At 58.0% G+C, this 57,671-nt stretch carries 50 protein-coding genes (2 of these 50 only partly in view); 20 read left to right on the top strand and 30 right to left on the bottom strand.

Annotation, left to right across the window (positions count from 1 at the left end; translation table 11 throughout):
- The 3 genes in view from WFM49_RS07595 to WFM49_RS07585 are tightly spaced (at most 8 nt apart) and all read right to left on the bottom strand, a layout consistent with a single transcriptional unit that may run on beyond the window.
- Nucleotides 1–1,535 carry the 5' portion of a ClcB-like voltage-gated chloride channel protein gene (locus WFM49_RS07595; RefSeq protein WP_022983447.1) on the bottom strand. Its footprint begins 238 nt before the window's first position, so 1,535 of the gene's 1,773 nt are visible here — the first part of the coding sequence; the start codon lies at nt 1,533–1,535; its stop codon lies off the left edge, out of view.
- An 8-nt stretch (nt 1,536–1,543) separates the two neighbouring features.
- Nucleotides 1,544–2,593 carry a cytochrome d ubiquinol oxidase subunit II gene (locus WFM49_RS07590; RefSeq protein WP_009455069.1) on the bottom strand — a complete coding sequence of 350 codons (1,050 nt, stop codon included), beginning with the start codon at nt 2,591–2,593 and terminating at the stop codon, nt 1,544–1,546.
- Nucleotides 2,590–3,930, bottom strand: a complete 1,341-nt coding sequence (locus WFM49_RS07585) for a cytochrome ubiquinol oxidase subunit I (protein ID WP_009455071.1) — start codon at nt 3,928–3,930, stop codon at nt 2,590–2,592. The genes WFM49_RS07590 and WFM49_RS07585 overlap by 4 nt, the downstream gene beginning before the upstream one ends.
- A 161-nt stretch (nt 3,931–4,091) precedes the next feature.
- Between WFM49_RS07585 and WFM49_RS07580 the strand changes: the two genes are divergently transcribed.
- From WFM49_RS07580 to WFM49_RS07560, 5 genes are all read left to right on the top strand, one after another.
- On the top strand, nt 4,092–5,849 hold the full coding sequence (locus WFM49_RS07580; RefSeq protein ID WP_035271102.1) for a glutamine--tRNA ligase/YqeY domain fusion protein: 1,758 nt from the start codon (nt 4,092–4,094) through the stop codon (nt 5,847–5,849).
- Nucleotides 5,850–5,859: 10 nt separating this feature from the next.
- The gene (gene minC, locus WFM49_RS07575) at nt 5,860–6,630 is read left to right on the top strand and encodes a septum site-determining protein MinC (RefSeq protein WP_336972647.1); all 771 of its coding nucleotides are present in this window, start codon (nt 5,860–5,862) and stop codon (nt 6,628–6,630) included.
- Between the two features lie 223 nt (nt 6,631–6,853).
- Nucleotides 6,854–7,669 carry a septum site-determining protein MinD gene (gene minD, locus WFM49_RS07570; protein ID WP_009455077.1) on the top strand — a complete coding sequence of 272 codons (816 nt, stop codon included), beginning with the start codon at nt 6,854–6,856 and terminating at the stop codon, nt 7,667–7,669.
- 1 nt (nt 7,670) lies between these two features.
- Nucleotides 7,671–7,949 carry a cell division topological specificity factor MinE gene (gene minE / locus WFM49_RS07565; protein ID WP_009455079.1) on the top strand — a complete coding sequence of 93 codons (279 nt, stop codon included), beginning with the start codon at nt 7,671–7,673 and terminating at the stop codon, nt 7,947–7,949.
- A gap of 257 nt (nt 7,950–8,206) precedes the next feature.
- A complete protein-coding gene (locus tag WFM49_RS07560; RefSeq protein WP_336972643.1) occupies nt 8,207–9,355 on the top strand; it encodes an aromatic ring-hydroxylating oxygenase subunit alpha in 1,149 nt (382 codons plus the stop codon).
- A 122-nt stretch (nt 9,356–9,477) separates the two neighbouring features.
- On the opposite strand, the gene WFM49_RS07555 is transcribed toward WFM49_RS07560, so the two are convergent.
- The 3 genes from WFM49_RS07555 to ettA all read right to left on the bottom strand — a co-directional run bounded on the left by WFM49_RS07555 (nt 9,478) and on the right by ettA (nt 12,051).
- Nucleotides 9,478–9,705, bottom strand: coding sequence for a glycine zipper 2TM domain-containing protein (locus WFM49_RS07555; RefSeq protein ID WP_009455083.1), 228 nt, complete (start codon nt 9,703–9,705; stop codon nt 9,478–9,480).
- Nucleotides 9,706–9,830: 125 nt separating this feature from the next.
- Nucleotides 9,831–10,367: an isochorismatase family protein gene (locus WFM49_RS07550; RefSeq protein ID WP_009455085.1), complete on the bottom strand. Its 537-nt coding sequence runs from the start codon at nt 10,365–10,367 to the stop codon at nt 9,831–9,833.
- A 10-nt stretch (nt 10,368–10,377) separates the two neighbouring features.
- On the bottom strand, nt 10,378–12,051 hold the full coding sequence (gene ettA, locus WFM49_RS07545; protein WP_009455087.1) for an energy-dependent translational throttle protein EttA: 1,674 nt from the start codon (nt 12,049–12,051) through the stop codon (nt 10,378–10,380).
- Nucleotides 12,052–12,213: 162 nt separating this feature from the next.
- On the opposite strand from ettA, the gene WFM49_RS07540 reads away from it, so the two are divergent.
- Nucleotides 12,214–12,714 (top strand): hypothetical protein, encoded by a 501-nt coding sequence (locus WFM49_RS07540; protein ID WP_083054116.1) that lies wholly within the window; start codon nt 12,214–12,216, stop codon nt 12,712–12,714.
- Nucleotides 12,715–12,720: 6 nt separating this feature from the next.
- Here WFM49_RS07540 and WFM49_RS07535 read toward each other — a convergent pair whose 3' ends face one another.
- On the bottom strand, nt 12,721–13,644 hold the full coding sequence (locus WFM49_RS07535; protein ID WP_009455091.1) for a glycosyltransferase family 2 protein: 924 nt from the start codon (nt 13,642–13,644) through the stop codon (nt 12,721–12,723).
- Nucleotides 13,645–13,895: 251 nt separating this feature from the next.
- Entirely contained in the window at nt 13,896–14,024 is a 129-nt protein-coding gene (locus tag WFM49_RS07530; RefSeq protein ID WP_003803595.1) for a hypothetical protein, read from the bottom strand.
- A gap of 225 nt (nt 14,025–14,249) precedes the next feature.
- Here WFM49_RS07530 and uvrA point away from each other — a divergent pair, with 225 nt between their 5' ends.
- Genes uvrA through WFM49_RS07515 form a run of 3 tightly spaced genes read left to right on the top strand, consistent with a single transcriptional unit; the run spans nt 14,250 to nt 21,698 of the window.
- On the top strand, nt 14,250–19,952 hold the full coding sequence (gene uvrA, locus WFM49_RS07525; RefSeq protein ID WP_336972634.1) for an excinuclease ABC subunit UvrA: 5,703 nt from the start codon (nt 14,250–14,252) through the stop codon (nt 19,950–19,952).
- Complete coding sequence (gene pabB / locus WFM49_RS07520) at nt 19,925–21,037, top strand: aminodeoxychorismate synthase component I (protein ID WP_336972631.1); 1,113 nt, start codon at nt 19,925–19,927, stop codon at nt 21,035–21,037. Before uvrA ends, pabB begins: the two co-directional genes overlap by 28 nt.
- A 10-nt stretch (nt 21,038–21,047) precedes the next feature.
- Entirely contained in the window at nt 21,048–21,698 is a 651-nt protein-coding gene (locus WFM49_RS07515; RefSeq protein WP_266108121.1) for an aminotransferase class IV, read from the top strand.
- On the opposite strand, the gene WFM49_RS07510 is transcribed toward WFM49_RS07515, so the two are convergent.
- The gene (locus WFM49_RS07510) at nt 21,675–22,475 is read right to left on the bottom strand and encodes a tRNA threonylcarbamoyladenosine dehydratase (RefSeq protein WP_009455101.1); all 801 of its coding nucleotides are present in this window, start codon (nt 22,473–22,475) and stop codon (nt 21,675–21,677) included. The genes WFM49_RS07515 and WFM49_RS07510 overlap by 24 nt on opposite strands.
- A 252-nt stretch (nt 22,476–22,727) precedes the next feature.
- On the opposite strand from WFM49_RS07510, the gene WFM49_RS07505 reads away from it, so the two are divergent.
- The 5 genes from WFM49_RS07505 to purU all read left to right on the top strand — a co-directional run bounded on the left by WFM49_RS07505 (nt 22,728) and on the right by purU (nt 26,677).
- Entirely contained in the window at nt 22,728–23,399 is a 672-nt protein-coding gene (locus tag WFM49_RS07505) for a gamma-glutamylcyclotransferase (protein ID WP_009455103.1), read from the top strand.
- A 9-nt stretch (nt 23,400–23,408) separates the two neighbouring features.
- Complete coding sequence (pdxH, locus tag WFM49_RS07500) at nt 23,409–24,041, top strand: pyridoxamine 5'-phosphate oxidase (RefSeq protein ID WP_009455105.1); 633 nt, start codon at nt 23,409–23,411, stop codon at nt 24,039–24,041.
- 39 nt (nt 24,042–24,080) lie between these two features.
- Entirely contained in the window at nt 24,081–24,593 is a 513-nt protein-coding gene (locus WFM49_RS07495) for a flavin reductase family protein (protein WP_009455106.1), read from the top strand.
- Between the two features lie 88 nt (nt 24,594–24,681).
- Nucleotides 24,682–25,797 (top strand): NAD(P)/FAD-dependent oxidoreductase, encoded by a 1,116-nt coding sequence (locus WFM49_RS07490; protein WP_336972624.1) that lies wholly within the window; start codon nt 24,682–24,684, stop codon nt 25,795–25,797.
- Between the two features lie 25 nt (nt 25,798–25,822).
- On the top strand, nt 25,823–26,677 hold the full coding sequence (gene purU / locus WFM49_RS07485) for a formyltetrahydrofolate deformylase (RefSeq protein WP_164837966.1): 855 nt from the start codon (nt 25,823–25,825) through the stop codon (nt 26,675–26,677).
- Between the two features lie 307 nt (nt 26,678–26,984).
- Here the strand turns inward: purU and ggt are convergent, their stop codons facing one another.
- Both ggt and WFM49_RS07475 read right to left on the bottom strand, forming a co-directional pair.
- Complete coding sequence (ggt, locus tag WFM49_RS07480; RefSeq protein WP_336972622.1) at nt 26,985–28,730, bottom strand: gamma-glutamyltransferase; 1,746 nt, start codon at nt 28,728–28,730, stop codon at nt 26,985–26,987.
- Nucleotides 28,727–29,608, bottom strand: coding sequence for a LysR substrate-binding domain-containing protein (locus WFM49_RS07475; RefSeq protein WP_239055160.1), 882 nt, complete (start codon nt 29,606–29,608; stop codon nt 28,727–28,729). The genes ggt and WFM49_RS07475 overlap by 4 nt, the downstream gene beginning before the upstream one ends.
- Nucleotides 29,609–29,898: 290 nt before the next feature.
- On the opposite strand from WFM49_RS07475, the gene WFM49_RS07470 reads away from it, so the two are divergent.
- Nucleotides 29,899–31,092 carry an acyl-CoA dehydrogenase gene (locus WFM49_RS07470; RefSeq protein ID WP_022983442.1) on the top strand — a complete coding sequence of 398 codons (1,194 nt, stop codon included), beginning with the start codon at nt 29,899–29,901 and terminating at the stop codon, nt 31,090–31,092.
- 263 nt (nt 31,093–31,355) lie between these two features.
- On the opposite strand, the gene WFM49_RS07465 is transcribed toward WFM49_RS07470, so the two are convergent.
- Nucleotides 31,356–31,802: a MaoC/PaaZ C-terminal domain-containing protein gene (locus WFM49_RS07465; protein WP_022983440.1), complete on the bottom strand. Its 447-nt coding sequence runs from the start codon at nt 31,800–31,802 to the stop codon at nt 31,356–31,358.
- 372 nt (nt 31,803–32,174) lie between these two features.
- On the opposite strand from WFM49_RS07465, the gene WFM49_RS07460 reads away from it, so the two are divergent.
- On the top strand, nt 32,175–32,990 hold the full coding sequence (locus tag WFM49_RS07460) for an alpha/beta fold hydrolase (RefSeq protein ID WP_336972616.1): 816 nt from the start codon (nt 32,175–32,177) through the stop codon (nt 32,988–32,990).
- Between the two features lie 64 nt (nt 32,991–33,054).
- On the opposite strand, the gene WFM49_RS07455 is transcribed toward WFM49_RS07460, so the two are convergent.
- The 8 genes from WFM49_RS07455 to WFM49_RS07420 all read right to left on the bottom strand — a co-directional run bounded on the left by WFM49_RS07455 (nt 33,055) and on the right by WFM49_RS07420 (nt 41,239).
- Nucleotides 33,055–34,080, bottom strand: a complete 1,026-nt coding sequence (locus WFM49_RS07455; protein ID WP_336972614.1) for an L-threonylcarbamoyladenylate synthase — start codon at nt 34,078–34,080, stop codon at nt 33,055–33,057.
- A complete protein-coding gene (locus WFM49_RS07450) occupies nt 34,073–35,254 on the bottom strand; it encodes a 5-(carboxyamino)imidazole ribonucleotide synthase (RefSeq protein WP_031232980.1) in 1,182 nt (393 codons plus the stop codon). The genes WFM49_RS07455 and WFM49_RS07450 overlap by 8 nt, the downstream gene beginning before the upstream one ends.
- Nucleotides 35,255–35,269: 15 nt before the next feature.
- Entirely contained in the window at nt 35,270–35,782 is a 513-nt protein-coding gene (purE, locus tag WFM49_RS07445) for a 5-(carboxyamino)imidazole ribonucleotide mutase (RefSeq protein ID WP_009455126.1), read from the bottom strand.
- A gap of 242 nt (nt 35,783–36,024) precedes the next feature.
- Nucleotides 36,025–36,906, bottom strand: coding sequence for a phosphoribosylaminoimidazolesuccinocarboxamide synthase (locus WFM49_RS07440; protein WP_009455127.1), 882 nt, complete (start codon nt 36,904–36,906; stop codon nt 36,025–36,027).
- A gap of 139 nt (nt 36,907–37,045) precedes the next feature.
- On the bottom strand, nt 37,046–38,110 hold the full coding sequence (fba, locus tag WFM49_RS07435) for a class II fructose-bisphosphate aldolase (protein WP_009455128.1): 1,065 nt from the start codon (nt 38,108–38,110) through the stop codon (nt 37,046–37,048).
- An 81-nt stretch (nt 38,111–38,191) separates the two neighbouring features.
- Complete coding sequence (mog, locus tag WFM49_RS07430; RefSeq protein WP_250756747.1) at nt 38,192–38,821, bottom strand: molybdopterin adenylyltransferase; 630 nt, start codon at nt 38,819–38,821, stop codon at nt 38,192–38,194.
- A gap of 80 nt (nt 38,822–38,901) precedes the next feature.
- Nucleotides 38,902–39,660, bottom strand: a complete 759-nt coding sequence (locus tag WFM49_RS07425) for an SDR family oxidoreductase (RefSeq protein WP_009455130.1) — start codon at nt 39,658–39,660, stop codon at nt 38,902–38,904.
- Between the two features lie 136 nt (nt 39,661–39,796).
- A complete protein-coding gene (locus WFM49_RS07420) occupies nt 39,797–41,239 on the bottom strand; it encodes an aldehyde dehydrogenase family protein (RefSeq protein WP_083054125.1) in 1,443 nt (480 codons plus the stop codon).
- 75 nt (nt 41,240–41,314) lie between these two features.
- On the opposite strand from WFM49_RS07420, the gene WFM49_RS07415 reads away from it, so the two are divergent.
- Complete coding sequence (locus WFM49_RS07415; RefSeq protein ID WP_336972603.1) at nt 41,315–42,157, top strand: NAD-dependent epimerase/dehydratase family protein; 843 nt, start codon at nt 41,315–41,317, stop codon at nt 42,155–42,157.
- A gap of 70 nt (nt 42,158–42,227) precedes the next feature.
- Here WFM49_RS07415 and WFM49_RS07410 read toward each other — a convergent pair whose 3' ends face one another.
- From WFM49_RS07410 to tkt, 3 genes are all read right to left on the bottom strand, one after another.
- Nucleotides 42,228–43,418, bottom strand: a complete 1,191-nt coding sequence (locus WFM49_RS07410) for a phosphoglycerate kinase (protein ID WP_336972601.1) — start codon at nt 43,416–43,418, stop codon at nt 42,228–42,230.
- A gap of 62 nt (nt 43,419–43,480) precedes the next feature.
- A complete protein-coding gene (gene gap, locus WFM49_RS07405; RefSeq protein WP_336972599.1) occupies nt 43,481–44,494 on the bottom strand; it encodes a type I glyceraldehyde-3-phosphate dehydrogenase in 1,014 nt (337 codons plus the stop codon).
- 12 nt (nt 44,495–44,506) lie between these two features.
- Nucleotides 44,507–46,552: a transketolase gene (gene tkt / locus WFM49_RS07400; RefSeq protein WP_035271142.1), complete on the bottom strand. Its 2,046-nt coding sequence runs from the start codon at nt 46,550–46,552 to the stop codon at nt 44,507–44,509.
- 194 nt (nt 46,553–46,746) lie between these two features.
- Between tkt and WFM49_RS07395 the strand changes: the two genes are divergently transcribed.
- Nucleotides 46,747–47,475, top strand: coding sequence for a 16S rRNA (uracil(1498)-N(3))-methyltransferase (locus WFM49_RS07395; protein WP_251197166.1), 729 nt, complete (start codon nt 46,747–46,749; stop codon nt 47,473–47,475).
- A 3-nt stretch (nt 47,476–47,478) separates the two neighbouring features.
- Here WFM49_RS07395 and WFM49_RS07390 read toward each other — a convergent pair whose 3' ends face one another.
- The 4 genes from WFM49_RS07390 to WFM49_RS07375 form a co-directional block, all read right to left on the bottom strand.
- Nucleotides 47,479–47,946 carry a barstar family protein gene (locus tag WFM49_RS07390; RefSeq protein ID WP_009455142.1) on the bottom strand — a complete coding sequence of 156 codons (468 nt, stop codon included), beginning with the start codon at nt 47,944–47,946 and terminating at the stop codon, nt 47,479–47,481.
- Nucleotides 47,946–49,142, bottom strand: coding sequence for a patatin-like phospholipase family protein (locus WFM49_RS07385; RefSeq protein ID WP_009455143.1), 1,197 nt, complete (start codon nt 49,140–49,142; stop codon nt 47,946–47,948). Before WFM49_RS07385 ends, WFM49_RS07390 begins: the two co-directional genes overlap by 1 nt.
- An 8-nt stretch (nt 49,143–49,150) precedes the next feature.
- Entirely contained in the window at nt 49,151–51,445 is a 2,295-nt protein-coding gene (locus WFM49_RS07380) for an NADP-dependent malic enzyme (RefSeq protein ID WP_336972592.1), read from the bottom strand.
- A gap of 216 nt (nt 51,446–51,661) precedes the next feature.
- A complete protein-coding gene (locus WFM49_RS07375) occupies nt 51,662–52,561 on the bottom strand; it encodes a hypothetical protein (RefSeq protein WP_336972590.1) in 900 nt (299 codons plus the stop codon).
- A 142-nt stretch (nt 52,562–52,703) separates the two neighbouring features.
- On the opposite strand from WFM49_RS07375, the gene WFM49_RS07370 reads away from it, so the two are divergent.
- Nucleotides 52,704–53,864, top strand: coding sequence for a pyridoxal phosphate-dependent aminotransferase (locus tag WFM49_RS07370; protein ID WP_022983433.1), 1,161 nt, complete (start codon nt 52,704–52,706; stop codon nt 53,862–53,864).
- Between the two features lie 94 nt (nt 53,865–53,958).
- On the opposite strand, the gene WFM49_RS07365 is transcribed toward WFM49_RS07370, so the two are convergent.
- On the bottom strand, nt 53,959–54,798 hold the full coding sequence (locus WFM49_RS07365; protein WP_336972588.1) for a lytic transglycosylase domain-containing protein: 840 nt from the start codon (nt 54,796–54,798) through the stop codon (nt 53,959–53,961).
- Nucleotides 54,799–54,894: 96 nt separating this feature from the next.
- On the opposite strand from WFM49_RS07365, the gene WFM49_RS07360 reads away from it, so the two are divergent.
- Nucleotides 54,895–56,439, top strand: a complete 1,545-nt coding sequence (locus WFM49_RS07360; RefSeq protein WP_336972586.1) for a UbiD family decarboxylase — start codon at nt 54,895–54,897, stop codon at nt 56,437–56,439.
- 125 nt (nt 56,440–56,564) lie between these two features.
- On the opposite strand, the gene gloA is transcribed toward WFM49_RS07360, so the two are convergent.
- Both gloA and WFM49_RS07350 read right to left on the bottom strand, forming a co-directional pair.
- On the bottom strand, nt 56,565–56,981 hold the full coding sequence (gloA, locus tag WFM49_RS07355) for a lactoylglutathione lyase (RefSeq protein WP_336972584.1): 417 nt from the start codon (nt 56,979–56,981) through the stop codon (nt 56,565–56,567).
- Between the two features lie 94 nt (nt 56,982–57,075).
- Nucleotides 57,076–57,671, bottom strand: partial view of a LysR family transcriptional regulator gene (locus WFM49_RS07350; RefSeq protein ID WP_230940579.1) — the 3' portion only. It continues 328 nt past the right edge of the window; only the last 596 of its 924 coding nucleotides appear in the window; its start codon lies off the right edge, out of view; the stop codon is at nt 57,076–57,078.

Genomic DNA, 57,671 nt, shown 5'->3' with positions numbered 1-57,671 from the left:
CGCTCCTGGGCAGCGTTGTCGTCCAACAACATTCGAGTCAGGTCAGGCTGAGCAATCACACCTTGATAAACTTGCTCCTCGTTCACCACATACAAATAGCGCACGGGGTAGTCCAGAAACATCTGCAAGGCATCACGCATTTGGGTAGTAGTGCTGACGACGGTATCAGCCGGACGTACCAGCTCGGCCAAGGTGGTGTGACGCAACTTGTGGCGCAGCAAGGCATCGCGCTCGCGCACCAGGGTGACTTCATACATGGCGACCTCGGCCACACCACGGGACACAAAATAAGCCATGACACAGGCCACAATCAAGGGCAGCACCAACTGATAGCTCAACGTCATTTCAAACAACATCAGTATGGCCATGAAGGGAGCGCTGGTGGCGGCCCCCAGAAACGCGCCCATGCCCACCAAGGTGAACAAGTACAACGGTAAATCCAGACCCGGCAATATCAGCAAAGTCAGTTGACCAAACAAGGTGCCAAAGGCCGCGCCCACAAAGATGGCGGGGGTAAACACACCGCCGACAGCGCCCGAACCAACTGTCAGCCCTGTGGCCAGAACCTTGAACGCCAGGATAAGCAGCACGCTGTACCAGGCCCAGTCGCTGTGCAGCATGGAGGACACTACGCTAAAGCCATTACCGGCCACGCGCGGCATGACAATCAGCAAAAGTCCCAGCAACAAACCACCCAAAGCCAAGCGCAAAGGCAATCCCAGGCCAGTACGCTTGAACAGGGTACGGAACAGATTCAACAATTTCAGGAAAGCGGGTGCAGCCAGACCAATCAGCACACCCAGGACCAGAAAGGGCAAGATGTCCCAACCCGCAACGGCCTGAACATTCGTCATTTCGTAAGGGGCATGATAACCACCCAGCATACGCATGGTCAGGTGAGCACTGACAGCCGCCATCAACAGGGGGCCAAAGCTGCTCATGGTCATGGTGCCCAGCACAATCTCGGCCACAAACACGGCACCGGCGATCGGGGCGCCATAAGCGGCAGCTACACCGGCTGCGGCGCCACAGGCCACCAGCAGGCGCAGACGGGCTTCACCAAACAAGGTGAAGCGGCCAATCGCGGAAGCGGACAAGGAGGCCAGATGCACCATCGCCCCTTCCCGGCCAATCGAGCCGCCCGAGGCCACCGTCATCAAGGACGACAAGGATCGCAGCAGCCCCTGGCGAATGGACAAGCGGCCATCGCCAATGGCCACAGCTTCCATATAGTCAGAATTGCTTCCCGACGGCAGACGCCCTGCCAGCCATAGCAGCATACCGGCACACAAGCCGCCCAAGGTGGGAAACAGGAGGCGCATGTACCAGGGCAGACTTTCCGTGACTGCGACGATCCCCCCGTGCTGACCCGTGACAACTTGCTGCACCAAGCGCATGCCCTGATGAAAGGCCAAAGTCGCCAAGGCACCCAAAATACCAGCCAAGACCGCCCAAGCCAGCATGGCGGGCATATCAGACAACCACTTGAAACCCTGCAGACGCTTGCGCATCGACAGCACGGAATGGGCAATCATAAAAAAGGTCAGCCTTTAAAGCTGGGCGGCAAAGGTGGGCGAGACAATCCAAACATGCGCCAGTACACCCACACGTTGAAAATCAGCACGATGGGCAAGGTAATCACAATCGCCGACAGGATCAGGCTCAGGGCTGGCACCCCGGCAGCGGCGTCCCAGATCGTCATCTCGTCCAGGATCAGATAGGGGAAGAAACTGAACGCCAGCCCGGCCATGACGGACACCATCACGAACAGGGTCAGCAAAAAGGGCAAGGTCGTGGTGCGATAGCTGCTGTTGATCATGCGCTGCAGGCTCATTTCAATCGACACAAAGCAGCTGAGAATCAAGGCCCACAGGAACAATACCAAGCCCCAATACGGCCCGTCGCTCCATTTAAGCAGCACGCCGGCATTCACAAAGGCCAACACGACGGACACACCCACGGCACCGGCTGCAAACCAGCGTACCGAACGACGGCCCCAATTGACCGCTCGGGCACGCAGCTCGCCGGCTTCACGCATGATGAGCCAGCTAGCGCCTAGCAAGCAGTACGCGGCAATAGCACAAAAGCCCATGAAGACAGAGAACCAGATATAACCGGCATCGCTCTGAAAGCCCACTACGACCTGCGCCAGCAGCACACCATGGGAAAACGCCGTCAACCAGGACCCCAGGGCAAAACCCATTTGCCAGCGGGACTGACGCTCTACCGGCGCGCGCAGTCGGAATTCGAAGGAGACGGAACGGGCAAAAACGCCCACACCCAGCGCACATAACGGTCCGTACAGGCCGCCCATCACCGCCCCCCAGGCTTTGGGGAAAGCGCAGACAAACAAACCCAGGCCCAGAAACAGCCAGAACTCGTTGGCATCGCGCCAGGGGCTCAGCAATGACAGCATGCGGGGACGCAAGGAGTCTGGTGCCAGCAAGGACAGGCAGCCCACGCCAATATCGAAGCCGTCCAGAACCGTACCGGCCACAATGATCAAAAAGAACAGGGCCAGAAACGCCAGCGGCATCCAGAACGCCGGATCATGGGCACCCAGGCCCAGCGCATTTGCAAAAGAGTCAATCATGCCCGCCCCCGATGACGCGCGATCGGTACCACACCAAAACGAACGGCATGTCGCAACTTCTGGAAAAAACCAATCATGCACAAGACGTAGACCAGGCCGTAACTCAGCAAACCCAGCCCGACGGTAAAGACGCTCTCGGTGCTTTGCACTTGCACGGCCTGAATATCGTTACCGACCAGATAAGGCAAAAAGCCCAACAGGACGTAGGCTGCGCCACCCAGCAACATGATCCAGCCCAACACCGAGGCGACCACCATGAGCTGACGTTCTCTATAAGAAAGAGAGTGCGGGTCCAGGCCATAACGGCGAGTGCGCAACAAGACCCACAACAGCAGGAACAGCATCAAGGCTCCTGCCAGCACGGCTACACGGAAGGACCAGAAGGTCAGGGTGACGGGCGGCATGGCGTCGGAAAACTGATCCAGACCCATCAAAATGCCACTGTCATTACGACCCAACCAGCGTCCACCTGCATGAGACCAGCGCAGCACACCCAGAACACTGTCCTGCATGGCGGAGGGCGCCGCCACCAGAATCAAATCAGGCTGCGAGCCGCTTTCCCAGTACGCCGCCGCAGCCGCTGCCTTGGCAGGCTGATGCTCCGCAGTCATGAAACCATTGCCTATCACGGCGAGGATCAGGGCCAGCCAAGCCACCCCGCCCAGAAACAAGGCACTGCGAAAGGCCAGACGCTCCTGATCGGTAACCGGCTTTTGCATGGTCTGGGCGCAGGTTACACCCAACATGAAAAAGGCCACCGTCAGTAAACTGCCTGCAAACAAAAGACCGGCATACCAGGGTAAGGCGGGCGTGCTGAGCACATCCAGCCATTCCATCACCACATAATGGCCTTCAATCACATCGACACCCGTTGGCACCTGCATCCAGGCCACAATCGCCACCAACCAGAACGCCGTGACGGTAACGCCCAGGGCCACCATCAGCACCACCACGGTATGAACCAGATTGGACAGCATGCGCTGGGCAAACAGCATCACACCCAAAAAGCAGGATTTGAAAATGAACAAGGACAGCATGGAGGCGGCCAGCATGGGACCGATAACATCACCCACCTGCTCCATCAGGCCCGGCCAGACACTGCCAAACTGAAGCAGCACGGGCATGGACGCCGCAAAGCTTAAAATAAACGCCAGCGCAAACAGACGCACCCAAAAACGGTACGCCCCCATCCAGGCCGCGGCCTTGTTGCCAAAGGTTCTGATCTTGAAATACAGCAACACCCAGGCCAGTCCCAGCTCCAGGGCCAGAAACAGCAGCATGAAGCCCAGGCTAAGGAAAAACTGGGCATGAGACAGAGAAAGGGCGGAGTGCGTCATAATGAGCGCTAGTGTAGGGTGAATTGGCCTGCAAACGCCACCATACTACCCCAAGTTCTTCCCTGATTTTTTAGAACCCGTTCATGGGGTAAATACCCCTCTAAAACAAGAACGTGGCAAAATGGCCGATTAGTCTGTCGGCTTCTTTATTTCAAACGTGTATGACCTCTGACACCACTCCCGCTCCCGTATCTAATTTTCTGCGCACGATCATCGACCAGGATCTGAGCGCTGGCCGTTACGCACAAAAATCCTGGGCCGGTCAGCCAGGCCCGGCCAGTACCCAGGAAGGGGCGGCTGTTGATGCCGCGCGTATCCGTACGCGCTTTCCCCCCGAGCCCAACGGCTATCTGCACATTGGGCACGCTAAAAGTATCTGTTTGAACTTCGGACTGGCCAGCGACTACCAAGGTGCCTGCCACCTGCGCTTTGACGACACCAATCCTGAAAAAGAAGAACAGGAGTACGTGGACGCCATTATCGACATGGTGAAATGGCTGGGCTTTGACTGGACCTTCAATAAAGAAGAGAACCTGTACTTTGCCAGCGACTACTTCGACTATATGTACCAGTTCGCCGAAGCCCTGGTGAACGCGGGCCATGCCTACGTTGACGAGCAAAGCGCCGAAGAAATGCGTGCCAACCGTGGCACCCTGACTGAAAAAGGGGTGAACTCGCCCTGGCGCGACCGCCCTGCCCAGGAGTCCATCAAGCTGCTGCGCGAAATGCGCGACGGCAAGCACCCCGATGGCAGCATGGCCCTGCGCGCCAAGATCGATATGGGCTCGCCCAATATCAATATGCGCGACCCGGTCATGTACCGTATCCGCCATGCCGAACACCATCGCACTGGCGACAAATGGTGTATCTACCCCATGTACAGCTGGGCGCACCCCGTGGAAGACGCGCTCGAGCGCATCACCCACAGTCTGTGTACCCTGGAATTTGAAGACCAGCGTCCCTTCTATAACTGGATTCTGGAACGCCTGGTCGAACTGGGTCAGTTGTCCGACCCGCTGCCCAAGCAGTACGAGTTCTCGCGTCTGAACCTGTCCTATGTGGTCACCAGCAAGCGCAAGTTGCGCCAGCTGGTTCAGGAAAACCACGTATCGGGCTGGGACGATCCGCGCATGCCTACCCTGGCCGGTTTGCGCCGCCGTGGTTACAGCGCCGGTGCCATCCGCCTGTTCACCGACCGCCTGGGTGTGTCCAAGGCAGCCCAACATGTGGACTACAGCCTGCTGGAACAAGCCCTGCGCGATGATCTGGACCCGGTGGCCGACCGTAGCGTTGCCATTCTGGACCCGATCGAACTGATCATTACCAATTACCCGGAAGGCCAAAGCGAGCTGTGCCACGCACCGCGCAATCCGCACAATCCGGAAGCCGGTCAGCGCGAGTTCCCCTTCTCCGGGCGCCTGTACATCGAGCGCGAGGACTTCAAGGAAGAGCCACCCAAAAAGTACTTCCGCCTGTTCCCCGGCAATACCGTGCGTCTGAAATACGGCTATGTCGTGCGTTGCACCGGCTGCGTCAAGGACGAGCAAGGCAATGTCACCCAGGTTTTGGCGGAATACCTGCCCGACACCAAGAGCGGCACGCCCGGCGCAGACTCGGTCAAGGTCAAGGGCAATATCACCTGGATCAGCGCCGAGCACGCGATTGCCGCCGAGATTCGTCTGTATGACCGTCTCTTTGCCCACCCTCAGCCCGATGCAGCCGACCAGGACTTCCTGGAGCACATCAACCCGAACTCGCTGCGCGTGATTCAAGGTTGGCTGGAACCCGGCACCAAGGCCACGCCCGATGCCCGCTGGCAGTTTGAACGCCTGGGCTACTTTGTGGCGGACCGTGTGGACTCCACGCCAGAAAAACCCGTTCTTAACCGTACTACGACTCTGAAAGACACTTGGGTCTAAGGCTATTGACGTGAACGATCAGACTCATGCCAAAGGGCCGCAGGCCCTGGATTTCAAAAGCGCCACGCTGTACGCCGTACGGGTGGTGCTGCGTTCGGCTGACACGGCCGAGCAGTTAGCCGCTCTGTCTCAACGCATGAAAGACGCTGGCTCCTTCTTTGAGGACGAACCCGTCGTCATTGATGCCAGCGCGATTGATGTGCCGGTGGATTGGGCCACCCTGGTTGCCGCTTTGCGTGAGCACAAGCTGCACCCGGTGGGTATCATTGCCCACCCTGACCATGCCGATAACGCCATCGACAGCGGCTTGCCGCATGTGGAGTTGTCCAACCCACCAGCCCGCCCCCAAACCCAGGCCGCACCGGACAAGGAAGTGCCCGTGTTGTCGCAAGCCTCCCAGCAAGAAGCACCAGCGGCGGTCGCCCCGCCACCGCCCGCTATTGCTCCGGCTGCGCTCATCATCAACCGTCAGCTGCGTTCAGGCCAGCGCATCTACGCGCGCCACACGGATCTGATCGTGATCGGGGCGGTCAGCCAGGGTGCAGAAGTGGTAGCCGATGGCAATATCCACGTCTACGGTCCACTGCGCGGCAAGGCCATGGCTGGTGCCCGTGGCGATGCAAAAGCACGCATCTTCACCACCGAGCTGGACCCGGAACTGATTGCCATTGCCGGTGTGTATCGCATTATTGAAACGCGACTGGATGCACAGCTACGCAACAAGCCCGTTGTCGTCACGCTGGAAGAAGATACGCTCAGATTTGATCCTCTGAGCTCCTAGCAGTACAAGGCGCCGGCTTTTGCCGGCGCTTTTTATAGAGGCTTGCACTGAGAGCCCGCATGAGAGCAAGCAAGTGCAAGCGCAACCGTGTAAGCTGACACGGAACAAAGCAATTGATATGTTTTGTTTCTAAGCAGTAGGCTAAGTGGCAGAACGGATGTCAAAATTAGGCCCGTTATGCTTTACGATTATGTGACTTGAAAAACAAAGGAATCCGATTGTCATGGCGCGTATAGTTGTAGTGACCTCCGGCAAGGGTGGTGTGGGCAAAACCACCACCAGTGCCAGTTTTGCATCTGGTCTTGCGATGCGCGGTCACAAGACCGTGGTCATCGACTTTGACGTTGGCTTGCGCAACCTGGACTTGATCATGGGTTGCGAGCGACGCGTGGTGTATGACTTCGTCAACGTGATCCAGGGCGAAGCCACATTGAACCAGGCCCTGATCCGTGACAAGCAGCTGGAAAATCTGTTCATCCTGCCCGCTTCCCAGACGCGTGACAAAGACGCGCTGACCCGCGAAGGTGTGGAGAAAGTACTGGAAGAGCTCAAGGGCATGGGTTTTGAATACATTGTGTGCGACTCGCCCGCAGGTATCGAAACCGGCGCCTTGATGGCCTCCTACTTCGCAGATGATGCGCTGGTTGTGACCAACCCCGAAGTGTCCTCGGTTCGTGACTCGGACCGCATCCTGGGCATTCTGGCCGCCAAATCGCGACGTGGTGAACAGGGCAAAGAGCCCATCAAAGAATATTTGTTGTTGACCCGTTATAGCCCCAAACGCGTGTCGGACGGCGAGATGCTGTCCTTGCAAGACGTTGAAGATATCTTGCGCATCAAGCTGATCGGTGTCACCCCCGAGTCGGAAACCGTGCTGCAAGCATCCAACCAAGGAGTACCCGTTATCCATATCAAGGAAAGTGATGTGTCCCAGGCCTATCAGGACATCGTAGATCGTTACCTGGGTGGCGAAAAACCATTGCGTTTTGTGGATTACGAAAAGCCAGGTCTGTTCAAGCGCCTGTTCGGAGGAAAGTAATATGTCTTTCCTGTCCTTCCTGCTCGGTCACAAGAAAACGTCGGCAACAGTTGCCAAGGACCGTCTGCAACTGATCCTTATTAACGAACGTGGCCAAGGGGGTGTTGCTCCGGACTACTTGCCCCGCTTGCAAAAAGAGCTGGTCGAAGTGATCTCGCGCTACGTGAAGATTAATCCCGATGACATCAAGGTGAACCTTGATCGCCAGGACTCGCTGGAAGTGCTGGAAGTTAAAATCGAAATGCCGCAAATTGATGCCAGCACGCTGGAAAACAAGTAAAGCGTTGCTGACAGAAAAACTTTGCTGCTTGAAATGGCCATCCCTTGCGGATGGCCATTTTCATGGCTGCTCCCTATACCAAAAGCAAGCCGCAAAACACCTGCAACGAGCAGCGCAATGCGGCTAGGCGGCTAATAGATCAGGTACAATTTTCCCTTGGTAATCGGCCCGTTCCGATTTTTCTTCGCGCCAGAGATGGCAAGTAGTGCCATCGATGTCCCCTGAGGCCTGGCTTATTGACCCATGCGGAGGGAATCATGACCGAGCTCGGTCAGATGGCACGTCTTGTGCCCGCTCACCCCCAGCTTCCTGTTAGCGCCTATTTCGACCACGCTCTGTTCGAGCGCGAACAAGAGCGTATTTTTCAGCAGTCGGCCTTGTACGTCGGCAATGAAAAACTTGTTCCCGAACCCGGCGACTGGCGCACCTTGATCCAGGAAAACGCTGCCCGTACTCTGATACGCAGCCAACACGGCGTAGAACTGCTCTCGAACGTCTGCAGGCATCGTCAGGCCCTGATGCTTGGTGGCATGCCCGGCCAGCCCAATCAGGCCAACCACGGCTCCCTGAGCAGCACAGGCGGCAATATTGTCTGCCCCCTGCACAACTGGACTTATAACGCGCAAGGCGACTTGCTGGCGGCTCCCCGTTTCAAGGACAAGCCCTGTCTGAACCTGGAACGCTACCCCTTGCGCGATTGCCATGGCCTGCTGTTTGAAGGCCCGCGCGATCCAGCCCAGGATATGGCCGCCTTGTTCAGCCGCCCTGAATTCGACTTTCAGGACTATGTGCTTGATCACGTCGAAATCCACCAGTGCAACTACAACTGGAAAACCTTTATCGAGGTCTATCTGGAGGACTATCACGTCGCTCCCTTTCACCCTGGTCTGGGTCAGTTCGTAACCTGTGACGATCTGGAGTGGGAGTTCAGCGACTGGTATAGCCTGCAACGAGTCGGCGTGCATCAGGCCCTGGCCAATCCAGGCTCACCCACCTATCGCCAATGGCATGACAATCTGCTGGCCTACCGCCAGGGCGAAGCACCGGATTTCGGTGCCGTCTGGGTAACCTACTTCCCCACCCACATGATCGAGATCTACCCGCATGTGCTGGTGCTCTCCACGCTGTACCCCAAGGGGCCGCAGGAAACCATGAATGTGGTGGAGTTCTACTACCCGGAAGACATCGTGGCCTTCGAGCGTGACTTTGTGCAAGCACAACGCGCCGCCTATATGGAAACGGCCATAGAAGATGATGAGATTGCCGAACGTATGGATGCCGGCCGCCGCGCCTTGATGGAGCGTGGGGTCTGCGAGGTAGGCCCCTACCAGTCACCGCTGGAAGACGGCATGAAGCACTTTCACGAATGGTATCGCTCCATGATGGACAAGCGGCACCACCCGTAAGACATCACCGCAAGCCTGCTTACTGCCCTAAGCAAGAAAAAAGCCTCAAAGCCGGGAGGGATCTCCCAGGCTTTGAGGCTTTTAATCCGATGAGCGTTTCAGCTCAATCAGAGAATTTGAATTTAGCGGTTCTTGCCGATCTGATCGCCGATCACGCCACCAATCGCTGCGCCACCGACCGTACCCAGAACGCCACCATTAGTGATGACTGCACCAGCCACACCACCCAGACCAGCGCCGGTTACGGCACCCTTTTGACGTTTGCTCATACCATCCCAGGAAGAGCAGCCCGCCATCACGACGGCCAGAACCGTGGCCATACCCACTTTAGTGATAGTCGTCATTTTCATCCGTAAACCTCCGTGAAGTATCCGTGCTCAACACGGCATTAAAGTCTATCTTCACCCTACGGAGCCAATTAGTCCAGACCCTATTGTTAGGCAACGCAACAGATGTAATTCAGCTTTTGTTCAGTTTATTTGATCAGGGCCAGAACCTGCTTGAATACGGGGTTAGCCGGCGTTTCCAACCATTCAAACATGGCCATTTCGGCGCTAACGCGCTCCAATCCATGCATCGCCCAGCGATCCCAGGCAGCTTGTCGGGACTCGGGATGGCGCGAGCCTACGCAGTCCCCGACCAGCACAGGTTCATAACCACGCTCCATCAAACCCAGGCCAGTTTGTAACACACACACGTGAGACTCTGTACCCAGTAACAAGACTCGTGTGCGCCCTACCGGCAAGGCAGGCAAAAAATCGGCTTCGCGCGTGGCATCGAAGTGGGTTTTATGCAGCACTTTATCAATATGTGGTAACAAAGAAGCATCGGTTGGGCCGATTTTCTCGGCCCAATGCTCGGTTGCCAGCACCGGCACCCCTAAAAGACGCGCCGCCTGTGCCAGCTTCCCGGCCCGTTCGACCAAGGCTTGGTGGTCTGCAATGGCGGGCAGGAGCCCCGTTTGCATATCCACAATCAGGACGAAAGACTGGTGAGCATTGAGCACAGGCATGGCACTTTCCTTATTTCAGGGACTTGTAGCGGATACGACGAGGTTTGGCAGCATCTTCGCCCAGACGCTTCTTCTTGTCTGCTTCGTATTCCTGATAGTTGCCATCAAAGAATACGACCTGCGAATCACCCTCAAAAGCCAGAATGTGGGTGGCGATACGGTCCAGGAACCAGCGATCGTGACTGATCACCATGACCGAGCCGGCAAACTCCAGCAGGGCATCTTCCAGAGCACGCAGGGTTTCCACGTCCAGGTCGTTGGATGGTTCGTCCAGCAGCAAGACGTTGCCGCCTGCGATCAGGGTCTTGGCCAGGTGCAGACGACCACGCTCCCCGCCAGACAGATTGCCCACGATCTTGTTCTGATCCGCGCCCTTGAAGTTGAAGCGGCCCAGGTACGCACGCGATGGCATTTCAAAGCGGCCCACGGTCAGCAGGTCTGCGCCATCGGCAATCGCGTCAAAGACGGTCTTTTCATTAGCCAGGGCATCGCGCGACTGATCCACATAAGCCAGCTTGACGGTTTGGCCCAGTTTGACCGTACCGGAATCAGGCTGCTCTTTACCGGCCAGCATGCGGAACAAGGTGGACTTACCTGCACCGTTAGGACCAATAATCCCGACGATGGCACCAGCTGGCACCTTGAAGCTCAAGTTGTCGATCAGCAGACGATCGCCATAGCCCTTGCTGACGTTTTCAAACTCAATAACTTCATTACCCAAACGCTCGGCCACAGGAATGAAGATTTCCTGGGTCTCGTTGCGCTTCTGGTATTCGTGCGAGGACAGTTCCTCGAAACGGGCCAGACGGGCCTTGGCTTTGGCCTGACGTCCCTTGGGGTTCTGGCGCACCCACTCCAGCTCTTTCTTGATGGTGCGCTGACGAGCACTTTCCGACGCCTCTTCCTGCTTCAGACGGTCGTCTTTCTGCTCCAGCCAGGAGCTGTAGTTGCCCTTCCAGGGAATACCGTGGCCACGGTCCAGTTCCAGAATCCACTCGGCGGCGTTGTCCAGGAAGTAACGGTCGTGAGTGACTGCTACGACGGTGCCGGGGAACTGGCGCAGGAACACTTCCAGCCAATCCACACTTTCCGCGTCCAGGTGGTTGGTGGGCTCATCCAGCAGCAACATATCAGGCTTGGACAGCAGCAACTGGCACAAGGCCACGCGACGCTTTTCACCACCGGACAGGTTGGCAATGGAGGCATCCCAAGGTGGCAGACGCAGCGCATCGGCCGCGATTTCCATTTGGGTTTCGATATCGTCCGCACCGCTGGTCGCGGCGGCGGCAATGATGGATTCCAGTTCGGCCTGTTCGGCGGCCAGAGCGTCAAAATCTGCGTCGGGCTCGGCGTATTCGGCGTAGACCTGTTCCAGACGCTGACGCGCCTCGAACACTTGGCCCAAACCGGCCTGCACGGCTTCGCGCACGCTGTGTTCGGGATTCAGCTGAGGTTCTTGTGGCAGGTAACCGATCTTGATCCCCGCCATGGGGACGGCTTCGCCCTCGATCTCGGTATCTACCCCGGCCATGATCTTGAGCAAGGTGGATTTACCCGAGCCGTTCAGGCCCAGCACACCAATCTTGGCACCTGGAAAAAAAGACAAGGAGATATTGCGCAGAATCTGCCGCTTGGGCGGCACAATCTTGCCCACGCGGTTCATCGAATAAACGTATTGAGCCATATAAACCTAAAAAGGAAAAACAGGTCGTGTTCGGAAAACTGGGATTGTAGGCGTTTGGCGCCCGAAAGGTGCGCTTCTGTCAGGTTCAGAACGAAACACCCGGCCTGAGTGCAGGCCTGTCTCAGGTAATATACTCACTTTTGCTGACAATCCAAAAACGCCATGCCCACACCTGACGCCCCTGAACTTGTATTTACCACCGAAGAGATCGAAACCCTGGGCCGCACTGCCGATGCGCTGAGTGCCTACCTGGGTCGTGCCGTCCTGGCCGAGATCGTGGGAGCGGAAGAAACCGGCTTTGAATGGGTCATCTTTGCCATGCCCCTGGACAAGAATGAAGACGAAAGCGAATTCACGATTGTGCAGGTAGGCGGCGAACAGGCCCGCATCGTGGGCAACCGCGGCGGCTTGGACCCCAAGGACACGGCGGTCTATGCCTGCCGTTACCTGTGGGCCATCCAGTTAAGCGATGCCGAGCCTGTGCGCTTTATCAAAGTGGACGAAGAAGGCGAGGAAGTCGCCTGGACCGAGACCCTGGAAGAATTGCTGCCCTTCGCCCTGAGCGAAGATGCCTTCGCCGTCGAGGATGAGACGGATGAAGACGACGAGGACGATGATGATGACAGCCCGGAACCGGGCGTGCACGGCCACACCCTGCACTAATCGCGTTCAGGCCCGTCGCTTGTCCCGCAGATATAAAGCGACACCCACCGGCCACATCAAACCCACCAGCAGATAAGACGCCAGGCCTTTCAAGCCATAGCCTGCTGGTGGCTTGCGCCCACTGGCACGCAGGTGCAGCCCAAAGCGGGTGTAACGCGCGGCAGCCATCAAGAACGCCTTGGGCTCGTAGCGGAACCAGGGCAGACACTTCACCACCGTATCCTGCGCCAGCAGCCACAAGCCCAGTGCATGTTGCTGGCTGGTTTTGCCTTGCACCGACAAGGAGTCCGGGCTGTCGTGGTAGACACGGAATACGGTGTTCACAAATCGGTTCTTGTAGCCCGCACGGGCAATCGCCCGCCACACCAGGCTTTCTGGCACAAAGCCGTCGATCTGATCGGGAAAGGGAAACTTGCGCAACACAACGGTACTCAAACAGCCGAACTTCTCGCCCCGCACGTGGTAGCGAAAACTCATGTCCAAAGAGCTGGCATCAAAAATATCCTGGGGGAACATATCACCGACGACCTTGCCATCCGGTCGCACACACAGGCCTGTAATGCCCGCATAGCCCGCTCGTTCTGATACGGGGATGTCGGCCCAGATCTGCGCCATATCGTAGAGCGCATTCACCAGCAGGGTGTCATCACTGTCCAAAGCAACGACCAGTTCACCTTGGGCCAGAGCCACGCCGTGATTGAACGCCGCCTTCTTGTGACGATTTTCCTGCCAGGCATAATGAATCGGAAAGGAGGCTTGCTGTTGCCAGCCTTGCACCAGTTCCCTTGTCCCGTCTGTGGAACCATCGTCAATGACAACCCACTCAAAGTCCTGACAGGTTTGCTCGCACAAGGAAAGATACACGCGCTCCAAGGTATGAGCACGGTTATAGCTAGGTGTCAGGACGGTGAACAAATGGCGCCATTCCATACGCGGGTGTCCCCATAAACCACTGTTTTGATTATTGTTACGGGCAGCTACTTAGATCTGCATCAGAATGACATCATCATAAAGCAAGCACGGCGCTGTGCAGCGCACTATCTGCAGGGCTCCAGACAAACCCGAAGCAAAATCAAACGCGCACAAAAAAACCACAGGCAAGCCTGTGGTTTTTTTGCTGCTGGGTGTGATTTCAAGCTGAAAAATCAGGTTTCTGCTTGTACACCGCTCAAGCCAGGCACTTAGACGCGCTTGACCTTTTCCAGCATTTTGAAAACGCCCTTGGGTGCGCGCACAAACAGACGTTTGAATGCTTTACCCAGGCAACGACGCTCCAGCGTGTTGCGGCGAGTGCGTTTGATTTCCGCCATGGTGATCTCCGATCTTAATGTAAGCCCTGCCGGATGATCCCGACAAAAGCGCAATAGCTAACCAGAAATTCTACCGTAATCCGCGTTAAGATACAAAGGCTAGAGTGTGCATCCCTGGCAACACCTTGCTGGCGTGTACCGCTCTCACTGGCGCATGGGGCCTGTTTGACAGGCCTTTTCGCTGCCGCTTCCCTACTCTGCCCTCTCCAGAAAGCCGACCTTGCCATGAGCTCAGAAATTCGCATTTTTGGCGCCCGCCAGAACACTCTGAAAAACCTGAATGTACGTATCAAAACGGGCGAGTTATTGGTTATTACCGGCGTTTCCGGCTCAGGCAAAAGTTCGCTGGCCTTTGACACTCTGTATGCAGAAGGCCAACGACGCTATGTAGAAACCTTCTCCCCCTATGCGCGCCAGTTCCTGGACCGCATGGACAAACCTCAGGTCGATCGCATTGAAGGCATCTTGCCCGCCATTGCCATTGATCAGGTGAACCCGGTACGCAACTCGCGCAGCACCGTGGGCACCATGACGGAGCTGAACGATTACATCAAGCTGCTGTACGCCCGCTTGGGCGAGTTGTATTGCCGCCAGTGCGCCCAGCCTGTGCGCCGCGACAATGCCGACAGCATCGCCAAGCAGATTCGCAAGCTGGCAGAGGACCACGATGACCCACGCCTGGTTCTGACCTTTGCCGTCAAGGTTCCGGCCAACTTCACGCAGCAAGAAATTGAAACCTTGCTGCATCAGCAGGGCTACACCCGCCTGCACCACGAAGAAACACAGACCGTCACAGCCAGCAGCAGCACGAAAAAGGGCAAAAGCAGCAAAGCCGCCCCCACGGAGCAAAAGCTTCTCTATGTGATTCAGGACCGCTTCCGTGCCAGCACGGTAGAGCCGGAACGTTTCATGGAAGCGATCGAAGCGGCCTTGCGCCACGGACAAGGCAAGTTGACGGTGTATGCTTCGGCCAGTGTCGATGGCCCGGAAACCGCCTGGCGTTTCAGCCAGGGCCTGCACTGTGCTCAGTGCGATATTGAATACAGCACGCCCGTAGCCAGCACCTTCTCCTTCAACTCGCCCCTGGGCGCGTGTGAATCCTGCCGTGGCTTTGGCCGCGTGATGGGTATTGATTACGGCCTGGTCGTTCCCGATCCCAGCAAAAGCCTGCTGGAAGGTGCGATCCGCCCTTGGCAGACAGCCAGCTACAAAGAATGTCAGGTCGAGATGGAGCGCTACGCTCCGGCAGCCGGTGTACGCCTGAGCGTGCCCTGGAAAGACTTGAGCCAGGAAGAGCGCGACTGGGTGATTAACGGCACCCCGGACTGGAAAGGCGGCAATCAGGCCTGGAAAACCCAGTGGTACGGCGCGCAACGCTTTTTCGACTGGCTGGAGTCGCGCGCCTACAAGATGCACGTGCGTGTGCTGCTGTCCAAATATCGCAGCTACAACACCTGCCCGGCCTGCGCCGGCTCGCGTCTGAAACCCGAAGCCAGCTTGTGGCGTGTAGGCGATCAGGCGGCCCCCGCCGATTCCCGCTACCCACGTTTCATGCCCGTGCATTCCAACTGGCTGCGCGAGCAACTGGATGCCATGCCCGGCCTGAGCGTTCCGGACCTGATGCGTTTGCCTATAGAGCACGTACGCAGCTTTTTCCAAGGCCTGCACTTTGGCGATGCACGCGATGCGGCCATTGATCTGCTCTTGAAGGAAACCCTGTCCCGCCTGAATTATCTGTGCGATGTGGGCCTGTCTTATTTGTCCCTGGACCGCCAAAGCCGCACCCTGTCTGGCGGAGAAGTGCAGCGTATCAACCTGACCACGGCACTGGGCACCTCGCTGGTGAACACCCTGTTCGTGCTGGACGAGCCCTCGATTGGCCTGCACCCACGCGACATGCACCGCATTATTGAAGTAATGCATCGTCTGCGCGGCAATGGCAACACCTTGGTGGTGGTCGAGCACGACCCGCAAGTGATGGTGGCTGCCGACCGTATTCTGGACATGGGCCCCGGCCCTGGCGAGCGTGGCGGTCAGATTCTGTTTGATGGTTCGCCCCAAGCCTTGCGCGGTGCAGAAACGCTGACAGGCCGCTACCTGAGTGGCGAGCTGAGCATCGAATCGCCCCGCCCTATGCCTGTGGCCGACAACACCCCGCGCCTGCTGCTGGAAGACGTGAGCGCACACAATCTGCGCCATATCTCCGTCTCCATTCCGCTGGGCCGTCTGGTCTGCGTAACGGGCGTCTCCGGCTCGGGTAAGTCCACGCTGATTCAGGACGTGCTCTACCCGGCCATCCTGAAACAACAAGGCAAACCAACGGAAGCCCCTGGCCCTTACGGTGCCTTGCTAGGCGCCGAGCAAATTGCCGAAGTAGTGATGGTGGATCAGACGCCTATCGGCAAAACGGCCCGCTCCAACCCGGCCAGCTATGTCGGTGCCTTTGACCCTATCCGCAAGCTGTTTGCCCAGGCTCCGCTGTCCAAAGAACGCAGCTACACGCCCGGCACCTTCAGCTTCAATAGTGGCGATGGCCGCTGTCCAACGTGCGGCGGCACGGGCTTTGAACATATCGAAATGCAGTTCCTGTCGGACGTGTACCTGCGCTGCCCGGATTGCGATGGCAAGCGCTTCCGCCCCGAAGTGCTGGAAGTGCGTATCGAACACTTTGGTCGCAGCGCCTCGATTGACGAGGTGCTGGACATGACCGTGCATCAGGCCATGGAGTTCTTTGAAGGCCTGCGCGATGTGCAAACCGGCCTGGCACCCCTGGCCGATGTGGGCCTGGATTACCTGAAACTGGGCCAACCTGTGCCTACGCTCTCGGGCGGTGAGGCACAACGCTTGAAACTGGCGGCTTATCTGGCCCAGGCTTCGCGCACCCGTCTAAGCCAGGTGAAGGTCGCCAAGAAAGGCAATCTGTTCCTGTTCGACGAGCCCACCACCGGCCTGCACTTTGACGATATTGCCCGCCTGATGCGCGCCTTCCGCAAGCTGCTGGCCGCTGGTCACAGCCTGCTGATTATTGAGCACAATCTGGACCTGATCCGCGCGGCAGACTGGATTATTGATCTTGGCCCCGAAGGCGGCGAACATGGCGGCCAATTGCTGGGCACGGGTACGCCTGGCGACATCATGGCGCTGGAGCAATCGCACACCGGCCATGCCCTGAAAGAATACGAACAAGCCATTCTGGGTAAAGGCTCGGCCCTGTTCCAGGAACCCGAGGTAGATTACAAGGCCAGCTCGGGCGGCAGCAACGATGGCCAGATCGCCATCCTGAATGCACGCGAACACAACCTGAAGAACATCTCGGTGCACATCCCGCACAACACCTTCACCGTCGTGACGGGTGTCTCCGGTTCGGGCAAATCCACCCTGGCCTTCGACATTCTGTTTAACGAAGGTCAACGCCGCTACCTGGAGTCCCTGAACGCCTACGCCCGCGCGATTGTGCAGCCTGCCGGTCAGCCCGATGTGGACGCGATTTACGGTATTCCACCTACCGTTGCCATTGAGCAGCGCACCAGCCGTGGGGGTCGCAAATCCACCGTGGCCACCATGACGGAAATCCACCATTTCCTGCGCTTGCTGTATGTGAAGCTGGCCACCCAATACTGCCCGGACTGCCATGTGCCTGTGGCCCCGCAAACGGCCGAGCAAATCGCCGCGCAATTGCTGCGTGATCATAAGGGTGAGCATATTGGTTTGCTGGCTCCCCTGGTCACCGCTCGCAAGGGCTACTACACCGACCTGGCCAAATGGGCGCAGGGCAAGGGCTATACCCATTTGCGCGTGGATGGCGAGTTCATCCCCGTCAACCCTTGGCCGCGCCTGGACCGTTACAGCGAACACACGCTGGAACTGCCGGTGGCCGACCTGATTATTGATCCACGCCATGAACTGCAACTGCGCCAAGCCATACGCGAGGCGCTGGAGCTGGGTCACGGCTCCTTCAGTGTGCTGGCTCCCCTGACGCCATCGGGTTCCATGTCGCTGGAGCAACGCCGACAAGGTCAACCGCTGTCCACGGCCAGCCAGCAACACTTCTCCGTCAAGCGGGCTTGCCCGTGCTGCGGCACCAGCTTCCCCGAGCCGGACCCACGCATGTTCTCCTACAACTCCAAGCACGGCTGGTGCAAGGACTGCTTTGGTACGGGCTTGAAGCTGACCGGCTTCGACCAGGAACAAACGGGCGAGGAAAACAGCTGGAATAACGGCTACGAAGGCGAAGCCGTGGAATGCCCAAGCTGTCACGGCCAACGCTTGAACCCGGTCTCTCTGGCTTTTGAATGGCGCGACCAATCCATTGCCAAGCTGGCCGGTTTGCCCGTGGATGAAGCGCAGACCTTTTTTGGCAGCCTGAACATGAGTGGCCGCGAGGCCGATATTGCGCGCGACATTCTGAACGAAATCCGCAGCCGTCTGGACTTCATGCACGAAGTGGGCCTGGGATATCTGGCGCTGGATCGTGCCGCCCCCACCTTGTCGGGTGGGGAAGCCCAGCGTATCCGTCTGGCGGCCCAGTTAGGCTCAAACCTGCAGGGTGTCTGCTACGTGCTGGACGAACCCACCATTGGCCTGCACCCGCGCGACAACCAGATTCTGCTGAACGCCATGGCGCGTCTGGAAGGCAACGGTAATACGCTGGTGGTTGTCGAGCACGATGAAGACACCATACGCCGTGCCCAGCACATTATTGATATGGGCCCCGGTGCGGGCAAACGCGGCGGTGAAGTCATCGCCCAGGGCACACTGGCAGAAATCGAGGCCAACCCCAATTCGCTGACTGGCCGCTATCTGCGCGAGCCGCTCAAGCACCCCATGCAGGCACGCCGTCCCGTCCAGGCCGATGCACCCATGCTGACGGTGCACGATGCCAGCCTGCATAACCTGAACAAGGTCCAGGCCGGTATTCCGCTGGGCAAGCTCAGTCTGGTGACGGGCGTGTCAGGTTCCGGCAAGTCCACCTTTGCCCGCGATGTACTGCTGGATAATTTGCAGCGCGTGGTCGGCAGCAAAGAAAAACCGGTGTGGCAGGGTTGTTCCAGCATCAGCGGCTGGGAAAGCCTGGACCGCGTGCTGGAAGTGGACCAGACCCCCATTGGCAAAACACCCCGCTCCTGCCCGGCCACCTATATCGGCTTCTGGGACGAGGTGCGCAAACTGTTTGCCAACACCAACGATGCCCGTCTGCGCGGCTGGAGCGCCTCACGCTTCTCCTTTAACACCGGCGATGGCCGCTGCCCCTTGTGCGAAGGCCAAGGCATGCGCACCCTGGAAATGAGCTTCCTGCCGGACGTGAAGGTGCCTTGTGACGCCTGCCACGGCCAGCGCTTCAATCCGGAAACACTGGCGGTGACCTGGCGCGACGTCTCCGCCGGTCAGCTTTTGCAAATGGATGTGGATGAGGCGGTTGAATACTTTGCCGCACATCCTAAAATATTGCGCCCCCTGCAGCTGATGCAAAGCGTGGGCCTGGGTTATCTGACTTTGGGTCAGCCCTCACCCACCCTGTCCGGTGGCGAGGCGCAGCGCGTCAAGCTGGTCAGCGAACTGGTCAAGGCCCGTCTGGACGAAGGTCTGACTCGCACAGGCCGAGCCTACAAGGCTCCACACACCTTGTACGTGCTGGACGAACCCAGCGTAGGCCTGTCCATGGCGGATGTGGAAAAGCTGATTGTGGTGCTGCACCGACTGGTCGATGCCGGCCATACCGTGCTGGTGATTGAACATAATCTGGATTTGATTGCCGAAGCAGACTGGATTGTCGATCTGGGCCCCGAAGGCGGCTCGGGCGGCGGCAGGCTGGTGGTTCAAGGCACGCCGGATCAAGTACAGGCCAACCATGCCTCGCATACCGGCATGGCCTTGGCGGAATTTTTAAAGGAACACGGCGCATGTATGGCCGATTTGAAGACAGACTAAAAGGCTATGCGCTGGAAATGCAGGGCTACCTGGGCCATATCCAGGCTCGTAGCCCTGAAGATTTAAGTACTGCTTTTGAAAAAATCGAACAGGCTCGTCAAGCTGGCCACTGGGTGGCCCTGGCACTGGACTACGAACTGGCCGAGCTGTTCGAACCCCGTCTGTCTGCGCGTGATGCGGCGCCCCATGCGCCCCTGAACGCGCTAGTGTTTGAGCAGGCTCAGGAAGTGGCTTTATGGGATAGTCAGGCACAGCCCGAGTTGAAGGTCAGCCTGCAAATCAGTCAGCAAGACTATCGGGATGCGCTGGCCCAGGTTCAGCAAGGTTTGCAGGCCGGGGATTTTTACCAGATCAACTACACCATGCCCCTGAGCATTCAATCCGGCATGGCACCGCGTGATCTCTATACCGCACTGGCCAGCCGCCACCCTGTAGCCTACGGTGCGTATCTGGACTTGGGTGATCGTCATATCCTGTCGCTGTCACCCGAGCTGTTTCTGGAAAAACGTGGCAACACTGTGCGGACCCGCCCAATGAAAGGCACCCGCCCGCGCGATACCGACCCGGTTCAAGATCAGAAAAACGCCCATGATCTGCAGAGCAGCCTGAAAGACCTGGCTGAAAACCTGATGATTGTGGATTTGCTGCGCAACGATCTGGGCCAGGTAGCCCGCACCGGCACCGTACAAACCACCAGCTTGTTCGATGTAGAGCAATATGCCTCGGTCTGGACCATGACATCCAGCATTCAGGCAGAGGTAGACCCGGACTGCAGCCTGGAGACCCTGCTACGCGCTCTGTTTCCCTGTGGTTCGATTACCGGCGCCCCCAAGCTGGCCGCCATGCAATGCATACGCCAACTGGAAACGCAGCGACGCGGTATTTACTGTGGCTCGGTGGGGTATCTCAGCCCCCAGGGCGACTTGTCCCTGAATGTCAGCATCCGCAGTCTGGAGCTGAACAATCATGGTCAAGGAACATTTGGCGTGGGCGGTGGCATTGTGCTGGATTCGGACCCGGACCAGGAATGGTTGGAGTGTTTGTGGAAAGCACGTGTCTTGCAGACCCCTGTAACACTGACTTAAAGGCAGCATCATGAGCCAAAGCAAACCTGAATTGATAGAAACCTTGCGGGTAGACGCGGACGGCCAGATCCCCCTGCTGGAACTGCATCTGGAGCGCGTGGCACGCAGCTGCACGGAACTGGGCTACGACTGGGATGCACAAACCTGGTTGCAGGCCATGCATACGGCGCTGGGCCAGGCTCCGGTCAACACACCCTTGCGACTGCGTATCTTGTGGGGTGCCGACGCCAGCGCCCAGGCACAGGCGAACGCACTGCCAGCACTGGAAGGCCCCTTACAGCTATGCCTGTCCCGCACACCCCTGCCCGCTCAGGACCCGCTGCTCTCGCACAAGACGACGCATCGCCCCTGGTATCAAGAGGCCAGCGCCCTGCTGGAAAAGCATCCCCAAATCTTTGATGTGATCTATCTGGATACACAGAATCGGGTTTGTGAAGGCAGCCGCAGCAATATTTATATTCAGGACGAACAGGGCCAGTGGTGGACACCGCCCGCCCAAGGCTGGCTCTTGCCCGGCGTGCAACGGCAGGCGCTTCTCAATAGCAAGCTGGTTCGTGAAACCGAGATTTCCCTGGAGGATTTACTGAACGCCAAGGCAATCCGAGTCTCGAATGCCTTGCGTGGCTGGCAGGACGCCTTACTGGTTCAGTATCCGGTTTAAGGCGTAGTCGGCGGCCTGCATGCCCATGCTGGCCGTCACAGTGACCCCGGAGCCATAACCCGCGCAGGCCAGTCCTTGCAGCGCACCGTCTTCGGCCTGGGTCCAGTTCTGTGGCAGACGCGTTTCCTGCTCGAACCACAGGCAATCCACTCCCATGCGAGGCACACGCTTCAAGGCGCGGCCCTGAGCATCGCTGCCACGCGCAAAGCCATGCTGCTTGCGCAGGATCTGGCGCAGCTTGCCCAGCAAGGCATCATGGCATGCTACCGACAAGTCTCCCCGGCGCAACGTCAGCGGGTCAGTTTTGCCTCCTGCCCCGCCACAGCTCAGCAGGGGCACCTTGCAGCGCCTGGCCTGCAAGATCAGAGCAATCTTGGCACTAGCCTGGTCAGTGCAATCCAGAAACACGTCGGGGCGCTGCTCCATCAGGCTGGCCGCATTATCCTCAGTGACAAAATCTTCAATCAGCTGCAGCTGACACTGAGGATTGATCTGCGCAATGCGCTGGGCCATGGCTTCAATCTTGGCCATGCCCAAGGTGCTGTCCAGGGCAGGCAGTTGGCGGTTGATATTCGATTCGGCAATATTATCCAGATCAATCAGGGTAATCCGGCCCACAGCAGAACGGGCCAGCGCTTCCACCGCCCAGGTTCCCACGCCCCCGATACCCGCCACCATCACATGGGCGGCCGCCAGACGCTCTCGCGCTCCGGCACCATACAAACGATCCAAACCGCCGAAACGGCGTTCGGCATCCATGTTGTGCTGCTCTGTCATGCAATCTGTCCATCACCGGCCCATGCGGCCAAACCCGTTAATTCTACGTCTAATTGCCCCTGACCAGCCTGTGAAACGGGCCTTATGCCCTGGTGGCTTGACTGGGCCCTGCCAAATAGCAACACTCATATAAGCAAATTAGTATTTTTCCTTAGTTATCAGCATCAAAGCCCGCTACAGTGGACTGTGCTTGCTCTACAATTGTCATAGGTTTCAAGCATCTGTGATTTTGGCTTACCACCCCTTTTTGCCGTGAACATCGATTCTATTTCCGCCTCGCCTTCCGCCGTACCCACACCGTGCAGCTTTCGTGTCCTGACTGACGAAGAGCGCAACGCCTCTTTGCGTCAATCCTTGGAAGAGGTGCAGTGGTGTGAAAAACAGGACCTGTGGGTCTATGGTTACGGCTCTCTGATCTGGCGTCCCGATTTTGAATTTGCCGAGCAGCGCCAAGCCTTGCTGCGCGGTTACCACCGGGCGCTGTGCTTGTGGTCACGTATCAACCGCGGTACGCCCGAGCAGCCCGGTCTGGTTTTCGGGCTGGATGTAGGCGGTTCTTGCCGGGGCATGGCCTTTCGTATTCCCGCCGAAAGCGTACCCAAGGTATTTGACGCCCTATGGCTGCGCGAGATGCCCAGCGGTGCCTATATTCCTCGCTGGTTGCGCTGCCGCACCAGCCAGGGCGATATTCGTGCCCTGGTCTTTACCATGAACCGCAAGACCGACGCCTACGTCCCCCGTATGCCGGACGAACAGCTGCGACAAGTGGTGTACTCGGCCCAGGGAACCAACGGCCCTTGCATCGAATACGTCATGGAAACCGCCTCGGCGCTGCAACGCTCTAAAATTCTGGATAAACGCCTGCAATCAGTGGTTCAATTACTACAGAGCCAGACTGCACTGCTTAATCCTCAACAAGCCTGAGAGCGCCCCATGTCCCTTGCCGATTTGCGTAACGAATACGAACGCTTTTCCCTGAGCGAAAACGAACTCTGTGCCGATCCTAGCCAGCAATTTCAACGCTGGCTGGATCAGGCGATTGAGCTGAAGGAAGTCGAACCCACGGCGATGACGCTGGCCACCGTGAACCCGGAAGGTCGCCCATCGGCGCGCATTGTTCTGCTCAAAGGTTACGACGAACAAGGCCTGGTGTTCTTTACGAACTACCAATCTCGCAAGGGTACGGACCTGGACCATAACCCGTGGGCCAGCCTGTCCTTTTTCTGGGCCTCCATGCAACGCCAGGTGCGTTTTGAAGGCCGCATCAGCCGCATCAGTGCGGCCGAGTCCGACGAATACTTTCACAGCCGTCCTCTGGGCTCGCGCATTGGTGCCTGGGCCTCGCCGCAAAGCCAGCCCATCAGCCGCGCAGAGCTGGATGCCCGTGCCAAGCAGTACACTGAAAGCTTAGGTGAACATCCCGCCCGCCCTGAACACTGGGGTGGCTTCCGACTGACTCCAGACCATGTCGAATTCTGGCAAGGCCGTGCCTCGCGCCTGCACGACAGGCTGGTGTTCGACCGCAAGGACACATCTGACTGGCAGGTGAGCCGACTGGCTCCTTAAGCCGTTCCCTTGGGGACGCCTGCCCTCAGCATTGATGCAATGACTGTTTTTTCTTCTACCTTCGATAGCGACTTCTTCCGTTCGGCACTGGGCCGTTTCGCCACTGGCGTGACGGTCGTGACCGGTGCCAACAAAGACCACCCGGATCAGGCCATTGGCCTGACCGTCAGCTCCTTTAACTCTGTTTCCCTGGACCCACCTCTGGTGCTGTGGTCGCTGGCCAAGCGCTCCCAGTCCCTGCCACACTTTGTGGACGGCCAGGGCTACGTGATTCACGTTTTGGGAGCCAGCCAGCTATCGCTGGCCAAGCGCTTTGCCTGGGGCGATCAGGCCGAGCGTTTTCGCGATCACCCCATCAAGCGTTCCCCGCACGGCTTGCTCATGCTGGACGACGAGCGTTGCAGTGCCTGGTTCGAGTGCAAGCCTTATGCCGTGCATGAGGCAGGCGATCACCTGATCTTTATCGGTGAAGTCACCCACTGCGAACGTAGCGCCCATCAGCCCCTGATCTACCATGCGGGCGACTTTGACCTGACTCCCTCCCTGGCGTGACGGGGTGTTGCAACGCGGTCCTGACGACGACAGCATGGCGGGAGTACACTACGCCTTTTGCTCCAACGCGCCAATAAGGTCCTGATTCATGGCAAACGATGTCGATTGCATAGTGCTGGGAGCGGGAGTCGTAGGTTTGGCCTGCGCCCGACAAATGGCCCAGCAAGGCATGGAGGTTCTGCTGATCGAGCAAACCGCCAGCATTGGCAATGGCGTCAGCTCCCGCAATTCAGAGGTCATACACGCGGGCATTTACTACACGCCGGGCAGCCTGAAGGCTCGCCTGTGTGTAGAAGGCAAGGCCCGGCTGTATGACTACTGCCAGGAGCACCATATAGCCCACGCCCGTTGCGGCAAGCTGATTGTGGCGACCACGCCCGAACAGGAAGCCGATCTGCTCAAGCTGCAGGCCCAGGCGCACGCTTGTGGCGTAGACGATTTGCAGTGGCTGGATGCCGCCCAGGCCCAGGCTCTGGAGCCGGCCTTGAATTGCAGCGCCGCCCTGCTCTCTCCTTCCACCGGCATTGTAGATACCCATGCCTTGATGCTGGCCCTGCAAGGCGATGCAGAAAACCACGGAGCCCAACTGGTCTTCAATACGCCTTTTGTCAGTGCGCGAGTCCTGCCCGGACAAGGTTTCGAAGTGCATGTGGGTGGCGCAGAAGCGTTCAGCCTGACAAGCACCCATCTGATCAATGCGGCTGGTTTGGGCGCGGTCGCCGCCGCACGCCAGATCGAGGGGCTGGATGCCAGCCATATCCCGAATGCCTATCTGTGCAAAGGCAGCTATTTCTCTTTGGCGGGTCGCTCGCCCTTCAAGCACCTGATCTACCCCATGCCCAATAAAGCCGGGCTGGGTGTGCATCTGACGCTGGATCTGGCCGGTCAAGCCCGCTTTGGCCCGGACACCGAATGGGTACAGGACGAGAACTACGATATGGACCCGCAACGAGGCCAATCTTTTTACGCCGCTGTGCGTGAATACTGGCCCGCTTTGCCCGATAACAGCCTGAACCCCGCCTATAGCGGTATCCGGCCTAAAATTGTGCCCGCAGGTCATGCGGCAGCCGACTTTGTCTTTTCAGGTCCCGCCGAGCACGGCATACCTGGATTGCTGAATCTGTTCGGCATCGAATCGCCCGGCCTGACCGCGTGTTTAGCGATTGCACAACACAGCCAAGAAACCCTGGCCCAGGCAGCTTAAAAACTTTTCTGAAATCTTTACAATACTGTCGATGAACGATTACATCTTGACCCTATCCTGCCCGGATCGTACCGGCATTGTCCACAGCGTATCGGGCTGGCTGCTTGAGCAGAACGGCAACATTCTTGAGGCACAGCAGTTCGGCGACGCCGCCACCAACCGCTTTTTCCTGCGCATCCAGTTTTCCCTGCCCGAAAAGCAGGACGTCAACGCGCTGCAAACCAGCTTCGCCCCCATTGCTGAAAAATTCAGCATGGACGCCAATATTTATGACGCCCAGCGTAAAGCCCGCCTGCTGATCCTGGTCAGCCGCCAAGGCCACTGCCTGAACGATCTGCTGTTCCGCGCCCATAGCGGCCAACTGCCGGTGGAAATTGCTGCTGTGGCCTCCAACCATACCGACCACGCCGGTCTGGCTTCTTCTTACGGCATCCCCTTCCATCACCTGCCCGTGACACCGGAAACTCGCCCCGAGCAAGAGCAGCAAATCATCGACCTGGCTCGTGATCTAAAGATTGATCTGGTTGTGCTGGCCCGCTACATGCAGATTCTGTCCACCAATCTGTGCCAATCCCTGTCTGGCCGCGCCATCAATATTCACCACAGCTTCCTGCCCAGCTTCAAGGGCGCACGCCCCTACCATCAGGCACATGCTCGCGGGGTGAAGATTATTGGTGCTACCGCCCACTACGTAACAGCTGACCTAGACGAAGGCCCGATCATCGAGCAGGACGTGGAACACGTGACCCACTCGGTCAGCCCAGCCGAACTGACCCAGATCGGTAGCGATGTGGAGTCTCTGGTTCTGGCCCGTGCCGTGCGCGCCCACGTGGAGCACCGTATCTTGCTGAACGATCAGCGCACGGTGGTATTCCGCTAAGCAGCGAGATCAGGCCTACCTTAAGCCTAAAAAAGCCCTCAATGCTGTGGATACAGATCCACGCATTGAGGGCTTTTTAATGGTCTCCCATTTTTCAAAATGCCAGACGATTTGAGCCTGCTAGCTACTTGGCAATTAGCTCTACCAGCCTCAGGCAATGATCGACTGCTGTCTCTGCCAATCTCTGACGAGTATCTGCTTCAAATCGCCAACAACCTCTCCCGCATACTGACGTCCACCATACGCTTGCAGCATGTCTCGTCGGCAAGACCCATATTTACCTCGGGTACACGGCTACAAGCTCTGCTTATTGCCCTAACGCCAAACCTTCACGCCGAGGGTCTACCCCGGCCTCCAGTCCCTCCTGAGTCCAGCGAATCACATGCGTACCGCTAGGAAAAGGCTGCTCACGCACCTCGTGCCCCATTGCCCTCAAAGCCTGCGCCTGTTCCGTCACAGCGGTCCCAGCCTCCAGCTCTGTCGCCCAATTGCGGCTGCCGTAATGGGGCAGGCTGACTGCCTGTTGAGCATCCAGATTCCACATCAACATGCCGGTCAGGGCTTGAGCTACGTAAGGAATGATGGCACTGCCACCGGGTGAGCCCAGGGCAATGACAGGACGGCCATCCTGCATCACCATCATCGGTGCCATGGAACTACGTGGACGCTTGCCGGGTTCCACCCGATTCACGGACAGGCGTCCCATTTCGTCTTTGGGGCTCAAGGCAAAGTCAGTCAGCTGATTGTTCAGCAAGAAACCATGCACCATGATCTTGCTACCAAAAGCTGACTCGACCGAAGTGGTCATGGACACCACTTGCCCCTTGGCATCCGCCACGGACAAATGCGTCGTGGAAGGCAGCTCGGGCGTGTTGTCGCTGGGGGCTTGTGAGTCGGCCAAGGGCTTACCCGGTTGAGCATGTCCCATGGATCGGTCTGGCTGAATCAAGGCAGCGCGGGATTTCAGATACTCCGGAGCCAGCAAAGCCTGCTGAGGGACAGACACAAACGCCGGATCAGCCACCCAGGCATCCCGATCCGCAAAAGCCAAACGCCCTGCTTCGGAAAAATAATGAATCGCTTCCACAGATTGCGGCTTCGCCGCAGCAATGGGCGTGTGCTGCAAGATACCCAGCATCTGCATCACACTGATAGCCCCGGAACTGGGCGGTGCCATGCCACAGAGAGCCACTTGCTGCCAGTCCATACAGAGGGGTTCACGACGCAAGGCGCGGTACTGCGTCAAGTCAGACACAGCCAGATCACCCGCAATGGGATCGGCAGCGACGGCAGCCACCATATCCTGGGCAAGTTCACCTTGATAAAAAGCCTGTGCACCCTGCCTGGCCAACAAGCGCAGCACCTGCGCGTATTCCTTGTTCTGCAAACGATGACCAACTGGCCAGGGCTTGCCTTGCTCGTCCAGAAAATAGGCACGTGTAGCCGCCTTGTCAGCCAGTTCAGGATTATCGGCAATCAAGGTATTCAAGCGTGGGCTGACCTCAAAACCGACCTCGGCAAGCTCAATCGCCGGGTCAAACAAATTCGCCCACGGCAGCACGCCACCGTCTTTATGCATCAACTCCAGGGCACGCAGCAAACCCGGCACGCCTACCGAACGACCACTATTGACCGCCTGCTTGAAGGACATGATTTTACCGTCCAGCTCGAAGCGATCCAGACTGCTGGCTGCGGGCACCGTTTCCCGTCCGTCATAGCTCATCAGGCCGGTCTTGGGCTGGAACATCAGCAAGAAGCCGCCACCGCCAATGCCGGAAGACTGTGGTTCCACCAGCCCCAGAACCAACTGAGCCGCAATGGCTGCATCCACCGCACTGCCTCCCTGATCCAGGATGCGCAAACCCGCTTGCGTCGCCAAAGGATGTGCCGTCACCACCATGCTTTTCTGGGTGACAAGCTTGTCACGCTGCATGACACTGCTGGCGGTTTCCGGGTTCAAATGCTGGCTGGCTGCTTCCCGAGCATGCGCAGGTAGCGCCAGAGCCAAGGTCAAGGCAGCCGACAACAGAGCCGGTTTCCAGTGCAATCTCATGTGTTCTCCTTTTGGTACTCAAGCAGCCATTGTTCCAGCAAAAGCACCGCTTCGCTGGGCTCATTGGCCGTAGGATAACTAAAAAAATAGGCCTCACTGACAGGCATGGCATGATCCAGCGGCATGATCAGCTCGCCCTGCTCCAGCGCCTGTTGCACCAGAAAACGCGGCATCAAGGCCACGCCCATGTCGGCATGCAATGCCGACATCACCAGGCTGAAAAGCTCGTAACGCGGGCCGGAACTGACACGCAAATCAGGCTCCAGACCGGCAGATCGATACCAGTCCGACCAGCTATCGGGGCGAGTGGACATATGCAGGTGAACCAGCTTTTGCCAATCGCCACTGGCGGCCAGCTTGGGCGAGCAGACCGGCACCAGTTCGCCTTCGTCAAACAGCTTGATCCCTTCAGTTTGCGGCCACAACTGCCGTCCATGATAAATGGCAGCATCAAAGGGGTGGTCGCCAAACTGAAACGGAGTGGTACGCACGGACAGGCTGACGGTGATATCCGGATAGCGCTGGGAGAAACGGGCCAGACGCGGCATCAACCACACGGTCGACAAGGTAGGCAACACGGCCAGATGGATGCTGCGGCCCACACCGGCGCGTGCAATCAGGCTGAAAGTATCCTTGCCGATTTGCTCCAGATGGTGACGGATGCGAGCAGCATAATCGCGCCCTGCCGGAGTCAACACCAGACGCCGCCGCACCCGTGTCAGCAAGGTCACACCCAGCCGCTGCTCTAGGCCGCTTACCTGCCGGTACACCGCGCTATGCGTCAAGGACAATTCCTCGGCCGCACGGGAAAAAGTCCCCAAACGGGCCGTGGCCTCAAAGGCCTGTAATGCGCCCAAACTGGGTACGCCTTGTCTCATAGGTCTTCCTCTTAATCATGCCGCCTCCGCCCTCCTCATTCAGTGCAGGACCGGATCGTTACGCCAGAACACGACATTGTGCAATTTTATCAATTGCCTTGTGCGCTTTATGCACACTATGCTGAGACTTTATATTGATCTCGCTGATTCACAGCCACCTGATGATGCGCTTGCTGCTCATAGTGGCGACTGTCAGCGATACTTAAGCAGCTCTTTTCTATTTTCCAGACTGATGGCGCCCATCCAGGCTCCACCTGACTGACCCTCTTTGATCTTCCCGGAGTACCTCTATGTCTGCCAATCCCTCTTTCCATTGGGACGACCCCCTGCTGTTGAATCAGCAGTTGAGCGATGAAGAGCGCATGGTGCGCGATGCCGCCCACGCCTATGCACAGGAAAAGCTGCTGCCACGCGTACTGGAGGCCTTTCGCCACGAACAGACTGACCCCGCCATCTTTGCCGAGATGGGCTCGCTGGGCCTGTTGGGGGCCACCATTCCCGAAGCCTACGGTGGCGCTGGTCTGAACTATGTCAGCTATGGTTTGATCGCCCGCGAAGTGGAGCGTGTGGATTCAGGCTACCGCTCCATGATGAGCGTGCAATCCTCTCTGGTCATGGTGCCGATTTTTGAATTTGGCAGCGAAGAACAAAAACAGAAATATCTGCCCAAGCTGGCCAGCGGCCAATGGATTGGCTGCTTTGGCCTGACTGAACCCAATCATGGCTCAGACCCCGGCGCCATGGAAAGCCGCGCTGTAAAAGTGGACGGTGGCTATCGTCTGAGCGGCAACAAGACCTGGATTACCAACTCCCCCATTGCTGATGTGCTGGTGGTCTGGGCCAAAGTCGTGGGTGGTGACGACGACGGCAAGATCCGCGGCTTCATTCTGGAAAAAGGCATGAAAGGTCTGTCCACCCCGGCCATTCACGGCAAAGTAGGCTTGCGTGCTTCCCTGACCGGCGAAATCGTCATGGCCGATGTGGAGATTGCAGACAGCCAGATGCTGCCCCATGTCTCGGGTTTGCGTGGCCCTTTCACCTGCCTGAACTCGGCCCGCTTCGGGATTGCCTGGGGTGCCTTGGGCGCCGCCGAATCCTGCTGGCATACCGCCCGCCAGTACACCCTGGACCGCAAGCAGTTTGGCCGCCCCTTGGCGGCCAATCAGCTGATCCAGAAAAAACTGGCTGATATGCAGACCGAAATTACACTGGCGCTGCAAGGCTGCCTGCGTCTGGGACGCATGAAAGACGAAGGAACAGCAGCGGTCGAAATCACCTCCATCATGAAGCGCAACTCCTGCGGCAAGGCACTGGATATTGCCCGACTGGCACGCGACATGCTGGGCGGCAATGGTATTTCTGACGAGTTCGGTATTGCCCGCCACCTGGTCAATCTGGAAGTGGTGAACACTTACGAAGGCACCCATGACGTACATGCCCTGATTCTGGGACGCGCACAAACCGGGATTCAGGCTTTCTTCTAAAGCAAACCAAACAGGGCAAAGCCAAAGGCTTTGCCCTTGTCCGTTTCAACCCGAACAAACTGGTGAATTACATGCTGTAAGGGGATTTCTCTCCCGTCTGCATTTGCGGTTATTACTACCGAAAGACTCGAGGTAAACAGCATCCCTTCATAAGCAGCGGGCAAAAGGTCTGGAATGAAGGCTCTTTCCAGTCGCAGGGCCGTCTCAAGAACAAAGTGGCCGCTGGAAAGTTGGTAAACCAAAACTATGCGGTGGGGGTCTTTTTATTCTTGTTCGGACTTCAACTCAAACATGCTGGTCGCTTCCATTTCCAGCACCAGCTCATCACGCTGATTGAACACATTCCAATTCCAGCGAATGATGCCCAGATCTGAACGGCTGCTGGACACACGCTTGGACACCACCGTGGCCTCCAGACGGATTGAATCACCGGCTCGCACAGGCAAGACCCAGCGCAGACGCTCCAGACCGGGCGAACCAAAGGACTCGGAATCGTGCAAGGCAGAATCCACGGCCATGCGCATGGTTTTGCCACAAGTGAGCCAACCGCTGGCGATCAAACCGCCCCAATGGCCTTCTTCGGCCTGCTTGTCGTCAATATGAAAGGACTGCGGATCGTATTTCTGGGCAAATTCCAGCATTTCTTCGCGAGTCACAGGGACAAGTGGGTGCTTGATGACCATACCCACTTCAAATTCAGCAAATTTCATGTTGTTGTACAACGAAAAAAGCCCCCACGCTGCGCCTTCGGCTTGCTGCCCCCCGAGGGGGAGTTTTTGCCTTGGGGCGGCCCGGCGACAAAAAAAAGCCCCCACGCTACACCTTCGGCTTGCTGCCCCAAGGGGGAGCTTTCACCTTGGGACGGCCCGGCGGCAAAAAAGATCGAGAGCGCCACTCTACCATCTCTGCCAGAATTTGCAGCCCCTGCCCCTACTGCGCCACAAACCGCAGCAAACTGTCCACATCCGGTATCAGGAGAAGCCAGCCTGTGCGTCTTATACCAATCTATGGCATAAAGAGAGTTTCCTGATTACTAATTACCTGAGCGCCCGGTTTGTTCGGGGCTATGCACAACCAAGGCTATGACAACACTCGATTCATCTTTGCAATTTGCGAGCCTGACTCAGGGCTCACAAGCCATTGAACTGGAATATCAACGCATTTTCCCCGAGCGGGTCGCGGCCCCTTTGCTGGTGTTTCTGCATGAGGGTCTGGGTTCGATTGCCATGTGGAAAGACTGGCCGGCACAGTTATGCGAACAAACCGGCTGTAGCGGTCTGATGTACTCACGTTACGGATATGGCCGCAGTACCCCGCGCCCCGACAATAGCCCCAAAGAGCCCGACTATCTGCACGAACAGGCACTGGACGTACTGCCGCAATTGCTGGAACAAGTGGGCGAGGACGGCCAAAAGCGCCCGATTATGCTGGTCGGCCACAGCGATGGTGGCTCGATTGCCCTGCTGGCAGCCAGCGGCTTTGGCGACAAGCTGCAAGGCATTGTGGTGATGGCCCCGCACCTGTTTGTGGAAGACATTTCCTTGCGCGGCATTCTGGTCGCCCGCGAAGCCTACGAGCAAGGTTTTTTACGCGAGCGACTGGCACGCTATCACGATGATGTGGAGTCCGCCTTCTGGGGGTGGAACGCCACCTGGACGGAACCCCAATTCCGGGACTGGAATATCGAAGAGGACGTCAGCCGCATCACCTGCCCGATTCTGGCCATTCAGGGCGTGGATGATGAATACGGCACGCTGGAGCAAATCCGTCGCATCAAGAAGCTGGTGCCGCACACGGAGCTGCTGGAGCTGGAGCAATGCGGTCACCTGCCCTACCGGGATAAGGAAGCGCAGGTGAACCAGGCAATTGTGGACTTTCTGAAGCGAACAGCCCGCTAAACAGCGAACTCACCCAGTCTCTAAGCTCAGTCCCTAAAGCACACACGCCTACTAAACAGCAGCCTTACTCAAAGGCGGCGGCTGCTCGGCCCAGGCGGTCATTGACCGCCTGCCAGTCTGGCGTATCCGGGCAACGCTGCACCCAAATATGCTGATACTGGCCTTGGTCCAGACGACGCAACATGGCGTACAAATCCTGGGCATAAAGCTGCGCATCCGGGCTGCACACATACCAGTCGTGTACATCCGCCGAAAAAGGCGGCAAAGAGGCAAAGGCAACAATGGCCTGCTTGCCCCCTTCGGCCAAAGCAGCCTGCACCGTTGGCGCACTGCTTTCATCAAATAAGGACAAAGGCGTACGGGGCGCATAATGCGCTTTCAAGCTGCCCGACACTTGCGGGGCTTGTTGATCCGGACTGGCGGGTTCGTAGCCGATGACCTCGGCAATCATGGCTGCCGTGATATGGCCGGGCCGCAACAGCACCGCACCCACGCCTTGATGGGTACGCGAGACGTCCACAATGGTGGACTCTATACCCACTTCCGACGGGCCCGCCTCCACAATCAGCAGTTCCTCTGCACTCATGTCCGCAAATTCATCGCGCACATGCTTGGCGGCCGTAGGCGATACCTGACCAAACTTGTTGGCCGAAGGCGCCGCCACACCGGCCTGACCGCTGGGCTTGAGTTCTGCCATGCGCTTGAGCAAGGCTTGAGCCACCGGATGGGAAGGACAACGAATACCAATGCTGCTTTGCCCGCCACTGACCGTATCCGGAATAGCCGGATTGCGCGGCAAGATCAGCGTCAAGGGACCCGGCCAGAAGGCATCAATCAATTGCTGCGCCACGGGCGGAATATCCGTCACCCAGTAACGCAGGTCGGCACCCGGGGCCACGTGCACAATCAAGGGATGATTCGCAGGGCGGCCCTTGGCCTTGTAAATCAGTTGCACTGCAGCCGGGTTTTCTGCATCCGCGCCCAGACCATAGACCGTCTCGGTTGGAAAGGCCACCAGCCCCCCTTGTGCCAGCACACGGGCGGCTTGCTCTATCTGCTGCTCGGAAGGGCTACGGGTGGAATCACTCATGATCAAACGCGATACGCAAGGCAGCGGCGGCTCGGGCAGTGCGTTCACGCACTTGCTGATCCGACTCGCCCACAATATTGACGTGACCCATCTTGCGGCCAACACGGGCCTCGGCCTTGCCGTACAGGTGCAAGGACACGCCAGGCACAGCCAGCAAGGCAGCCCAATCAGGTTCACGCATCTGGCCCTGTTCATCAAACCAGATATCGCCCAGGATGTTGAGCATCATGGAAGGACACAAAGCGCCGGTGTCACCCAGGGGCAAAGCCGCCATCACACGAGCCTGCTGTTCGAACTGGCTAGTGACGCAAGCATTCATGGTGTAGTGACCGCTATTGTGCGGACGGGGAGCCACCTCATTAGCCAACAAACGGCCATCTTCCAGAATGAAAAACTCCACACACAAGACACCCACGTAGTCCAGCGTACGGGCGATAGCGGCAGCCGCCTGACGGGCCTGCTCGGACAAGGCATCATCCTGAAACTGGGCGCTGATGGTGGACACGGCCAAAATGCCATCACGGTGCTCATTACGGGCACATGGGAAGGTTTTGACCTGATCGTCCAGGCCACGAGCCAGGACAACCGAAATTTCGGACTTCAAGGGTTGCAGGGCTTCCAGCACACAGGCCTGAGAACCGAACTCCTTGAAAGCAGCCAGAGCCTGTTCACGGTCTGCTACACGAGCCTGGCCCTTGCCGTCGTAACCAAAGCGTGCCGTCTTCAAGATACCGGGAAACAAGGCGCTGTCAGCGGCCTGCAAATCGTCCAGACTTTCGATGGCCGCATAGGGGGCCACCGGCACACCGGCCTGCGCGATAAAGGCTTTTTCACGAATACGATCCTGCACAATGCCTACGGCATCACCAGACGGTGTGACTCGTGTGTGCTGGGCCAAGGTCAGCAAGGACTGCGCCGGGACGTTCTCGAACTCGGTACTGACGGCTTGGCACAAGTCCCCCAGACGGGAAAGCGCTTGTGCGTCATCGTAGGCCGCACAGATATGCAGATCCGCCACTGCGCCTGCAGGGCTAAGGGTGTCCGGGTCCAGCACGGCCACCTTGTAGCCCAGGCTTTGGGCGCTATGGCAGAACATGCGGCCCAGTTGGCCGCCTCCAATCATGCCCAGCCAGGAGCCAGGGACCAGAAGGGCAACATCAGTCATGGGGGTCATCATCACAAAATAAAATCAGGCAGTAGCAGGAGGAACACGCATAGCTCGGGCGGCCTCGGTCTGGCGGGCACGGTACGCAATCAGTTTTTCAGTCAGCACAGCATCGTTGACCGCCAGATTGGCAATCACGTGCAGCGCGGCATTGGCAGCACCAGCCTCGCCAATGGCGAAGGTGGCAACCGGCACGCCCTTGGGCATTTGCACAATCGACAGCAGGGAATCTTCACCGCGCAGGTAGCGCGAAGGTACAGGTACGCCAAACACGGGCAAGTGCGTCAGGGCAGCCAGCATGCCGGGCAAGTGAGCCGCGCCGCCTGCACCGGCAATAATGGCTTTCAGGCCACGGGCCGGAGCCTGGGCACCATAGTCCACCATATCAATCGGCATGCGGTGGGCAGAAACCACACGGCACTCATAGGACACGCCAAATTCGTCCAGAATGGCCACAGCCTGGCTCATGACATCCCAGTCGCTGGAGGAACCCATCACAATGCCCACTGTGGGGGCCGCAGGAGTTTGTACGCTCATTAGAGATACGCCCTAAAAGGAAGAAGGCGCCATGCTGCCGGGCGCCTTGGTAAATAGAAAAACAGCAGGGTCCATCCAATGATGGGTTTTCCGGCGAGGCAGACTTTGCTCTGCCCATCGCCCTCCCCAAAAGCCCGGCTCGCTGTGGCAAAGTCGTCCAAGGACATGCAGCCGCTTGGCACCCTGCGAAGGACGAGCAGGCAGCTCGTTTACGGCGAGCGCCTGTCCGGGCTGTAAACCGTTCACGCTGTCAGGCGTTCCAGGGCTTCACGGTATTTGTCAGCCGTACGCTCGGCCACCTCAGCAGGCAAGCGAGGAGCGGGTGGCGTCTTATCCCAAACCTGGGTTTCCAGCCAATCGCGCACAAATTGCTTGTCGTAAGACGGTGGGCTGATGCCTTCGGCATAGCTGTCGGCTGGCCAGAAACGCGAGGAATCCGGGGTCAGCACTTCGTCCATCAAATGCAGCTGGCCTTGATCGTCCAGGCCAAACTCAAATTTGGTATCGGCAATCAGAATGCCACGGCTGGCCGCGTAGTCGGCAGCTTCGGTGTACAGACGCAAGGTCACGTCACGGATCTGCTCGGCCAGTTCCTGACCCACTTCCTTGACCACGTGGGCGAAATCCACGTTCTCGTCATGCGAGCCCATTTCGGCTTTGGCAGCCGGCGTAAACAGCACATGAGGCAGCTTGGCCGCTTGCTTCAGGCCAGCCGGCAAGGTGATGCCACATACCGCGCCGGTAGCCTGGTAGTCTTTCCAGCCCGAACCAATCAGATAACCACGAGCCACGGCTTCCACCATGATGGGCTTCAAGCGCTTGACCACCATGGAGCGGCCTTCCACTTGGGCGCGCTCTTCAGGCGCCACCACATCAACCGGGTTCACGCCCGTCGTGTGATTAGGGATGATGTGCGCCAGCTTGTTCAGCCAGAACTCGGTCATCTGCGTCAAGACAGCGCCCTTGCCGGGAATGGGGTCGTCCAGAATCACATCGAATGCCGAAATGCGATCACTGGCCACAATCAACAACTTGTCCTCACCCACCGCATACATGTCCCGAACTTTGCCGCGCGCGAGTAGCGGCAGGGAGCTCAGGCTGGATTGATGTAAGGGCTCTTGCACGATTTCATCCTTAAAACGAAAACATCCCGCTGACTATGGATGCAGGCGGGACGACAATCCCGGCGCCTGCGGCACCGGGCAAAGACGCGGAGACCGGGGCGGGCAGTCGTGCTGCCCACTCCTGCTCCGCCTGACAAAATTACTGAACGATCTGGGACAACTCGCCGGTGCTGTACTGGCGGGCGATTTCCTGCAAAGGAATGGCCTTGATCTTGGAGGCCTGACCGGCGGCACCAAACTGCTGGTAGCGGGCCACGCACACTTTCTTGGCGGCTTCGCGAGCAGGTTTCAGGTATTCGCGTGGGTCGAATTTCTCCGGGTTTTCGAACAGGAAACGACGGATGGCAGCGGTCATGGCCAAACGGATATCGGTGTCGATATTGACCTTGCGCACACCGTACTTGATGGCTTCCTGAATTTCTTCCACAGGCACGCCGTAGGTTTCTTTCATGTTGCCACCGAACTGGCGGATTTCAGCCAGCAGTTCCTGAGGCACGCTGGAGCTGCCGTGCATGACCAGGTGAGTATTGGGCAAACGACGGTGAATTTCTTTCACGCGCTCGATGGACAAAATGTCGCCGGTAGGCTTGCGGGTGAACTTGTAAGCACCGTGGCTGGTACCGATGGCGATGGCCAGTGCATCCAGTTGAGTGCGTGTCACAAACTCAGCGGCCTGCTCGGGGTCGGTCAACAACTGGTCCAGAGTCAGAACGCCGTCAGCACCGTGACCGTCTTCCTTGTCGCCCTGCATGGTTTCCAGGGAACCCAGGCAGCCCAGTTCGCCTTCAACGGTCACGCCCAGCTTGTGAGCCATTTCGACCACTTTGCGGGTAACTTCCACGTTGTATTCAAAATCGGCAATGGTCTTGCCGTCGGGCAGCAAGGAGCCGTCCATCATCACACTGGAGAAACCCAGTTCGATGGCGCCTTTGCAAATCTCGGGGGACTGGCCGTGGTCCTGGTGCATCACCACAGGGATGTTGGGGTAGGACTCGACAGCAGCTTCGATCAGGTGACGCAGAAACGCTTCGCCTGCGTATTTACGGGCGCCGGCCGATGCCTGCATGATGACGGGGCTATCCGTCTCCGAGGCGGCTTCCATAATGGCCTGGACCTGCTCCAGGTTATTGACGTTGAACGCTGGAATACCATAACCGTGCTCGGCCGCGTGATCGAGCAGCTGGCGCATGGAAACTAGGGCCATGAGAAGACCTCCTGAAGACTAAAATAATTGAAAAACTTGGCCGGGCACGGTTCCGTGCACAGCCGATTGTTTGTAAGCGTATTAACTGGCGGTCCGACGCGCCGACTTGGGGCGGAACGCATTGACCACATGCTCGTGAGTTTGTGCGTAAGGTCCACCAATCAGGTCGATGCAATACGGGACTGCTGCAAAAATACCCGGCACCAATACTTGTCCGGTTTCTGAATCCCGTAATCCTTCCAGAGTTTCCTGAATGGCTTTGGGCTGCCCAGGCAGATTGATAATCAGAGCAGCGTGGTCCTGAATTTCTCGGATGACCGCAACTTGCCGCGACAAAATCGCTGTTGGTACGAATTTTAAACTGATTTGACGCATCTGTTCACCGAAACCGGGCATTTCGCGCGTTCCAGCGTCCAGAGTGGCCTCCGGCGTCACGTCGCGACGCGCCGGACCAGTGCCACCGGTAGTCAAAATCAGGTCGCAACCCGCTTCCACCAAGTCGACCAGGGTGTCAGTAATCTGGGCACGCTCGTCGGGAATCAGCCGTTCCAGATAGGCAGGCGCTACCGTCAAGGCGGAGTCCAGCCAGCGGCGCAGCGCCGGTATGCCTTGATCCTGGTACTGTCCGCTGGAGGCGCGATCTGAAACCGACACCAAGCCGATACGCAATTGATCCGGATGCTCGCGGGGAGACTGTCGATTGAATGTCATGCTTTTCCTTGGAAGCGAAATAAACTACAGGCCCTGAACGGGCCTGCCAATAGCACGATTGTAACGAATCGCAGTGGGGCTTAAATACAACGGCCGCCGTCTACTTCGATGCAAGTGCCTGTAATGAACTCGGCCTCGTCCGAGGCCAGATACAGCGCTGCCGCTGCCACGTCCTTGGGTGTGCAAAAACGTCCCAGCGGAATTCCCGCCAAGAAACGGCTGCGGTTTTCCGGCGTATCGGGCATGCCCATGAACTGTTCCAGCAACGCCGTGTCACCAATCACCGGATTAATGCAATTCACCCGGATATTGTCCGGCCCCAACTCGGCCGCCATACCCTTGCTGATCGTTACCACCGCGCCCTTGGTGCCGTTGTACCAGACCAGTCCGGGGCGCGGACGCAAGGCGGCGGTAGACGCAATATTGATGAAAGAGCCCGAGCCCTGGGCGCGCAGATACGGCACAAAGTGTTTGGCGGTCCAGTAAATGCTTTTCACGTTGACGGCATAAACCAGATCGAACTCGCTTTCGCTGACCTCCAGCAACGGTTTATTGCGATGCGTGGTGCCCGCATTGTTCACCACAATATGCAGCCCACCGCATTCGCGCAGGGCAATATCCAACAGGGCATGAACTTCGTCCCCTTGCGAGACATCGCAAGCGGCAAAAATGGCCTGACCACCCTGTGCCTGAATCTGGGCCGCTGCGGCCTGCCCTTGCTCTGCATTCAGGTCGGCAATCAGTACACGCGCTCCTTCGCGTGCAAAGCGCTGTGCAATGCCCAGGCCAAAACCCGATGCACCGCCCGTCACGATAGCCACTTTGTCTTGCAATCGCATGTTTGTCTCCTTCTGCTTTTTATATAGAAATGGCGGCATTGCGCCGCCATTGGTGAAACCTGTTTAGCGTTCAGCTGCCATGCTGCCAGAAAACCGGAGCCGCCACAGCCGCGCTAACCCCTAAATACCCCTACGATCAGCTGGCCGCATGACGTAGCGCAACCGTTTTCAGGGAAGTCAGGGCGTACAAGGCTTCAAAGCCCTTCTCGCGGCCTATGCCGGACTGACCGGTTCCACCAAAAGGCAGTTCCACCCCACCTGCCGCACCGTAATTATTCACAAAGACCTGCCCGGCTCGCAGTTGTCGGGCCATACGCACTTGACGAGCCCCGTCGCGGGTCCAGACCCCGGCCACCAGACTGTAAGGCGTGCCATTGGCCATGGCGATGGCTTCTTCCTCTGTACCGAAGGGCTGGGCCACCAGAACAGGACCGAAAATTTCCTCCTGGGCCAGACGATGCTCAACAGGCACATGGCCCAATAAAACAGGCACTTGGTAAAAGCCGCCTGCGGGGGCCTTGGAATCCAGCTTGCCTTGCGCCAGCACCACAATGCCGTCCTGGTCCAGATTTTCCAGATAGGAACGCACCCGCGCTTGCTGCTGCGCGCTGATCAGGGGACCGCAATCCAGATTGTCGCTGGCCGCCCCGGTCAGCAGCGCCTTGAAGGCTTCGGCCAGACGCTCGGTAAAGTCGCCATAAATAGCGCGCTGAATCAGCACTCGACTCCCTGCAGAGCAGGTCTGCCCTGCGTTCTGCACAATCGCATTGACCACGACCGGCAAAGCGGCATCCAGATCCGCATCCGAGAACACGATTTGTGGAGACTTGCCGCCCAGCTCCAAGGTGACCGGCACAAAATTCTGCGCTGCTTGCAAGGCCACCTGACGGCCTGTGCCGGGAGAGCCGGTAAAGGAAATGTGATTGATATCCGGATGAGCAGACAGAGCCTGCCCGGCTTCACTACCCAGCCCCGTGCAGATATTCAGCACTCCCGCTGGCAAACCCGCTTCGTGCAACAACTCGGCCACGCGCAGCAAGGACAGGCTGGCATCCTCTGCCGGTTTCACCACGCAGGTATTACCCGCAGCCAGGGACGCGGCTACGCTGCGCCCGAAGATCTGCAAGGGGTAATTCCAGGGGATGATGTGCGCGGTAACGCCCAAGGGTTCACGCAAGGTGAACGCCGTCATCTCCCAGCCCAGCGGGATGGTTTGACCATGCAGCTTGTCCACCGCGCCCGCATAGAACTCAAAATAGCGGACAATGGCAGCAGCATCGGACTGGGCCTGACGCAAAGGCTTGCCGGTATCGCGAGATTCCAGCCGCGCCAGCTCCTCTCGGGCATCAGACAGAGTTCGAGCGCAACGCAGCAATAACTGGCTGCGTTGGGCGGCCGTCAGACGGCTCCACGGCCCCTGGCTGGCACGTCGGGCGGCCTGTACGGCCCAATCAATATCCACCTCGGACGATTGCGCCAAGCGGGCGAAGGTCTCGCCTGTGGAGGGGTCGATAACCGGTAGCAAACCACCGCCCTCCGCGCCAAGTTGCTGTCCGTCAATCCAATTGCGACACTCCATGACCGCCTCCAATGCTATTGTTATCTCAGCCAATCGAGCTTTGCTCGAGATCATTCTACTCAAGGACCTGCTGCTTTGGACTCTCGACAACGTACTTTGCTCTTAGCGGGCGCTGGCGATCTGGGCACCCGCACCGGGATGCTGGCCCGCCATCACGAATGGCCGGTGATCGGCCTGCGCCGTCATGTTCCCCTGGACGATCACAGCGGGATCGAATGGGTGGAAGCTGATCTGAGCGAGCCCACCTCCCTGCGCCTGAAGCACCGTAAAATCACCCACGTACTTTACGCCGTCTCTCCCGACCAGCGTAGCCAGGCAGCTTACGAACGAGTATTTCTGCACGGCCTGGAAAACCTGCTCAACGAGCTGGACCTGAAAGTCCTGAAACGCTTTGTCTTTGTATCGTCCAGCGCCGTCTACGGGCCGAGCACTGAATGGGTGGACGAGAACTCGCCCACAGAGCCTACGCAATTCAATGGCCGAGTACTGCTGGAGGCCGAGCAGCTGCTGCACCACCGCATCCCGGCCCAAGCCGTCGTCATCCGCCCCAGCGGCCTGTACGGGCCAGGGCGTACCCAATTGCTGGACCGCCTGCGTGAAGGCCGTGCCACCGTGCCGGACGACCCGGAGCACTGGGCCAACCGCCTGCATATTGAAGACGCCGCGCGCGCCTGCTGGCACCTGCTGCGCACTCCCGCGCCCTTCCCTTGCTATATAGGTACGGACAGCCGACCTTACCGGATTACTGAGCTTTACGACGGACTGGCGGATCTGCTGGAAGTAGCCCACCCCGAACGGCGTCAGTCCACCGAAGGTGGCAAGCGCCTGAGCAACCAGCGACTGCTGGACAGCGGCTTTCAGCTGGACTGGCCCGACGCCCTACAGGGGTATGCACAGTTGATTAAAGATGGGGCGTAAACTTTCAGATCCAACAAAAAAGCCAGCCAACGTTCGTTGACTGGCTTTTTCTGACGAAGCAAAGACTGGCTTAAGCCTTGTCTTCCAACGCAGCCACGGCCGGCAAGCGCTTGCCTTCCAGGAATTCCAGGAAGGCACCGCCGCCCGTGGAGATGTAATCCACGTCTTCACCAATATTGAACTGGGCAATCGCTGCCAGGGTGTCACCACCGCCCGCAATCGAGAAAGCCTTGGAGCCTGCAATCGCACGCGACAGGGTTTCCGTGCCTTGTGCGAAGGCGGGGAATTCGAACACGCCCAGAGGGCCGTTCCAGACCACGGTGCCAGCCTTGGCAATGATGTCAGCGATCTGCTGAGCCGTTTGCGGGCCCACGTCCAGAATCATGTCATCGTCCTGGACCTGATCAGCAGCCTTGATTTCAGCCGCGGCATCAGCAGCAAAGGACTTGGCGCACACCACATCCACCGGGATAGGCACTTCTGCGCCGCGCTCTTTCATGATGCGGATCACTTCACAGGCTTCTTCCAACTGGCTTTCTTCCACCAGGGATTTGCCCACGGACAGGCCACTAGCCATCATGAAGGTATTGGCAATGCCGCCACCGACCACCAGTTGGTCAACTTTTTCAGCCAAAGCGCGCAGAATGGACAGTTTGGTGGACACCTTGGCACCACCCACAATCGCGACCAGAGGACGGGCAGGCTGGTTCAGGGCACGTCCCAGGGCCTTCAACTCGGCTTCCAGCAAAGGACCGGCACAAGCCACGGGAGCAAAGCGGGCGATACCTTCGGTAGTCGCTTCAGCACGGTGAGCCGTACCGAAGGCGTCGTTTACGTAAACGTCACACAAAGCCGCCATTTTGCGAGCCAACTCAGGATCGTTCTTCTTCTCACCCACATTGCAGCGGCAGTTCTCCAGCAAGACCACTTGACCGGGCGACACTTGCACGCCATCCAGCCAATTGCGACGCAGCTCAACGGGCATGCCCAGCAACTCGGACAAACGTTGCACCACGGGTTCCAGCGAATCCACAGGCTGGCACTCGCCTTCTTTGGGGCGACCCAGATGAGACGTGACCATTACTGCTGCGCCGGCATCCAGCGCCATGCGAATGGCAGGCACCGAGGCACGTACGCGCGTATCTTCGGTAATACGTCCGTCTTGCAGGGGGACATTCAGATCAGAGCGGATAAATACCCGCTTGCCTCGCAACGCGTCCGTTTCGGCCAGCGCAGACAAGGTCTTGATGCTTGTAGACATGATTTTTTGTTCTGGGAATTAACGTGACAGGGGCGGGAAATCCCGCCCCTGCTATTCAGATCTTACTTGGCCGACATCAGTGCGATGGTGCTGTCGAGCATACGAATGGAGAAAGCCCATTCGTTGTCGTACCAGGCAGCCACTTTGACCATATTGCCGCCGGTCACTTTGGTCAGCAGGGAATCAACCGTGCTGGAAGCGGTGGTGTGGTTGAAGTCGATGGAAACCAGAGGTTCGGTGCAGTAGTCCAGAATGCCCTTCATGGCGCCTTCCGAGGCGGCTTTCAGAATACCGTTCACTTCTTCAACGCTGGTGTTGCGGCTGGCCACGAAAGTCAGGTCAACCATGGACACGTTGATGGTGGGAACGCGCACGGCGTAACCGTCCAGCTTGCCATTCAGCTCTGGCAGCACCAGACCCACAGCAGCCGCTGCGCCGGTCTTGGTGGGGATCATGCTGCTGGTGGCCGAACGGGCACGGCGCATGTCCTTGTGACGCACGTCGGTCAGAACCTGGTCGTTGGTGTAAGCGTGGATGGTGGTCATCAGACCGCTGACCACACCCAGTTCCTTGTGCAAGGTAGCAACCAGGGGAGCCAGACAGTTGGTGGTGCACGATGCGTTGGAGATAACGGTATCGGTGCTCTTCAGAATGTCGTGGTTCACGCCGTACACGATGGTGGCGTCCACATCCTTGCCACCGGGGGCCGAGATGATGACTTTCTTGGCACCGGCTTGAATGTGCTCACCAGCCTTTTCCTTGGTGGTGAAAGCGCCGGTACATTCCAGCACTACGTCCACACCCAGCTCAGCCCAAGGCAGGGTCAGCGCATCGCGCTGGCTCAGCAGGCGGATACGGTCGCCGTTGACCACCAGATGATCGCCATCCAGCGACACATCAGCGTTGAAACGGCCATGCACGGAGTCATAGCGAGTCAGGTGTTCGTTGATCTCGGCACCGCCCGAGGCGTTGATGGCCACGATCTCGATATCGTGTTTTTTGCCGTACTCGTAGTGGGCACGCAAGATCATGCGGCCGATACGACCATAACCATTGATTGCGACGCGAATCGTCATGTCAGACTCCAATTACAAAATTTCTTGAACGGCCGCAGCGACCTTCTCTGCTGTCAGACCAAAATGCTTGAACAGGACGCCAGCCGGGGCGGATTCGCCGTAGGTATCGATACCCACCACAGCGCCTTCCAGGCCCACGTACTTGAACCACAGACCTGTGGTACCGGCTTCAACCGCAACACGCGGGATGCCGGGTGTCAGGACCTGATCACGCCACTGCTTGTCCTGCGCGTCGAACAGGTTGGTACAAGGCATGGACACCACACGGGTCGCAATACCTTGCTGAGCCAGCTGCTCCTGTGCTTGCAGCGCCAAACCCACTTCCGAGCCGGTTGCCATGATGATGGCGCGCGCATCTTGCGCATCACGCAGCACGTAGCCACCACGACGGATGTTCTGGATGGTTTGCGCATCGCGCTCGACGAAAGGCAGATTCTGGCGCGACAAGAGCAAGGCGCTAGGACCACCGTCCTGTACGTCCATACCGATGCTGGTAGGACGCTCGACCGAGCAAGCCCAGGCCACAGCCGTTTCCGTGGTGTCGCAAGGACGCCAGACATGCAGGTTGGGGATCAAACGCAGGCTGTTGGCGTGCTCGATGGACTGGTGTGTCGGACCGTCTTCGCCCAGACCGATGGAGTCGTGGGTGAACACGTGCACAACACGCTGCTTCATCAAGGCAGCCATACGGATGGCGTTGCGCGAGTAGTCGGAGAAAGTCAGGAAGGTACCGCCAAAAGGCAGGTAACCACCGTGCAGAGCCAGACCATTCATGATGGCGGCCATACCGAATTCACGTACACCGTAGTTGATGTGGCGACCGAAATGCACACCGTCGGCGTGGGCACGTACGGCTTCGGCACCCTTCCAGTCGGTGAAGTTCGAGCCGGTCAGGTCAGCCGAGCCACCCAGCATTTCTGGCAGCACATTGACCAAAGCGCTAATGGCCAATTGCGAGGCTTTACGCGACGCAATGGTTTCGGCTTTCTGAGCGGTTTCTTCAATAAAGGCCTGTACTTTGGCGCTGTAGTCGGCAGGCAGCTCGCCTTTCAGACGGCGAGCCAGTTCTGCGGCCAGCTCAGGGTAAGCCTGGCTGTAAGCGTCAAAGCGCTTTTGCCATTCCGCTTGCTGGGCGCCGCCTTTTTCGCGGCAATCCCAACCTTGGTAGACTTCCTGAGGAATTTCAAACGGTCCGTGGTTCCAGTCCAGTGCTGCACGGGTGGCGGCAATTTCATCAGCGCCCAGTGGGGCACCGTGAACCTTCTCGGAACCAGCGGCGTTAGGAGCACCCTTGCCGATCACGGTACGGCAGCAAATCAGGGTAGGACCCGTGCCCTCTTTCGCGTTGCGGCGAGCCTGTTCAATCGCGCTATTGATCGAAGCGGCATCGTGGCCGTCAACCGCGCGTATCACGTTCCAGCCGTAGCTTTCAAAACGGGCGGGCGTATCGTCACCAAACCAGTTCTCGACCTTACCGTCGATGGAGATGCCGTTATCGTCGTACATCACGACCAGCTTGGACAGTTTCCAGGTACCGGCCAAGGAGCAAGCCTCGTGCGAGATACCTTCCATCAAACAGCCGTCGCCAGCGAAAACCCAGGTCAGGTGGTCGACCACATCGTGGCCTTCGCGGTTGAACTCGCGCGCCAACAAGGCTTCAGCCAATGCGAAGCCAACAGCATTGCCCAAACCCTGGCCCAAAGGACCTGTGGTGGTTTCCACGCCCGCGGTAATACCCACTTCAGGGTGGCCAGGAGTGCGTGAATGCATCTGACGGAAGTTGCGCAGCTCGTCCATGGGCAGGTCGTAGCCACTAAGGTGCAACAAAGCGTAGATCAGCATGGAACCGTGGCCGTTTGACAACACAAAACGGTCGCGATCAAACCAGGCAGGGTCGGCAGGGTTGTGTTTCAGGTGCCGGGACCAGAGAACCTGGGCGATATCGGCCATGCCCATGGGCGCACCGGGGTGGCCCGAATTAGCTTGTTGCACGGCATCCATAGACAAGGCACGGATGGCATTGGCTAGGGTTTTATCAGAGGCTGACGCAATATCCATTAGAAGCTCATTGGGGCGGCGGCGCGACAATTCCGACAGGCGGACGGCTCACGGCCCTGATTAGTTTATAAAACGCGCTATTTTAGCATTGCTGGCGCTAAATCGCCCCCACTTGAGCTGGGGCCTTGCGCTTTCTCCCCGAAGCCTGGGTACGGTATGCTTGTGCGGTTTTTTATGCTTGATGGTGTCTTGATATGGCAGCTCCCCGTTTCTACCACCCCCTGGACTTGACGGCCCAGACCGAGATCGCCCTGCCCGAGGCTCTGGCGCATCACGCTATCCGGGTGCTGCGTTTGAAGGACGGTCAGGACATTGTCCTGTTTGACGGGCGCGGAACCCAGTATCCCGCCACCTTGCGCATTGATGGCAAAAAGGGCTTTGCCAGCCTGGGCGATGCCCAAACACCTGTCCGCGAGCTGGCCGGTCGCATAACGGTGCTGCAAGGCATTGCCTCCAGCGACAAGATGGACTGGATTATTGAAAAAGCCGTGGAAATGGGCGTCAGCCGCTTTGTGCCGATTCGCGCGCAACGTAGCGTGCTGCAACTGAACGCGGAGCGACAGGCCAAGCGCATGGGCCATTGGCAAAGAGTGATTGAGTCGGCCAGCGAGCAGTGTGGTCGCAACCGCTTGATGGAGCTGTCAGCGCCGCTGACATTGGCCGAATATTTCCGCGAGGCGGAAACTGGCCTGCATCTGTTCTGTGATCCCGATGCGCCCCAGCAATTGGCGCAGGCCATTGGACCGCAAGATCAGGCCATGACTATCATGATCGGCCCCGAAGGCGGGTGGTCGCCCGAAGAGCAGAAGGTGGCACTGGGTGCCCAGGCTCAGGCGATTCGTTTCGGGCACCGCGTGCTGCGAACCGAAACCGCCGCCTTGGCGCTGACAGCAGCGATCAGCGCCTTGCAAGGCTGGGAATAAGGCTTATTCTTCGTCCTGGCTGGAGTAGGAAGCAGGGGTCTCACCCGGTTCAGGGTCAGGATGCTTGCCAGCGTGCAGAACGACACATACAAAACGGCGCTCGTTATTCGAGGCCCAGGCATGCACATCTTCACACACGCCCAAAATAGCCTGGGCGTCTTTTTCCAATGCAGGATCACCACTGTGCAGATTGTCCAGCCACAGGGCCAGGCCTGCTTTCTGATCCAGCACGGTGTCACACAGGCAATCGTAGAGCGCATCCAGATTGCCACCAAAAAATTCAGGGTAATCGACAGCCTTGGCGACTGCTCGCAGCACAGCGGAACGATTGCGCGCACGATCGCAACTTACTTCCAGGGCGGTAAGCCCCTGGTCCTGTGCCTGCTCCAGAAAATCAGCAGCCGTCAGGCCCGTTGCGTCGAGCACACCGCCTTGTTGCAAAGCTTCTTGCAAAGTCAGGGATTGGCTCATCAGGACGCTTCCTTAAAAAACGCTAACACTTCTTCACGACGACTCATGGTATCGGTCTTTCCTAACTCGATCAGCTCTTGGGTGTAGCCGGACTCGAATAACAAATATGAAATTAATGCACCGCCTGTGGTCGGACCGGACTTTGAAGATACACCAAGTACTCGAAATAGGGTACGTGCAGCAGTTGGCATCTGATGAATATGCCGAGTGGCAATTTCATCCAGCGAGCGGCTGGGGGTGATGGCAAACGTGCTGACAGGACGCAGCGATTGGCTTTGTAATACATTTGCAGGCATATAGGCAAGCAATGTATTGATGCGTTCCATACGCTCAATATCCGTTGACACACTATCGAGGAATATGTTGGATAAAGCATAGCCACTGATCTGCGCCAAAGAGGGGTATGGCGGATCCCTGGATTCCTGTTCGTGATAGGTGTTGTCGGCGTATCCGGTACCCACAATCAGCACCTTGTGCGCTCCCAGATGAATGGCCGGACTGATGGGTGCCAACTGACGCATCGTCCCGTCCCCGCACCACTGGGTTTGCTTGCCCACTTGCAGAGACTGAGCCGGAAACATGAAGGGAATGGCGCTGGAAGCCATCAGGTGGTCCACCCCGATGACACCGGGGATGGCACGGCGCAGATTGCGCGTCCAGGGGCGAATACGCTCGTCAGACTGATAGAAAGTCAGGTGCTCACCCGTGGTGTAGGCCGCTGCCGTAATCGCCAGCGCGCCCACATGCTGCTGGGCCAGATTGCGCTGCAAACGGTCGAAGTCCAGGCTCTCTTCCAGCAGGTCGCGCAGGGGCGAATTATCCAGCATGGAGTGCGGCACATGGTCACGCAGACGCGGCGCCAGCCAGCCCAAGGCCAGCGTGGCCACCCAGTGCACACTGGTCGCCAGCAACTGCAAAGGGTCAGCATGAAAAATATCGTTGGTGCGCAACGAGCCCCACAGCTGTTGTATATGGTCTACAGCCTCATGAGGCCTGTCGGCGCGGCACGCCAATCCGGCAGCGTTGATGGAGCCTGCCGAAGAGCCACAAATAATATCGAAGGGATTGCGAAACTGAGGATTGCGATCAGGATCCAGCAGCTCCAGCAAACCGGCCAGCACCCCGGCCTGATACGCACCGCGCGCCCCGCCCCCATTCAGGACCAATGCCACAGGAGCGGGAGAGCGCTGGATCATGGTAGGTATCAGCCTTCAGTAGCGACGTTGGCATCCACTACCGTGACCGCCGTCATATTGACGATACGGCGCACCGAAGAAGTGGACGTCATGATGTGAACCGGTGCTCGTGCCCCCAACAGGAAGGGGCCGATTGCCACGTTACCACCGGCAGCCGTCTTGAGCAGGTTGTAGGCAATATTGCCTGCCTCCACGTTCGGGCACACCAGCAAGTTCGCCTCGCCAGTCAGGGCCGAGGTGGGCAGGATTTGATGGCGGGCCTTTTCATCCAGCGCGCAATCGCCGTGCATTTCCCCGTCCACCTCCAGGCTGGGGTCCAGCTTGCGCACACGCTCCAGCGCCCCCCGCATGGTGACGGCGGCAGGCGAATCATTGGTGCCGAAGTTGGAGCTGGACAGCAAGGCCACCTTGGGTTCGATATTGAACTGACGCATCTTGCGAGCTGCCGCCAAGGTGATTTCAGCTACCTGATCTGCATCGGGATCGTGGTTCACGTGCGTGTCCGTCAAGGCCACGGTACGCTCGCTAAGCAGCAGAATATTCATGGCCGCATACGTTTCCACGCCGGGTGCCTTGCCAATCACCTGATCGACCAGCTCCAGATGGTTCTCGTAACGGCCCACCGTGCCACAGATCATGCCATCGGCATCACCCAGGTGCAGCATCATGGCGCCGATCAAGGTTGGGCGACGACGCATTTCCACACGCGCCATCTCTTTACTGATACCGCGACGGGACATGATTTCCCAATAGCTGGTCCAGTAACGGTGGAAACGATCATCCTGTTCGGGGTTGGTCACTTCCACATCAATGCCCAAACGCAGGCGCAGGCCATAGCGTTCAATACGCTGCTGCAGGACAGCCGGACGCCCCACCAGAATCGGGCTGGCCAAACCTTCATCCACAATAATCTGCACGGCGCGCAGCACACGCTCGTCCTCGCCCTCAGTAAAGACCACACGAGACTTGGCGCCGTCCTGCACCAGGCCACGGGCCAGCGAATAGATGGGCTTCATGAAGGAGCCGGACTTGTAAACGAACTGACGCAGCTGATAGATATAGCTTTTCAGGTCCGCAATCGGACGCGTCGCCACGCCTTCCTCCATCGCTGCCTTGGCAACGGCAGGAGCAATGCGGACGATCAGGCGCGAGTCAAAAGGACGGGGAATAAAGAAGGAGGGCCCAAAAGACACTTCCTCCAGCCCATAGGCAGCCGCAACCCCTTCGTCCTGCTCTTCGCGTGCCAGCTGACAAATGGCCAGCACAGCGGCTTTTTCCATGCCGCGTGTAATCGTGGTGGCGCCTACGTCCAGCGCGCCACGGAAGATATAGGGGAAGCACAGCACGTTGTTGACCTGGTTCGGGTAATCCGAACGGCCAGTTGCCATGACCACGTCGTCGCGCACGGCGTGAGCGTCTTCGGGCAGAATCTCGGGGTTAGGATTGGCCAGGGCCAGAATCAATGGCCGGGCGGCCATCTTCTTCAACATTTCGGGCTTGAGCACACCACCAGCGGACAGGCCCAGAAAGACATCGGCCCCATCAATCACATCATTCAGGGTACGGGCATCGGTCTGTTTCGCGAAGCGGGCCAGCTCGGGTACGGGATTGCCGGGGCGGCCTTCGTACAGCACACCATCAATATCCGTCACCCAGATATTTTCCAGCGGCAAACCCATATCAATCATCAGGTCCAGGCAAGCCAGCGCGGCCGCACCGGCCCCAGAAGTCACCACCTTGACCTGCTTGATGTCTTTTTCAACAACGCTCAAGCCATTCAAGAAGGCTGCTGTCACACAAATGGCGGTGCCATGCTGGTCATCGTGAAAGACAGGAATGCTCATGCGCTGGCGCAGCTTGCGCTCCACCTCGAAACACTCGGGTGCTTTAATGTCTTCCAGATTGATGCCGCCAAAGGTCGGCTCCAGACCTGCAATAATGTCCACCAGCTTGTCTGGGTCGGTTTCATTGATCTCGATATCAAAGACATCCAGACCCGCAAAGCTCTTGAATAGCACGGCCTTGCCTTCCATGACCGGCTTGGAAGCCAGCGCGCCAATATTGCCCAGGCCCAGCACAGCGGTGCCGTTGGAAATCACCCCAACCAGATTGCCCCGACCGGTGTAGCGAAAGGCATTTTGCGGGTCGTTGACGATCTCCTCGCAAGCGGCCGCAACCCCAGGCGAATAGGCCAGTGCCAGATCGCGCTGGTTGGAGAGTTGCTTGGTCGGCGTGACCGATAACTTTCCGGGTCTGCCCTGCTCGTGATATTCCAGGGCTGCTTTCCGAAAATTGGCGTCCATGCTTATACCTACCCAAAAATCCATTCAAAACGGACCGGGATCGCCAGAGCGCTGCCATTGCCTGTCAGCGTGAATTCAAACAAGCGCGTGGCTTGATACGCTGAATGCTGTTCTTGTCTCCGAAACCCCGGTCACCTTGCCTGGCCCTCAAGGCCAAAGCAAGGACCATTCTAGCCCTTGAGTTACAACATGGGTCAAGCACAGGCCTGGACAAACTTACAGCGTCTGGCCCGGATAGGAAAATCGGTCCGCTGGATCAAACAGCGCTTTGATGCGGCTATCCACATCCTGAGCTTGCCAGGACTGCTCCTGATTCGGCCAGGACCAATCTTGCGGGTCCGAGCCGCTTAAAACGGCATCATCCAGCACCAGCCATTCCACCCAGGCCAAATCACCGCCGTGGCCCAGCATCAGATGAGCCAGATTGATGCCCTCGCCTTCCATCGGCTCCAGCGCATCCAGGCGGTAGCGGCAAGGCCATTGTTCCTGTCTCAAGGCTTGGGTTTCGGATTCGCCCATCAATTGGAACAGGGCCGGAATCAATTGCTGCATGCGCAGGCTATCAAGCGGGTTGCGGTTTTCCTGACCAAAGGGACCCAAGGCTGCCTGCGTGTTGTCAGCCAGAATGACCGAGCAATGCAACACGCCCGACAAGGCAGTACGACCTGTGGGCCAATCATGCTGGCGTCGATCCGCCAGCCAGGCGGCCACGGTCATCCCGGCAGGCGCATTGGCCAGTCCTTGAAAACCTTTGGCTTCCATTTCACCCAGCAGACAGCCAGGCTGAACAAACCAGCGATTGGAGTTGGGTTCCAGACGGTCGCAGCGGGCCATCTGTCGGCCCGGTGCCAGAACAATCAAGGGACCATCGGTTTCACTGGCCTGCGGCACCCCTTCCAGACACACCGTCACACCGTACTCGGCGGCCAGCGTCAACACCATATGGACATCCGCGCTGGAGGCAGGCTCCAGACGAGCCTGCTCGTGATCCGGTTCCGCACTGAATTCTGACCACTCACCTTGAACCCGAGCTTTCAGACGTGAACAAAATGTCTGCCACGCTGTTTGGGGAGGACGACGCCCCATCAAAAATGCACGCCGCGACGAAGAAACCATAGACTTTTCCTGCAACAAACCTAAACTTGAGTCTCACTGGCCCGACGGTTTGTACCCCTACAGGGCACACGCACATGCCACAGCCACCTGACGCCCTTTTGAGCAAGGTCCTACAATACACTTTTTACCCGAGATTTGCCGTATGTCCCGCCTCGCCAGTCGTACCGAACATGTTCTTCCTTTTCATGCTGTTGAACTCTTCAAACAGGCTAATGCCCTGAAGGCCACGGGCCGCGACATTATCAGCCTGGGCATAGGCGAACCGGACTTCACCGCCCCGCAAGCTGTGGTCGATGCGCTGCATCAGGCCAGTAATCAAGGCTTGAGTCAGTACACCGCCCCTGCCGGTCTGACGGCTTTACGTGAACGCATCGCCCTGTATTACGAGCAGCAGTTCCAGGCCCGTGTCGACCCTTCGCGTATTGTGGTCACGGCTGGCGCATCCGGTGCCCTGTCTCTGGCTACGCTGGCTCTGATCAATCCTGGTGACGAAGTGCTGATGCCCGATCCGTCCTACCCGGCCAACCAGAACTTCATCATGGCAGCCGGTGGTACGGCCCGCCTGATCCCGGCCTCGGCGGAGGAACGCTTTCAACTAAGTGCCCAGCATATTCGCGAGCACTGGGGCCCCAAGACCCGCGGCGTTCTGATTGCGTCGCCCAACAATCCCACCGGCGCAACGATTTCCCGCCTTGCCCTGCAAGAACTGATCAAGGAAGTGCGCGCCCGTGACGGCTTCATCATCATGGACGAGATTTATCTGGGTCTGTTTTATGAAGAAGCACCGCTCAGCGCCCTGACCCTGGATCAGGACATTATTGTTATCAATAGCTTTTCCAAGTACTTCCACATGACGGGCTGGCGTCTGGGCTGGTTGATCCTGCCCACCTGGATGACAGAGGCTTGCGAGCGCATGGCTGCCAGTCTGGCAATTTGCGCTCCCTCCCTGGCCCAACATGCCGCCCTGGCCTGCTTCGAGCCTGAAACCATGGCGATTTATGAAGAGCGTCGCCTGGCCTTCAAGCAGCGTCGTGATTATCTGCTGCCCGAGCTGGAGCGTCTGGGCCTGCGCGTGCCCGTCCGCCCTGACGGCGCTTTCTATATTTATACGGATATTCGTGAATACAGTCAGGACAGCGATGCCTTCTCGCAGCAACTACTGCACGAGGCCGGAGTGGCCGCTGTGCCGGGCCGGGACTTCGGTACGGCCCACGCACCTTATACCTTGCGCCTGTCCTACGCCACTGGCATGGACCGCTTGCAGGAAGCGATCAGTCGTCTGGGACAATTTCTGGGCCGCTAAACCCGGCATCGTTTCAGTCTGCCGGGCAGTGCAGCCCGACACCAGTAAAGTATTTCGGGCCGCAAGGCCCGATTTCTTTTTCCATTCAGACCACTTAGCGTGCCCGGATCGGAATGCCCGAGGCCAAGGCAATACGGCGACGTTCAGCCAGCACCTTCGCGCCATAGCCGCCATCGCTAGGCCCGGTTGCGCCCACATAACAGGCCAGGCCACCTTCAAGAGACCCTCGGCGGCGAATACAGTCCGACAGAATCTGCGCACCCACCCGAATATTTGCCTCGGGGCTCAGCACCGCCAACGTCCCTTCCATATAGATATCGAACTTCTCTTTATGGACTTTGGTCATCACCTGCATCAGGCCCTGCGCACCTACATGACTTTCCGCATAGGGGTTGTAGCGTGACTCAATGGCGATCACCGCCAGAATCAATTGCGGGTCCAGGTTCTTTTCCTTGCCAACAATAAAAGCGGTGTGGATCAAGGCCCCCGCCACCGAATAGGCAATCTTGTACTTGCGCGCCAAATAGCTGCGCAAGGCCTGCTGCTGAGCCGCCGTAACGCCCGCAATGGGCTGCCCGGTGACCGAAGCACGCAGGTTCTTCATAAAGCCCTGATAAGTAGAGACAGCTTGCTGCTGTTCTGTCTGGCTCAAGTCTTCGCCCTCTTCGGACAGGTTGGGCTCTGTCTTGTCCGCTGGCCAGACTGCCTGGCTGTACGCATCGTATTTCACCGCCTCGGGGCGCAGGGTTTGCACGAGACCGGTATAAAGCTGGTTAAACTGAGCGCGCATCGACGGCACAACCACACAGGCTGCAATCGTCACCAGTACGGCAATGCCCAGGTACATGGCACACACGTGCACAAACTCACCGATGCGATACGTCAGGGTGCGGGCCGAGCGACTAAGTACATAGTCCATATCTTGGAAGCCCATGGGATCATCCTTAGTATTGCTAACTGCCCGATGTTAACCTTAGAACCTGTTCAAGGTCTTAACCAAAAATATCTGCAAGCGGAGCCCCGTTCTTCTGTGAAATACCGTGACTTGAGAGACTTTATTGCCCAGTTGGAAGCCAAGGGCGATCTGAAACGGATTACGCAGCCAGTTTCCACCTCGCTGGAAATGACTGAAATCAGTGACCGGGTACTGCGTGCCGGTGGACCGGCGCTTTTGTTTGAAAACGCCCAGCATCAAGGCTCCAAAGCCGCCATGCCTGTCCTGGCCAATTTGTTCGGCACGCCACAACGCGTCGCCTGGGGCATGGGTGCACAGGATGTGTCGGCATTACGCAACACTGGCGAACTACTGGCCAATCTGAAAGAGCCACAGGCCCCCACCGGAATGCGTGATGCACTGTCCAAAGTGTCCATGCTCAAGTCCGCCCTGTGGGATATGAGCCCCAAGAATGTCCGCTCTCCCGCGTGCCAGGAAGTAGTGCTGGAAGGCAAGGACGTGGACCTGAACCAGATCCCCTTGCAGCTGTGCTGGCCCGGCGACGTGGCTCCTTTGCTGACCTGGGGCTTGGTGATTACCAAAGGCCCTCATGCCAAGCGTCAGAACCTGGGTATTTACCGTCAGCAGCTGATTGGCCGTAACAAGCTCATCATGCGCTGGTTGTCCCACCGTGGCGGTGCCTTGGACTTCCGCGATCATGCACTGACCAACCCCGGCAAACCTTTCCCGATTGCCGTTGCCCTGGGCACCGACCCCGCCACCATTCTGGGTGCGGTCACCCCCGTGCCCGATAGTCTGTCCGAATACCAGTTTGCCGGTTTGCTGCGCGGCTCGCGCACCGAAGTGGCCAAAGCCCTGGGTAGCGACTTGTCTGTCCCCGCCTGGGCCGAGATTGTGCTGGAAGGCCATATCCTGCCCAGCAATCACCCGGATGCCTTGGCCCCCGAGGTGCCTGAAGGGATGAAGCCGCCCGCAGACAGCAGCTACGAAATGGCACTGGAAGGCCCTTACGGCGACCACACCGGCTACTACAACGAGCAGGACTGGTTCCCGGTCTTTACTGTCGAGCGCATCACCATGCGCCGCAACCCGATTTACCACAGCACCTACACCGGCAAGCCGCCCGATGAGCCTGCCGTTCTGGGCGTTGCGCTGAACGAAGTCTTTGTGCCCCTGCTGCGTAAACAGTTGCCTGAAATTGTGGACTTCTACCTGCCTCCCGAGGGCTGCAGCTACCGCCTGGCCGTGGTGTCAATTCGCAAGCAATACGCAGGCCATGCCAAGCGCGTGATGTTTGGTGTCTGGAGCATCTTGCGCCAGTTCATGTACACCAAGTTCATCGTGGTGGTGGACGAGGATGTGAACACGCGCGACTGGAAAGAAGTGATCTGGGCCATGACTACCCGTATGGACCCGGTACGCGATACCGTGCTGGTGGAAAACACGCCTATCGACTATCTGGACTTTGCCTCGCCCGTTTCGGGACTGGGCGGCAAGATGGGCATGGATGCCACCAATAAATGGCCCGGAGAAACCCAGCGCGAATGGGGTACGCCTATCCAGATGGATGAGTCCACCAAGAAGAAAGTGGACGATATGTGGAGTTCGCTGGGGCTGTAAGCCAGAACGCGCCTTCATATGGTGCATTCCAAAAACAAACAAAGACCATCACCGCAACGGTGCATGGTCTTTGTTTTATTCAGCTCTTCAATGCGGGCCAGTCACCGCTACGCCCGAGGCCAGTATCAGGTCGCCGAGGCCAAAGGCTCCACCAGTTCAATCAGGTACTCATCCGGGTCAAACACAAAGGCAATCGTGCGTTTACCATGATTCATCTGTTTAGGTGGCGTCTTGATCCTGACGCCCTGCTCCTCCAGATAACGCACCGCCTGATGCACGTCCTGGACCATCAAAGCCAGATGGCCAAAAGCCCCACCCTTCTCATACGGCTCTTTTTGATCCCAGTTCCAGGTCAGCTCCAGACTGGACTGCGTGCTCTGGTCAAAGCTGAGAAACACATTGGTGAAGCGGCCGGACTCATAGTCCGTGTGGCGCACCACATGCATGCCCAGAATATCGCGGTAGAACGCCAGGGATCGCTCCAGATCCAGGACGCGCAACATGACATGATCAAGGCCAAACTGTATTTGGGAAGTGCTCATAGCAAGGGGTAGAGGGTTGAAAATTGCAATGTAGCAAAACCGCCATCCTTGCATCATGACCGCTCATCAAGGGTCCATGAGAAATACTCAAGCCTTACGCACTGGCTGCCATCAGCTCCGACGAGATGGTCTGAATGAATAAAGGCACACAGGGATTGGCATTGCTTTCCTGCCACATGATGTTGATGAAGGACTGCGGATGCTGGCCCGACAAGTCCAGATCAATCGCCACCAGATCACGGTGTACGTACTTGCGCAAGGACTGCGACAAAACGGCAATGCCGATATTGGCCGCCACCATGCTCATGATGCCGGTAATGGTGCTGGCTTCCTGTACGGAATTGGGATGGAAACCGGCATGTCGACACAGGGAATAGAAATAACGCCGCCAGACCTGCCAATGCGTCTTGCTGCCCACCACAAAACGCTCATTGGCCAGTTCCACCAAGGGAATGGATTTTTCCTTTGCCAAAGGATGATCGCTCTGCAAAAGAACGATGGGATCATCACGACATACCGGCTTCCACAGCACGCCCAGTTCCTCGGGGTCATCAGAGAAAGCAAAGCCAAAGCCCAGATCCAGACTGCCCTGCTGCAAGCCCTGTATTTGCTGCTGCGTGGGCATATATAACAAATCGGTTGTGATGTTCGAATACTGCTGCTTGAAGTGTTCCAGCGTTCTGGGCAGCA

Origin of the sequence: Alcaligenes sp. PF14 (assembly GCF_037150615.1) — a bacterium.
Lineage (GTDB): Bacteria > Pseudomonadota > Gammaproteobacteria > Burkholderiales > Burkholderiaceae_B > Alcaligenes > Alcaligenes phenolicus.
This window is presented reverse-complemented; position numbering and strand designations above follow the sequence as displayed.

Excerpts from the sequence above, each read along its gene's own strand:
- WFM49_RS07590 (WP_009455069.1), bottom strand. The coding sequence starts at position 2,593 with ATGATTGACTCTTTTGCAAATGCGCTGGGCCTGGGTGCCCATGATCCG.
- WFM49_RS07585 (WP_009455071.1), bottom strand. The coding sequence starts at position 3,930 with ATGACGCACTCCGCCCTTTCTCTGTCTCATGCCCAGTTTTTCCTTAGC.
- WFM49_RS07580 (WP_035271102.1), top strand. The coding sequence starts at position 4,092 with ATGACCTCTGACACCACTCCCGCTCCCGTATCTAATTTTCTGCGCACG.
- minD (WP_009455077.1), top strand. The coding sequence starts at position 6,854 with ATGGCGCGTATAGTTGTAGTGACCTCCGGCAAGGGTGGTGTGGGCAAA.
- minE (WP_009455079.1), top strand. The coding sequence starts at position 7,671 with ATGTCTTTCCTGTCCTTCCTGCTCGGTCACAAGAAAACGTCGGCAACA.
- WFM49_RS07560 (WP_336972643.1), top strand. The coding sequence starts at position 8,207 with ATGACCGAGCTCGGTCAGATGGCACGTCTTGTGCCCGCTCACCCCCAG.
- WFM49_RS07555 (WP_009455083.1), bottom strand. The coding sequence starts at position 9,705 with ATGAAAATGACGACTATCACTAAAGTGGGTATGGCCACGGTTCTGGCC.
- WFM49_RS07550 (WP_009455085.1), bottom strand. The coding sequence starts at position 10,367 with ATGCCTGTGCTCAATGCTCACCAGTCTTTCGTCCTGATTGTGGATATG.
- ettA (WP_009455087.1), bottom strand. The coding sequence starts at position 12,051 with ATGGCTCAATACGTTTATTCGATGAACCGCGTGGGCAAGATTGTGCCG.
- WFM49_RS07540 (WP_083054116.1), top strand. The coding sequence starts at position 12,214 with ATGCCCACACCTGACGCCCCTGAACTTGTATTTACCACCGAAGAGATC.
- WFM49_RS07535 (WP_009455091.1), bottom strand. The coding sequence starts at position 13,644 with ATGGAATGGCGCCATTTGTTCACCGTCCTGACACCTAGCTATAACCGT.
- WFM49_RS07530 (WP_003803595.1), bottom strand. The coding sequence starts at position 14,024 with ATGGCGGAAATCAAACGCACTCGCCGCAACACGCTGGAGCGTCGTTGC.
- uvrA (WP_336972634.1), top strand. The coding sequence starts at position 14,250 with ATGAGCTCAGAAATTCGCATTTTTGGCGCCCGCCAGAACACTCTGAAA.
- pabB (WP_336972631.1), top strand. The coding sequence starts at position 19,925 with ATGTATGGCCGATTTGAAGACAGACTAAAAGGCTATGCGCTGGAAATG.
- WFM49_RS07515 (WP_266108121.1), top strand. The coding sequence starts at position 21,048 with ATGAGCCAAAGCAAACCTGAATTGATAGAAACCTTGCGGGTAGACGCG.
- WFM49_RS07510 (WP_009455101.1), bottom strand. The coding sequence starts at position 22,475 with ATGACAGAGCAGCACAACATGGATGCCGAACGCCGTTTCGGCGGTTTG.
- pdxH (WP_009455105.1), top strand. The coding sequence starts at position 23,409 with ATGTCCCTTGCCGATTTGCGTAACGAATACGAACGCTTTTCCCTGAGC.
- WFM49_RS07495 (WP_009455106.1), top strand. The coding sequence starts at position 24,081 with ATGACTGTTTTTTCTTCTACCTTCGATAGCGACTTCTTCCGTTCGGCA.
- WFM49_RS07490 (WP_336972624.1), top strand. The coding sequence starts at position 24,682 with ATGGCAAACGATGTCGATTGCATAGTGCTGGGAGCGGGAGTCGTAGGT.
- ggt (WP_336972622.1), bottom strand. The coding sequence starts at position 28,730 with ATGAGATTGCACTGGAAACCGGCTCTGTTGTCGGCTGCCTTGACCTTG.
- WFM49_RS07475 (WP_239055160.1), bottom strand. The coding sequence starts at position 29,608 with ATGAGACAAGGCGTACCCAGTTTGGGCGCATTACAGGCCTTTGAGGCC.
- WFM49_RS07470 (WP_022983442.1), top strand. The coding sequence starts at position 29,899 with ATGTCTGCCAATCCCTCTTTCCATTGGGACGACCCCCTGCTGTTGAAT.
- WFM49_RS07465 (WP_022983440.1), bottom strand. The coding sequence starts at position 31,802 with ATGAAATTTGCTGAATTTGAAGTGGGTATGGTCATCAAGCACCCACTT.
- WFM49_RS07460 (WP_336972616.1), top strand. The coding sequence starts at position 32,175 with ATGACAACACTCGATTCATCTTTGCAATTTGCGAGCCTGACTCAGGGC.
- WFM49_RS07455 (WP_336972614.1), bottom strand. The coding sequence starts at position 34,080 with ATGAGTGATTCCACCCGTAGCCCTTCCGAGCAGCAGATAGAGCAAGCC.
- WFM49_RS07450 (WP_031232980.1), bottom strand. The coding sequence starts at position 35,254 with ATGACCCCCATGACTGATGTTGCCCTTCTGGTCCCTGGCTCCTGGCTG.
- purE (WP_009455126.1), bottom strand. The coding sequence starts at position 35,782 with ATGAGCGTACAAACTCCTGCGGCCCCCACAGTGGGCATTGTGATGGGT.
- fba (WP_009455128.1), bottom strand. The coding sequence starts at position 38,110 with ATGGCCCTAGTTTCCATGCGCCAGCTGCTCGATCACGCGGCCGAGCAC.
- mog (WP_250756747.1), bottom strand. The coding sequence starts at position 38,821 with ATGACATTCAATCGACAGTCTCCCCGCGAGCATCCGGATCAATTGCGT.
- WFM49_RS07425 (WP_009455130.1), bottom strand. The coding sequence starts at position 39,660 with ATGCGATTGCAAGACAAAGTGGCTATCGTGACGGGCGGTGCATCGGGT.
- WFM49_RS07420 (WP_083054125.1), bottom strand. The coding sequence starts at position 41,239 with ATGGAGTGTCGCAATTGGATTGACGGACAGCAACTTGGCGCGGAGGGC.
- WFM49_RS07410 (WP_336972601.1), bottom strand. The coding sequence starts at position 43,418 with ATGTCTACAAGCATCAAGACCTTGTCTGCGCTGGCCGAAACGGACGCG.
- gap (WP_336972599.1), bottom strand. The coding sequence starts at position 44,494 with ATGACGATTCGCGTCGCAATCAATGGTTATGGTCGTATCGGCCGCATG.
- tkt (WP_035271142.1), bottom strand. The coding sequence starts at position 46,552 with ATGGATATTGCGTCAGCCTCTGATAAAACCCTAGCCAATGCCATCCGT.
- WFM49_RS07395 (WP_251197166.1), top strand. The coding sequence starts at position 46,747 with ATGGCAGCTCCCCGTTTCTACCACCCCCTGGACTTGACGGCCCAGACC.
- WFM49_RS07390 (WP_009455142.1), bottom strand. The coding sequence starts at position 47,946 with ATGAGCCAATCCCTGACTTTGCAAGAAGCTTTGCAACAAGGCGGTGTG.
- WFM49_RS07385 (WP_009455143.1), bottom strand. The coding sequence starts at position 49,142 with ATGATCCAGCGCTCTCCCGCTCCTGTGGCATTGGTCCTGAATGGGGGC.
- WFM49_RS07380 (WP_336972592.1), bottom strand. The coding sequence starts at position 51,445 with ATGGACGCCAATTTTCGGAAAGCAGCCCTGGAATATCACGAGCAGGGC.
- WFM49_RS07375 (WP_336972590.1), bottom strand. The coding sequence starts at position 52,561 with ATGGTTTCTTCGTCGCGGCGTGCATTTTTGATGGGGCGTCGTCCTCCC.
- WFM49_RS07370 (WP_022983433.1), top strand. The coding sequence starts at position 52,704 with ATGTCCCGCCTCGCCAGTCGTACCGAACATGTTCTTCCTTTTCATGCT.
- WFM49_RS07365 (WP_336972588.1), bottom strand. The coding sequence starts at position 54,798 with ATGGGCTTCCAAGATATGGACTATGTACTTAGTCGCTCGGCCCGCACC.
- gloA (WP_336972584.1), bottom strand. The coding sequence starts at position 56,981 with ATGAGCACTTCCCAAATACAGTTTGGCCTTGATCATGTCATGTTGCGC.